The 49,506-nt window shown below is 67.5% G+C and carries 49 protein-coding genes; 29 read left to right on the forward strand and 20 right to left on the reverse strand.

Features of this window, described 5'->3' with window-relative positions; all coding sequences use genetic code 11:
• The 8 genes from MRY84_RS19270 to cobT form a co-directional block, all read left to right on the forward strand.
• A partial coding sequence (locus MRY84_RS19270) for a cobaltochelatase subunit CobN (RefSeq protein WP_291507301.1) occupies positions 1–3,088 on the forward strand: 3,088 nt, incomplete at its 5' end.
• Positions 3,089–3,117: 29 nt separating this feature from the next.
• The gene (gene cobO, locus MRY84_RS19275; RefSeq protein WP_291507302.1) at positions 3,118–3,687 is read left to right on the forward strand and encodes a cob(I)yrinic acid a,c-diamide adenosyltransferase; all 570 of its coding nucleotides are present in this window, start codon (positions 3,118–3,120) and stop codon (positions 3,685–3,687) included.
• 82 nt (positions 3,688–3,769) lie between these two features.
• The gene (gene cbiB / locus MRY84_RS19280; protein WP_291507345.1) at positions 3,770–4,699 is read left to right on the forward strand and encodes an adenosylcobinamide-phosphate synthase CbiB; all 930 of its coding nucleotides are present in this window, start codon (positions 3,770–3,772) and stop codon (positions 4,697–4,699) included.
• The gene (locus MRY84_RS19285; RefSeq protein ID WP_291507303.1) at positions 4,696–5,802 is read left to right on the forward strand and encodes an aminotransferase class I/II-fold pyridoxal phosphate-dependent enzyme; all 1,107 of its coding nucleotides are present in this window, start codon (positions 4,696–4,698) and stop codon (positions 5,800–5,802) included. Before cbiB ends, MRY84_RS19285 begins: the two co-directional genes overlap by 4 nt.
• Positions 5,799–6,593 (forward strand): HipA family kinase, encoded by a 795-nt coding sequence (locus MRY84_RS19290; protein ID WP_291507304.1) that lies wholly within the window; start codon positions 5,799–5,801, stop codon positions 6,591–6,593. The genes MRY84_RS19285 and MRY84_RS19290 overlap by 4 nt, the downstream gene beginning before the upstream one ends.
• Positions 6,580–6,972 carry a DUF3037 domain-containing protein gene (locus tag MRY84_RS19295; protein ID WP_291507305.1) on the forward strand — a complete coding sequence of 131 codons (393 nt, stop codon included), beginning with the start codon at positions 6,580–6,582 and terminating at the stop codon, positions 6,970–6,972. The genes MRY84_RS19290 and MRY84_RS19295 overlap by 14 nt, the downstream gene beginning before the upstream one ends.
• A 35-nt stretch (positions 6,973–7,007) precedes the next feature.
• Positions 7,008–8,489: a cobyric acid synthase gene (locus MRY84_RS19300; RefSeq protein WP_291507346.1), complete on the forward strand. Its 1,482-nt coding sequence runs from the start codon at positions 7,008–7,010 to the stop codon at positions 8,487–8,489.
• A gap of 63 nt (positions 8,490–8,552) precedes the next feature.
• Positions 8,553–9,623, forward strand: a complete 1,071-nt coding sequence (cobT, locus tag MRY84_RS19305; protein WP_291507306.1) for a nicotinate-nucleotide--dimethylbenzimidazole phosphoribosyltransferase — start codon at positions 8,553–8,555, stop codon at positions 9,621–9,623.
• Positions 9,624–9,643: 20 nt separating this feature from the next.
• Here the strand turns inward: cobT and MRY84_RS19310 are convergent, their stop codons facing one another.
• Positions 9,644–10,753, reverse strand: coding sequence for a GGDEF domain-containing protein (locus MRY84_RS19310; protein WP_291507347.1), 1,110 nt, complete (start codon positions 10,751–10,753; stop codon positions 9,644–9,646).
• Positions 10,754–11,046: 293 nt separating this feature from the next.
• Between MRY84_RS19310 and MRY84_RS19315 the strand changes: the two genes are divergently transcribed.
• The 6 genes from MRY84_RS19315 (at position 11,047) to MRY84_RS19340 (ending at position 17,011) form a co-directional block, all read left to right on the forward strand.
• The gene (locus tag MRY84_RS19315; RefSeq protein ID WP_291507307.1) at positions 11,047–12,117 is read left to right on the forward strand and encodes an ABC transporter ATP-binding protein; all 1,071 of its coding nucleotides are present in this window, start codon (positions 11,047–11,049) and stop codon (positions 12,115–12,117) included.
• Between the two features lie 61 nt (positions 12,118–12,178).
• Positions 12,179–13,492: a PotD/PotF family extracellular solute-binding protein gene (locus MRY84_RS19320; protein WP_291507308.1), complete on the forward strand. Its 1,314-nt coding sequence runs from the start codon at positions 12,179–12,181 to the stop codon at positions 13,490–13,492.
• A gap of 178 nt (positions 13,493–13,670) precedes the next feature.
• Positions 13,671–14,582 carry an ABC transporter permease gene (locus tag MRY84_RS19325; protein ID WP_291507309.1) on the forward strand — a complete coding sequence of 304 codons (912 nt, stop codon included), beginning with the start codon at positions 13,671–13,673 and terminating at the stop codon, positions 14,580–14,582.
• Position 14,583: 1 nt separating this feature from the next.
• Positions 14,584–15,471 (forward strand): ABC transporter permease, encoded by an 888-nt coding sequence (locus MRY84_RS19330; protein ID WP_291507310.1) that lies wholly within the window; start codon positions 14,584–14,586, stop codon positions 15,469–15,471.
• 12 nt (positions 15,472–15,483) lie between these two features.
• Positions 15,484–16,254, forward strand: a complete 771-nt coding sequence (locus tag MRY84_RS19335) for a GntR family transcriptional regulator (RefSeq protein ID WP_291507311.1) — start codon at positions 15,484–15,486, stop codon at positions 16,252–16,254.
• Between the two features lie 19 nt (positions 16,255–16,273).
• Entirely contained in the window at positions 16,274–17,011 is a 738-nt protein-coding gene (locus tag MRY84_RS19340; RefSeq protein WP_291507312.1) for an aspartate/glutamate racemase family protein, read from the forward strand.
• 88 nt (positions 17,012–17,099) lie between these two features.
• On the opposite strand, the gene nth is transcribed toward MRY84_RS19340, so the two are convergent.
• Both nth and MRY84_RS19350 read right to left on the reverse strand, forming a co-directional pair.
• Positions 17,100–17,738: an endonuclease III gene (gene nth / locus MRY84_RS19345; protein WP_291507313.1), complete on the reverse strand. Its 639-nt coding sequence runs from the start codon at positions 17,736–17,738 to the stop codon at positions 17,100–17,102.
• 78 nt (positions 17,739–17,816) lie between these two features.
• Entirely contained in the window at positions 17,817–18,296 is a 480-nt protein-coding gene (locus MRY84_RS19350) for a GyrI-like domain-containing protein (RefSeq protein WP_291507314.1), read from the reverse strand.
• A gap of 122 nt (positions 18,297–18,418) precedes the next feature.
• On the opposite strand from MRY84_RS19350, the gene MRY84_RS19355 reads away from it, so the two are divergent.
• Both MRY84_RS19355 and MRY84_RS19360 read left to right on the forward strand, forming a co-directional pair.
• Positions 18,419–19,609 (forward strand): PLP-dependent aminotransferase family protein, encoded by a 1,191-nt coding sequence (locus tag MRY84_RS19355; protein WP_291507315.1) that lies wholly within the window; start codon positions 18,419–18,421, stop codon positions 19,607–19,609.
• A gap of 7 nt (positions 19,610–19,616) precedes the next feature.
• Positions 19,617–19,841, forward strand: a complete 225-nt coding sequence (locus MRY84_RS19360; RefSeq protein ID WP_291507316.1) for a SlyX family protein — start codon at positions 19,617–19,619, stop codon at positions 19,839–19,841.
• A 119-nt stretch (positions 19,842–19,960) separates the two neighbouring features.
• Here MRY84_RS19360 and MRY84_RS19365 read toward each other — a convergent pair whose 3' ends face one another.
• Complete coding sequence (locus MRY84_RS19365; RefSeq protein WP_291507317.1) at positions 19,961–20,599, reverse strand: TetR/AcrR family transcriptional regulator; 639 nt, start codon at positions 20,597–20,599, stop codon at positions 19,961–19,963.
• Between the two features lie 55 nt (positions 20,600–20,654).
• On the opposite strand from MRY84_RS19365, the gene MRY84_RS19370 reads away from it, so the two are divergent.
• Positions 20,655–22,739, forward strand: coding sequence for an NADPH-dependent 2,4-dienoyl-CoA reductase (locus MRY84_RS19370; protein WP_291507318.1), 2,085 nt, complete (start codon positions 20,655–20,657; stop codon positions 22,737–22,739).
• Between the two features lie 168 nt (positions 22,740–22,907).
• Positions 22,908–24,533, forward strand: a complete 1,626-nt coding sequence (locus tag MRY84_RS19375; protein WP_291507319.1) for a methyl-accepting chemotaxis protein — start codon at positions 22,908–22,910, stop codon at positions 24,531–24,533.
• 67 nt (positions 24,534–24,600) lie between these two features.
• On the opposite strand, the gene MRY84_RS19380 is transcribed toward MRY84_RS19375, so the two are convergent.
• Together MRY84_RS19380 and MRY84_RS19385 are read right to left on the reverse strand one after the other, a co-directional pair.
• A complete protein-coding gene (locus MRY84_RS19380; protein WP_291507320.1) occupies positions 24,601–25,866 on the reverse strand; it encodes a sensor domain-containing diguanylate cyclase in 1,266 nt (421 codons plus the stop codon).
• Between the two features lie 141 nt (positions 25,867–26,007).
• Positions 26,008–27,288 carry a DEAD/DEAH box helicase gene (locus MRY84_RS19385; RefSeq protein ID WP_291507321.1) on the reverse strand — a complete coding sequence of 427 codons (1,281 nt, stop codon included), beginning with the start codon at positions 27,286–27,288 and terminating at the stop codon, positions 26,008–26,010.
• A 175-nt stretch (positions 27,289–27,463) separates the two neighbouring features.
• On the opposite strand from MRY84_RS19385, the gene MRY84_RS19390 reads away from it, so the two are divergent.
• From MRY84_RS19390 to MRY84_RS19400, 3 genes are read left to right on the forward strand one after another with little or no spacing between them, the layout of a single operon-like run.
• Entirely contained in the window at positions 27,464–27,931 is a 468-nt protein-coding gene (locus MRY84_RS19390) for a DUF2721 domain-containing protein (RefSeq protein WP_291507322.1), read from the forward strand.
• Positions 27,928–28,290, forward strand: coding sequence for a translation initiation factor Sui1 (locus MRY84_RS19395; protein WP_291507323.1), 363 nt, complete (start codon positions 27,928–27,930; stop codon positions 28,288–28,290). Before MRY84_RS19390 ends, MRY84_RS19395 begins: the two co-directional genes overlap by 4 nt.
• Positions 28,291–28,297: 7 nt before the next feature.
• On the forward strand, positions 28,298–28,534 hold the full coding sequence (locus tag MRY84_RS19400; RefSeq protein WP_291507324.1) for a DUF3820 family protein: 237 nt from the start codon (positions 28,298–28,300) through the stop codon (positions 28,532–28,534).
• Positions 28,535–28,549: 15 nt separating this feature from the next.
• Here the strand turns inward: MRY84_RS19400 and MRY84_RS19405 are convergent, their stop codons facing one another.
• Together MRY84_RS19405 and MRY84_RS19410 are read right to left on the reverse strand one after the other, a co-directional pair.
• The gene (locus tag MRY84_RS19405; protein ID WP_291507325.1) at positions 28,550–29,647 is read right to left on the reverse strand and encodes an ABC transporter ATP-binding protein; all 1,098 of its coding nucleotides are present in this window, start codon (positions 29,645–29,647) and stop codon (positions 28,550–28,552) included.
• Entirely contained in the window at positions 29,644–30,195 is a 552-nt protein-coding gene (locus MRY84_RS19410) for a GNAT family N-acetyltransferase (protein WP_291507326.1), read from the reverse strand. Before MRY84_RS19410 ends, MRY84_RS19405 begins: the two co-directional genes overlap by 4 nt.
• Before the next feature lie 129 nt (positions 30,196–30,324).
• On the opposite strand from MRY84_RS19410, the gene MRY84_RS19415 reads away from it, so the two are divergent.
• Both MRY84_RS19415 and MRY84_RS19420 read left to right on the forward strand, forming a co-directional pair.
• Positions 30,325–31,218: a LysR family transcriptional regulator gene (locus tag MRY84_RS19415; RefSeq protein WP_291507327.1), complete on the forward strand. Its 894-nt coding sequence runs from the start codon at positions 30,325–30,327 to the stop codon at positions 31,216–31,218.
• Positions 31,219–31,255: 37 nt separating this feature from the next.
• Complete coding sequence (locus tag MRY84_RS19420) at positions 31,256–31,429, forward strand: DUF5668 domain-containing protein (protein WP_197506377.1); 174 nt, start codon at positions 31,256–31,258, stop codon at positions 31,427–31,429.
• An 18-nt stretch (positions 31,430–31,447) separates the two neighbouring features.
• Here MRY84_RS19420 and MRY84_RS19425 read toward each other — a convergent pair whose 3' ends face one another.
• Positions 31,448–31,885, reverse strand: a complete 438-nt coding sequence (locus MRY84_RS19425) for a group III truncated hemoglobin (RefSeq protein ID WP_291507328.1) — start codon at positions 31,883–31,885, stop codon at positions 31,448–31,450.
• On the reverse strand, positions 31,882–32,649 hold the full coding sequence (gene ytfE / locus MRY84_RS19430) for an iron-sulfur cluster repair protein YtfE (protein ID WP_291507329.1): 768 nt from the start codon (positions 32,647–32,649) through the stop codon (positions 31,882–31,884). Before ytfE ends, MRY84_RS19425 begins: the two co-directional genes overlap by 4 nt.
• Before the next feature lie 91 nt (positions 32,650–32,740).
• Here ytfE and MRY84_RS19435 point away from each other — a divergent pair, with 91 nt between their 5' ends.
• Positions 32,741–33,232, forward strand: a complete 492-nt coding sequence (locus tag MRY84_RS19435; protein WP_291507330.1) for an Rrf2 family transcriptional regulator — start codon at positions 32,741–32,743, stop codon at positions 33,230–33,232.
• Between the two features lie 83 nt (positions 33,233–33,315).
• Here the strand turns inward: MRY84_RS19435 and MRY84_RS19440 are convergent, their stop codons facing one another.
• The 5 genes from MRY84_RS19440 to serB form a co-directional block, all read right to left on the reverse strand.
• Positions 33,316–34,368, reverse strand: a complete 1,053-nt coding sequence (locus MRY84_RS19440; RefSeq protein WP_291507331.1) for a helix-turn-helix transcriptional regulator — start codon at positions 34,366–34,368, stop codon at positions 33,316–33,318.
• A 29-nt stretch (positions 34,369–34,397) separates the two neighbouring features.
• Entirely contained in the window at positions 34,398–36,509 is a 2,112-nt protein-coding gene (locus tag MRY84_RS19445; RefSeq protein WP_291507332.1) for a molybdopterin cofactor-binding domain-containing protein, read from the reverse strand.
• Positions 36,506–36,970 (reverse strand): (2Fe-2S)-binding protein, encoded by a 465-nt coding sequence (locus MRY84_RS19450; RefSeq protein ID WP_291507333.1) that lies wholly within the window; start codon positions 36,968–36,970, stop codon positions 36,506–36,508. Before MRY84_RS19450 ends, MRY84_RS19445 begins: the two co-directional genes overlap by 4 nt.
• Positions 36,971–37,125: 155 nt before the next feature.
• Positions 37,126–37,710 (reverse strand): redoxin domain-containing protein, encoded by a 585-nt coding sequence (locus MRY84_RS19455; RefSeq protein WP_291507334.1) that lies wholly within the window; start codon positions 37,708–37,710, stop codon positions 37,126–37,128.
• A 25-nt stretch (positions 37,711–37,735) separates the two neighbouring features.
• Positions 37,736–38,449 (reverse strand): phosphoserine phosphatase SerB, encoded by a 714-nt coding sequence (serB, locus tag MRY84_RS19460; RefSeq protein ID WP_291507335.1) that lies wholly within the window; start codon positions 38,447–38,449, stop codon positions 37,736–37,738.
• 164 nt (positions 38,450–38,613) lie between these two features.
• Between serB and MRY84_RS19465 the strand changes: the two genes are divergently transcribed.
• A complete protein-coding gene (locus MRY84_RS19465; protein WP_291507336.1) occupies positions 38,614–38,826 on the forward strand; it encodes a hypothetical protein in 213 nt (70 codons plus the stop codon).
• A 127-nt stretch (positions 38,827–38,953) separates the two neighbouring features.
• On the opposite strand, the gene MRY84_RS19470 is transcribed toward MRY84_RS19465, so the two are convergent.
• The 3 genes from MRY84_RS19470 to mfd form a co-directional block, all read right to left on the reverse strand.
• A complete protein-coding gene (locus MRY84_RS19470) occupies positions 38,954–39,142 on the reverse strand; it encodes a DUF3149 domain-containing protein (RefSeq protein ID WP_174240373.1) in 189 nt (62 codons plus the stop codon).
• Between the two features lie 95 nt (positions 39,143–39,237).
• Positions 39,238–39,894 (reverse strand): hypothetical protein, encoded by a 657-nt coding sequence (locus MRY84_RS19475; protein ID WP_291507337.1) that lies wholly within the window; start codon positions 39,892–39,894, stop codon positions 39,238–39,240.
• Between the two features lie 72 nt (positions 39,895–39,966).
• Entirely contained in the window at positions 39,967–43,443 is a 3,477-nt protein-coding gene (mfd, locus tag MRY84_RS19480; RefSeq protein ID WP_291507338.1) for a transcription-repair coupling factor, read from the reverse strand.
• A 175-nt stretch (positions 43,444–43,618) separates the two neighbouring features.
• Here mfd and MRY84_RS19485 point away from each other — a divergent pair, with 175 nt between their 5' ends.
• Both MRY84_RS19485 and ispF read left to right on the forward strand, forming a co-directional pair.
• A complete protein-coding gene (locus MRY84_RS19485) occupies positions 43,619–44,530 on the forward strand; it encodes a 2-C-methyl-D-erythritol 4-phosphate cytidylyltransferase (RefSeq protein WP_291507339.1) in 912 nt (303 codons plus the stop codon).
• Positions 44,531–44,576: 46 nt separating this feature from the next.
• Entirely contained in the window at positions 44,577–45,056 is a 480-nt protein-coding gene (ispF, locus tag MRY84_RS19490; protein WP_291507340.1) for a 2-C-methyl-D-erythritol 2,4-cyclodiphosphate synthase, read from the forward strand.
• A gap of 16 nt (positions 45,057–45,072) precedes the next feature.
• On the opposite strand, the gene MRY84_RS19495 is transcribed toward ispF, so the two are convergent.
• Positions 45,073–45,726 (reverse strand): pyridoxamine 5'-phosphate oxidase family protein, encoded by a 654-nt coding sequence (locus MRY84_RS19495; protein WP_291507341.1) that lies wholly within the window; start codon positions 45,724–45,726, stop codon positions 45,073–45,075.
• 104 nt (positions 45,727–45,830) lie between these two features.
• Here MRY84_RS19495 and MRY84_RS19500 point away from each other — a divergent pair, with 104 nt between their 5' ends.
• Complete coding sequence (locus MRY84_RS19500; RefSeq protein WP_291507342.1) at positions 45,831–47,294, forward strand: PLP-dependent aminotransferase family protein; 1,464 nt, start codon at positions 45,831–45,833, stop codon at positions 47,292–47,294.
• Positions 47,295–47,357: 63 nt separating this feature from the next.
• Here the strand turns inward: MRY84_RS19500 and MRY84_RS19505 are convergent, their stop codons facing one another.
• On the reverse strand, positions 47,358–48,386 hold the full coding sequence (locus MRY84_RS19505; RefSeq protein ID WP_291507343.1) for a LacI family DNA-binding transcriptional regulator: 1,029 nt from the start codon (positions 48,384–48,386) through the stop codon (positions 47,358–47,360).
• Between the two features lie 225 nt (positions 48,387–48,611).
• Here MRY84_RS19505 and kdgD point away from each other — a divergent pair.
• A partial coding sequence (gene kdgD, locus MRY84_RS19510; protein ID WP_291507344.1) for a 5-dehydro-4-deoxyglucarate dehydratase occupies positions 48,612–49,506 on the forward strand: 895 nt, incomplete at its 3' end.

Consider the following 49,506-nt stretch of genomic DNA (forward strand, 5'->3'; position numbering starts at 1 on the left):
GGCGGCCAAGGCGCGGCGGCTGATCGCACTGCAGATCAAACCCGCCGCCGACAAGCGCCTGGTGGCCATGGTCTACAACTACCCGCCGGGTGGCACCAACTTTGGCGCCTCGTTCCTCAACGTGCCGCGCAGCCTGGAACAGGTCTCTGGCGGCCTGGCCCAGGCGGGCTACCGTACTGAGCGTGTGCCCGAGCAGGGCTGGATTGATGGGCTCAAACCGCTGCTCGCCGCCTACTACCCCGGCGCCGATGTGCGCGCGCTGCTGCAAAGCGGCCAGGCCGCCGCGCTGCCCCTGGCGCGCTATGAGCAGCATCTGGCCACCTTGCCCAAGGCCGTGCGCGAGCGCATGAACGCGCACTGGGGCACTTCCGCAAAGAGCCGCTACGTGGTCGAGTGGCAGGGCGAAAAGGTGTTCGTCATCCCGCGCCTGCAGGTGGGCAAACTCTTGGTATTGCCCCAGCCCCCGCGCGAAGAAACACTGCGCCTGGGCCAGAACCCGTTTATGCACAAGAGCAAGGCGCCGCTGTCGCACCATTACCTGGCCGTGTACCTGTGGGCGCAGCTGGAGGCCGATGCGCTGATCCACTTTGGCACCCATGGCACGCAGGAATGGGCCGGCGGCAAGGCGCGTGCGCTGGAGGTGCACGACGACGCGCTGCTGCCCTTGGGCGACCTGCCCGTGGTCTACCCCTACATCGTGGACAACCTGGGTGAGGCCCTCACGGCCAAGCGCCGGGGCCGCGCGGTGCTGGTGAGCCACCGCACGCCGGTGTTCGCCCCGGCAGGCTTTGAGGCGCGCATGGCCCACATGCACGAGGTGATGCACGAATGGGAAACCGTGGACGAAGGCCCCACGCGCCGCGCGCTCGAAAAGCAGCTGGTGGCGCAGTTCGTGGAGCACCAGCTGCACCGCGACCTGGGCTGGAGCGCCGAGCGCATCGCGGCCGACTTCAGTGGCTTCCTCGAACTATTGCACCCGTACCTGGACCAGCTCGCGCAGAGCTCGCAGCCAAAGGGCCTGGCCGTGTTCGGCCGCGTGCCCGCGCCCGAGCAGCGGCGCGAGACCATCCTGCAGGCGCTGCGCAAGCCGCTGATCGAGGCGCTGGGCGAGGACATCGACGAAGCCTTCCTCATCAAGCACGACGCCGTGCTGGCCGCGCGCCCCGCGCGCTGGCTGGAGGTGGCGTTGAAGGACGCCGAGGCCGCAAGCAGGCTGGACCTGCGCCCCGCGCTGCCTGATGCGCCGCCAGCACAGGACGGCCTGGTGCGCGCCGAAGACCATGTGCCCAACCGCGCCGCGCGCCAACCCATCGACACGCCCGCGCTGCTGCAGCTGGCCCAGCGCGCGCAGGAGCTGGAGCGCCTGCTGGCCACGGAGGGCGAGCTGCCCGGCCTGCTGGCTGCGCTGGATGGGCGCTACCTGCCCGCTGCTTACGGTGGCGATCCCATCCGCAACCCCGACAGCCTGCCCACAGGCCGCAACCTCACGGGGCTGGACCCGAGCCGCCTGCCCACACGTCAGGCGTATGCCGTGGCGCAGACGCTGTTCAACGACTGGTTCAAGGACTACCAGTCGCGCCACAACGGCCAGGCGCCAGAGCGCATGGCGCTGTCGCTGTGGGCGGGCGAAACACTGCGCCACCAGGGCATCATGGAAGCGCAGGCCCTGGTGGCGCTGGGCATGCGCCCGGTGTGGGACGACGCGGGCCGCCCGGCGCGGGTCGAGACCATTGCTGCCGATGAGTTGAAACGCCCGCGCGTCGATGTGCTCATGAGCATCACCGGCTCGTACCGTGACCAGTTCCCCGCGCTGATGGCGCTGCTGGACCGCGCCGTGGCCCAGGCCGCCACGGCCGAGCCCGGCAATGTGATCGCACGAAACACCGCGCAGATTGGCCAGGAGCTGCGCAAGCAGGGCGTGCCCCGCGCGCAGGCCGAGCAACTGGCGCGCGTGCGCTCGTTCGGCAATGCGGTGGGCGACTACGGCACCGGCCTGTCTGACGCGGTGCAAAGCGACGGCCTGCAAACCAACGATGCGCGCCTGGGCCAGATGTTCCTCGAACGCATGAGCCAGCCTTATCTGGAGGGCGAGCCGGTGACGGGGGTTGCGGGCGGCACGGCGGCGAAGGCGCTGGGAGCGCACCTGCGCCGCACCGACGCAGCCATCCTGTCGCGCAGCTCGCACCTGTATGCCATGGTCAGCTCGGACGACCCGTTTCAGTACCTGGGCGGCCTGTCGGCGGCAGCCCGCGTGGCCGGGCGAGCGCAGGGGCTGGAGCTGCATGTGGCCCAGCTGCAGGATGCAGGCGAGCCCACTACCGAAACTGCACAGCGCGCCATTGCGCTGGAGATGCAGTCGCGCTACCTGCACCCTGGCTGGCTCCAGGCGCAGAAGGCCGAGGGCTATTCGGGCACGCTGCAGGTGCTCAAGGCCGTGCAGTTCGCCTGGGGTTGGCAGGCCGTCGCGCCCGACACGGTGCGCGGCGATCATTGGCAAAGCTTTTATGACGTGCTGGTGCGCGACAAGCACCAGCTGGGCCTGCCCGATTGGCTCAAAGAGCACCCGCAGGCCTATGCCCAATCGCTGGAGCGTCTGGTGCAGGCGCAGCGCCAGGGATATTGGCAGGCCGATGCCGACACGCAAAAGCAGCTGGCGCAGATATACCAGGAGCTGACGCGCACGGCTCCGCTGGCGGCCGAGCTGCCCAGCGTGCGCCGCTGGGTGGAGCAGGCCGTGCGGGGCGCTGCCGAGGTTCAGCCCGCGCCGACCGGTCTGGCCGTCGCCACTCCGCAGGACCCCGCCGTTGCTCCGCCGCCGCGGCCCGAGCCCCCGGCTGCCGACTTGCCCGCACCACCGGCCCCGGCACAAGCGGTGCCCGCTGCGCCAGCCGTGCCCACGATGGGGGTGCTGCTGGAACGCCAGCCCCAACGCGATGCGCCGGAGACAGTTCCCCAGCACAGCCCCGTGGAGCGCATGGCCCGCATTGTGGCTCTGCTGGTCATGGCGCTGGTAGTGCTCGCAGGCGCTGCGTGGCAGGCGCGCCGCCCGTCCTCCTCCTTGCCCCGGCTGCAACCCGCCGGCGCTTGACGCCCGGTCTCTCTGAAAGAATGAACACCATGCAAATCGAAACCCCTCCCACCGAAAAGCGCTACGAAAAAGCCGAGGGCGAGCGCCGTGGCATCGTCATCGTCAACACCGGCGACGGCAAGGGCAAGAGCACGGCCGCCTTCGGCCTGGCACTGCGCGCGCACGGCAGGGGAAAGGCGGTCAAGATCTTCCAGTTCATGAAGGTGCCCACGGCGCGCTTTGGCGAACACCGCATGTTCGAGCAGATCGGCCTGCCCATCGAGGGCCTGGGCGACGGCTTCAGCTGGAAGAGCAAGGACCTGGAGCACTCGGCGCAGCTCGCGCGCGATGGCTGGGAGAAGGCGCGCGCCGCCATCCTGTCGGGAGAGCATTTTCTGGTGGTGCTCGACGAGATCACCTACCCGCTGATCTACGGGTGGCTGCCGCTGGATGGTGTGCTGCAGACCCTGCGCGAGCGTCCCCGTGACGTGCACGTGTGCCTCACGGGCCGCCGTTGCCCGCCCGAGATCATCGAGCTGGCAGATACGGTGACCGAGATGCAGATGGTCAAGCACGCGTTCAAGGCTGGCATCCCCGCGCAGCGCGGCATCGAAGACTAGGACTTTCGTGTCGGACTATGGCTTTCTGTTGACCACACCCGCCGGAGGCTGGCCCCTGCTGGCGGTGTGGATCGGCGTGCCAATGCTGGCGCTGGCGGTGGACTGGTGGCTGGGCGAGCCCCCCGCTGGATGGCACCCCGTGGTCTGGATGGGGCGAGCTTTGCAGTGGTGGGGCGAGCGGTTGGCGCCCGTGGCCCCGGTGGCCAGGGATTTGAAGGTTTTTTGGCTTGCAGCGCTTGCGTGGTGTGCGCAGGCAGCTATCATTTTTATAGCTTCGTGGGCGGCGCAGGAACTGGTGCTGATGCTGCACGGGTTTCTGGCGGCGGCCTTGCTGGCGCTGCTGCTCAAGCCGTTGCTGGCCTGGCGCATGCTGCACGACGAGGTGCTGGCGGTGGAGGTGGCGCTGGGCCAGTCGCTGGAAGCGGGGCGCGCGCAGCTGTCGCGGCTGGTGAGCCGTGATGTGAGCAGTCTCACCGCCGTGCAGGTGCGCGAGTCCGCCATCGAGTCGCTGGCCGAAAACCTCAATGATTCGGTGGTGGCGCCGCTGTTCTGGTTTGCGCTGCTGGGCCTGCCGGGCGCTGCGCTGTACCGCTTTGCCAACACGGCAGATGCCATGTGGGGCTACCCTGGCATGCGCGGCGGGCGTTACTGGCAATGGGCAGGTAAATGGGCCGCGCGGGCGGACGACGTGCTGTCGTGGGTGCCCGCGCGCATCACGTCGGGGCTGCTGGCGGTGGTTGCGAACGGACTGCCGCTTTCCAAGCTGGCGCGGCAGGCCCGCAAGACGCCATCCCCCAACAGTGGTTGGCCGATGGCGGCCATGGCGCTCGCGCTGGGCGTGCGCCTCGCCAAGCCCGGGGTGTACACGCTCAACAGCCGGGGCCGCAGGGCCGGGCCGCTGGATACGCAGCGCGCGGCGCGCCTGGGCAGTCGGGTCGTGCTGGCCACGGTGCCTGTCGTGGTGGTGCTCCACCTGCTGGTGCTGGGCGTATGGTCGGGGTTGCGGGCATGACATCGCCGGACTTGCTTTCCCTGTCGATCCCGCTGCACGGGGGGCCGGACGCCGCGGGCAACCCGGTCTTTGATTTTTCGACCAACAGCAATGCGTGCGGGCCATGCCCCGATGCATTGCGTGCGGTCCAGTTGGCCGATGCCGCACGCTACCCCGACCCGGCTTACACGGCCTTGCGCGCGGCCCTGGGTGCATTCCACCGTGTGGACCCCGGCCGCGTGGTGCTGGCGGCCAGTGCCAGCGAGTTCATTCACCGCATCACCGCGCTGGCGGCAGCGCAGGGTGTGGCGCACGTGGCGGTGCCACTGCACAGCTATGGCGACTACGCCCAGGCTGCACTGGTGCGCGGACTGGAGGTGGTGCGAGGCAGTGCAGGGGGCGCGGCAGGCCTGCAATGGGCCTGCGAGCCGTCCAGCCCGCTGGGTGTGGAAGACACCGCAGCGCACCTTTGGAAGCACGGCGTTGCTGGATGCGCGGACGATCAAAGCGGCGAGGCCAGCGCATGGCGCGTGCTCGACTGCGCCTACGCCCCGCTGCGGATGGACGCAAACGCCGCATGGCGCGGCGAACCCTCGCCCCAGGTGCCCTCGGCTTGCTGGCAGCTGTGGACGCCCAACAAGGCGCTGGGCCTGACGGGCGTGCGTGCTGCCTACGCAATTGCCCCTGCAGGGTGCGAGGCGCAAGTGCGGGTGCTCACCGCCCTGGCGCCTTCGTGGCCTGTGGGCGCCCACGGCGTGGCCTTGCTGCATGCATGGGTGCAAGCGCCAGTGCAGGAGTGGCTGGTGCACAGCCTGGCTACCTTGCGCGAGTGGAAAGCACGGCAGCTGGCCCTGTGCCGGCAGCTGGGCTGGGCGGTGCATCCGGGCAGCCTGGCCAACTATTTCTGCGCGCAGCCCGCCACCGCCACGTTGGCGGGCGATCTGGCGGCCCTGCGCGCCAGTGGCATCAAGCTGCGGGACGCGGCTTCGTTCGGCCTGCCTGGCACGGTGCGGATGGGAGTGCTCGCGCCTGCTGCGCAGGATGCGCTGCAGGTTGCCTGGCAGGCGCTGCGGGGTCGTACCATCCCCGGCAGTGTTCCAACTGGAATCGGGGAGACCTTGTGAGAACCGTCACCGTCCAACGCTACGTCACGCCGCTTCGTGAAGGTGGCTCCATGCCCGCCATCGTCGAGGGTGACGACCTGGGCACCTACGTGCTGAAGTTCCGCGGCGCCGGGCAGGGCGTGCGCGCGCTGCTGGCCGAGATCATCGCAGGCGGCATCGCGCGGGCGCTGGGCCTGCCGGTGCCCGAGATCGTGCTGGCCCAGCTGGACACGGCCCTCGCGCAGACCGAGCCCGACCCCGAGATTCAGGATCTGGTCCGTGCCAGCGGTGGCCTGAACGTCGGGCTGGATTACCTCTCGGGCGCTGTCAATTTCGATCCTGCCGTGGACGAGGTGTCTCAGGACTTTGCCTCGCGCCTGGTGTGGTTCGATGCGCTGGTCGGCAACGTGGACCGCACGGCGCGCAACACCAACCTGCTCATGTGGCACCGCAAGCCCTGGCTGATCGACCACGGCGCAGCACTGACCTTTCACCATGCGTGGAACGGTGCCGTCGCCCAGCCAGCCAAGCCCTTCGCACCCATTGCCGACCACGTGCTGCTGGCCCGGGCCAAGGCCGTGGAGCAGGTGGATGCGGAACTGGCCGCGCGCCTCACGCCCGAGGTGGTTACGGACCTTCTGGCCGAGGTGCCTGACGAGTTTCTGCAGCTCGCGGGCGCCGAGCATGCCGCGGGACCGCTGTCAGTGCCGGCGAGCCATCGCCAAGCCTACGTGCACTATTTCTGCGCGCGTCTGGCTGGGCGCGCAACCTGGGTGGGCGCGTTGAAGGAGGCTGCCGATGCATGCGCCTGAGGTATACGACTACGCCATCGTTCGGGTGGTGCCGCGCGTGGAGCGCGAGGAGTTCGTCAACGCGGGCGTGATCCTCTCGTGCCAGCGCAGCGGCTTTCTGCAGGCCGCCATTGCGCTGGACGAAGCTCGTCTGCTGGCCATGGACCCGCACGTTGACATCGACACTGTGCGTCGCCATCTGGCCGCCATCGTGGCCATCTGCGCGGGCGATGAGGGGTGCGGACCCATCGCACGCCTGCCGTTTCGCCAGCGGTTTCACTGGCTCACCGCCCGGCGCAGCGCCATCATCCAGACCTCCCCTGTTCACACCGGCCGCTGCACCGATGCCGCGTCGGCGCTCGAACACATCATGGACCGCATGGTCCGCCCACTGCCTTGACTGAAAACTCTGCTCCCAAATTGGCCCGTTGTGTGATGGTGCTGGGCACCACCAGCGGTGCGGGAAAAAGCTGGCTCACCACCGCGCTGTGCCGCTACTACAGCAACCTGGGCCTGCGCGTCGCGCCCTTCAAGGCGCAGAACATGAGCAACAACGCGCGGGTGGTGTCGGGTCCGGGCGGCCGCCTGGGCGAGATCGGCAGCGCCCAATACTTCCAGGCCCTGGCATCCCGCGCCGAACCGGAAGTGCGCATGAACCCGTTGCTGCTCAAGCCCGAGGCCGACACGCACAGCCAGGTCGTGCTGATGGGGCAGGTGAGTGCAGAACTCACGGCCATGCCCTGGCGCGGCCGCAGCGAAAAGGTGTGGCCTCATATTGCGGCGGCGCTGGATGCCTTGCGTGCCGAGAACGATGTGGTGGTCATCGAAGGCGCCGGCTCGCCCGCCGAGATCAACCTGCACGCCAGCGACATCGTCAACATGCGCGTGGCCCGCCATGCGGATGCACGCTGCCTGCTGGTGACGGACATCGACCGGGGCGGCGCGTTTGCCCACCTGTACGGCACCTGGGCGCTGCTGCCCGAGGACGAGCGTGCGCTGATCAAGGGCTTTGTGCTCAACAAGTTTCGCGGCGATGCCAGCCTGCTGGCCCCCGCGCCGCAGATGCTGCAGGAGCTGACGGGCATAGCCACCGTGGCCACCATCCCCATGCAGTGGCACCACGGCCTGCCCGAAGAAGATGGAGTGTTTGACGACCGGACGCTGTCGGCGGGTGCCGTGCACACCACGGTGGCTGTCATCGCCTACCCGCGCATCAGCAACCTCGACGAATTCCAGCCCCTCAAGAATGTGCCCGGTGTACGCCTGTTGTGGGCGCGCAGCCCGGCCGAGCTGGGTGGTTTGAAACCCTCTGACTGGGTGGTGCTGCCTGGCTCCAAATCCACCGCCGCCGACCTGGCCTGGCTGCGTGCGCAGGGCCTGGACGGGGCCATAGCCCGCCACGCAGGGCAGGGCGGCTCGGTGCTGGGCGTGTGCGGCGGCCTGCAGATGCTGGGCGAGGCGCTGATCGACACTGCAGGCATCGACGGCAATGCGCCGGGCCTGGGCCTGCTGCCCCTGGTCACCACTTTCGAGGTCGCCAAAACCGTGCAGCGCACGCAGGCGCAGTTTGGCGCGATGCACGGTGCGTGGGAGGCCTTGGCGGGTGCGCCGGTCACTGGCTACGAAATTCACCACGGCCAGACGGCCCAGCACCCCGCCATGGCCGCCAAGGGCGATGTGGCTCGTGAAGTGATCCCAGGTATTGCCTGGCAAAACCCGGCAGGCAATGTGCTGGGCGTGTACCTGCATGGCTTGTTCGAAGACCCTGCTGTGCTGCAGGCCGTGTTTGGCCGTGCCGGCGCGGCGCCCGTTCCCACGCTCGACGCCGTGTTTGAAGGGCTGGCCCGGATGGCGGAGGCCAGCTTCGCGCCGGGAACGCTGAGCGCGCTGATCGTGCCGGCTTTCCCCGGAGGCTGAGGACGCACCCCGCCGCCACTCCTGTTTTTCGGTTCTTCTTTTTTGCGAGCTATCTCATACACCATGCAATCCCTGGCCCAGTTCACCGCACCTGCTATTGCCGACATCACCGATGCCCGCCTCACCGCCCGCTTGCAACACTTGCTCGACAACAAGACGAAACCACTCGGTTCGCTGGGTCGCCTCGAAGCACTGGCGCTGCGCATTGGCCAGGTGCTGGGCACCGAAGCTCCGGCACTCGTGCAGCCGCAAATGCTGGTGTGTGCGGGCGACCATGGACTGGCGGCCAAGGGGGTGTCGGCCTTCCCCAGCGACGTGACGTGGCAAATGGTGGAGAACTTCCTGGCCGGTGGTGCCGCCGTGAGCGTGCTGGCGCGCCAGCATGGCCTGCAGCTCACGGTGGTGGACTGTGGCGTGGCGCGTAGCATCGCTGTCCGCGATACGGCACCTGGCGCGCCGCGCTTGCTGGTGCGCAACGTGGCGCCCGGAACGCAAGACGCCTCGACCGGCCCCGCCATGGCGCCCGAGCAATGCGCGCAAGCCCTGCTCAACGGCATGGAAGTGGTGCGCGCAATGCCGGGCAATGCGCTGCTGCTGGGCGAAATGGGCATTGGCAACACCTCGGTGGCATCGCTGCTGCTGGCGCGCCTGGCCGGGCTGCCCCTGGCCGAGGTGACGGGCGCTGGCACGGGCCTGGACGCGGCAGGCATCGAGCGCAAGCGCGCCGTGCTGCAGCTGGCGCTGGACGTGAACGCCAGTGCCACCAGCCCGCTGGAAGCGCTGGCGGCGCTGGGCGGCTACGAGGTGGCCACGCTGGTCGGCTCCGTGCTGCAGGCTGCGGCCGAGCGCCGCGTGATCGTGGTGGATGGCTTCATCACCAGCGCCGCTGTGTTGGTGGCCAGCCGCCTGCAGCCGCACGTGCTGCAGCGCTGCGTGTTCGCGCACCGCTCGGGCGAGCGCGGCCACACCCTCATGCTGGCGCAGATGCAGGCCGAGCCGCTGCTGGACCTGGGCTTGCGGCTGGGGGAGGGCTCTGGCGCGGCATTGGCCTGGCCCCTGCTGCAGTCGGCCTGTGCGGTGCTGGCGGAGATGGCAAGTTTTGAATCGGCCGGGGTAGCTACCCAAACGGCTTAAAGGGGCAGGCGGCGGGTTCGTCAGGCGACCACGGTCCGGTTGCGGCCTTCATTCTTGGCCCGGTAGAGCGCCGCATCGGCGCGCGAGAGCATGGCATCCAGCGTCTCGTGCGATCCGGTCCAGCTCGTCAGCCCAATGCTGACTTCGCAGTCTAGCGGGTGCCCAGCGGCCAGCGTGGCGTGGATGCGCTGGGCCACGCCCAGCGCGGCGGCGGTGTCTGCGCCGGGCAGAAGCACCAGGAATTCCTCGCCGCCATAGCGCCCCAGCCGATCCCCGCGGCGCAGCACCTGGCGGGTGCGCTCAGCAAAATGCACCAGCACCGCATCCCCGTGCTGGTGCCCCTGCGTGTCGTTCACGGCTTTGAAGTTGTCCAGGTCCACCATCATGATGGACGGCCCGTTGCCGTAGCGCTGCGCCCGCTCCAGCTCGTCTTCGCAGCGTTGCAGTAGGGCGCGGCGGTTCAGGGTGTTGGTCAGCGAGTCGTGGGTGGCCAGGTGTTCCAGCTCGGTGCGCAACCGGTCGGTAGCCATGAGGACGGCGCCGATGGACAGCATGAGCACGGTGATTACATAGGCGCCGATGTACAGCGTCTGGAACAGCGAAGGCTCCATGAGGTCTGAGCCGGCCTTGCCGGCCAGGATGGAAATCAGCCGGACGGCCAGCACTCCCATGTGCAGCGCCAACACCACCTCCACCAGCCGCACCGGAAAGTTGCGCCCGCCATGGCGCAGCATGAAGCGCATCTGCGCGACGTAGAGCACCTCCATGACCACCGTGAAAAACCCGACCCGCAGCGCGTAGTGGGGGATCCAGTAAGTGAGCACGATGAACACCAGGGTGGTGCCTGCCATCAGCCAGTTCCAGGGGCGCCAGATCGCCGGCTGGCCCATGAAGCTGCGCGTGCCCATGTAGTAGGTGACAGTGCCCAGCACCAGCAACTGATTGGCGAGCACGAGGCTGAGCCAGTCTGGGATGAGCCCCCGTGCGCCGAACAGCACGGTGGATGCCAGCCACAGCAGCGGCGCTGCGGCCCACGCGCCCACGCCCCGGATGGAGGGCGGGTAGTAGCGCCGCATGAACAGCAGCACGATGGCCATGATGGCGGACATGACGCCCGCCATGGCAATCATCGAGCGTGGGTCCAGGTTCATGCGGCGCGCGCGGGGGGGGGGAGTGTGTAAAAAAATGTTTCCTGACGCCGGGCCAGTATAGCCACGCCCCTGCGCAGACAAGTAGGGTCATTCACCAAATCGCGAGGCGCATCCTCGCACCACAACGATGTGCGTGCAAAGCGATGGTGGTGCATCCGTGTCGTTGTTCAGGCGCAGGGACGCCGCTGGCGCACAGTGCTGGTGCATTTTGTATGCAAAGTTGAAACAACATTGTGTACAAAGTTGGCATGGGCCTTGCGTACGGCGAGCCCATGCAAAGCCTCACTCCCGATCCGGCACTGGCCGCCATTGAACTTGTCGCCCTGACCAAGCGCTACGCCCAGGGCAAGCCGGCCGTCGATGCCATCAACCTGCGCATTGCCAGCGGCAGCTACTGCTGTCTGTTGGGCCCGTCGGGCTGCGGCAAAAGCACCACGCTGCGCATGATTGCGGGGCACGAGTCGGTGACCAGCGGCGACATCCTGCTGGAAAACCGCAACATCACCGACCTGCCCGCCGCCGCGCGCGGCACGGCCATGATGTTCCAGAGCTTCGCGCTGTTTCCGCACCTCTCGGCGCTCGACAACGTGGCCTTCAGCCTGAAGATGAAAGGTGTGCCCAAGGTCGAGCGCCAGGCCAAGGCGCGCGATCTGCTGGAGCGGGTAGCCCTGGGCCACCTGGCCGAGCGCAAGCCGGCCGAACTCTCAGGCGGGCAGCAGCAGCGCGTGGCGCTGGCGCGTGCGCTGATCACGCAGCCGCGCGTGCTGCTGCTCGACGAGCCGCTCTCCGCCCTCGACCCTTTCCTGCGCATCCAGATGCGCGCCGAGCTGCGCCGCTGGCAGAAGGAATTGGGCCTGACCTTTATCCACGTGACTCACAGCCAGGAAGAAGCCATGGCCCTGGCCGACACCATGGTGGTGATGAACCATGGCGTGATCGAGCAGGTGGGCAGCCCGCACGAGGTCTACAACCGCCCCGCCAGCGAGTTCGTGGCGCGGTTCATGGGCGGGCACAACGTGATCGACACGCCTGAAGGCAAGGTGGGCGTGCGTACCGACCACCTGCAGATAGCCCCCGCCAGCGCCGATCTGCCCTGGGGTGCCCAGCGCATGCAGGCCGTGGTGACCGATGTGGAGTACCAAGGCACCTATGTGCTGCTGGGTCTGCAAAAGCAGGGCGTACCCCTGTCGGCCAATGCCACGGCGGCGTATTCGGTGATGGTGTCTGAAGCCGCCTTTGCCGCGCAGCCCTACCAGGTGGGGCAGGGCGTGCAACTGCACTGGACGCCCGACCAGGCGCACCCGCTGTCCGTGCCCGTTCCCGCAATGGCTCAAGCCGCCTGACCGCGCCGCCAAGTCTTTTTATTTTTCACCCGTCCCCTTCCGCAACCCAAGGAGTGTTCCCATGTCCGATGCTTCCCGTGCTGATTCCCCTGTTGTCGTTTCCGATGCCACTGGCGTTGTCCGTGAAGCCACTGGTGTGGCTCGCCGCTCGCTGCTCAAGGGCACGGCGGGCATCCTGGCCGCTGGCATGTTCCCGGCCGTGCATGCGCAAGAGAAGATCGTGCTGCGCTACCTGGGCACGGCGGTGAACCAGGACAAGGCCATTGCCGAGAAATTCAAGGCCGACACCGGCATCGAGATCCAGTACGTGGCCGTGACCACCGACGACGTGACCAAGCGCGCTGTCACCGCGCCCAACAGCTTTGATTTGATCGACACCGAGTACTTCTCTCTCAAGAAGATCGTGCCCACGGGCAACCTCAAGGGCATTGACACCAAGCGCATCAAGAACGCTGACAAGATCACCACGCTGTTCACCACCGGCATGGTGGCGGGCAAGGCCGTGGGCGACCAGGGCACTGCACCCAAGAAGGTGATCTACCTGGAAGGCGAAAAGTCCAAGAAGTTTGCGACTGCGCCCACGCAGTTCATGAGCCTGATCCCGACCGTGTACAACGCCGACACGCTGGGCATCCGCCCCGACCTCATCAAGCGCCCCATCAATTCATGGGCTGAGCTGCTGAACGCCGAGTTCAAGGGCAAGGCCGCCATCCTGAACATTCCTTCGATCGGCATCATGGACGCCGCCATGGTGGTCGAGTCCCTGGGCCTGTACAAGTACCCCGACAAGGGCAACATGACCAAGAAGGAAATCGACCTCACGATCAAGACCCTGATCGAGGCCAAGAAGCAGGGCCAGTTCCGCGCGCTGTGGAAGGACTTCAACGAGTCGGTCAACCTCATGGCCTCGGGCGAGGTGGTGATCCAGTCCATGTGGAGCCCTGCCGTCACGGCCGTGCGCACCAAGGGCATCGCCTGCAACTTCCAGCCGCTCAAGGAAGGCTACCGCGCCTGGGCCGCCGGCTTCGGCCTGCCGGCCACCCTGTCGGGCCGCAAGCTCGACGGCGCCTACGAGTTCATCAACTGGTTCCTGGACGGCTGGGCTGGTGCCTACCTGAACCGCCAGGGCTACTACAGCGCCGTGCTGGAGACCGCCAAGTCCAAGATGGAAGCCTACGAGTGGGCCTACTGGATGGAAGGCAAGCCCGCCACGCAGGACATCAAGAGCCCCAACGGCGACGTGCTGGCCAAGTCCGGCGCGGTGCGCGACGGAGGCAGCTACGAATCGCGCATGGGCGGCATTGCCTGCTGGAACGCGATCATGGATGAGAACAACTACATGGTCCAGAAGTGGAATGAATTCGTCGCGGCGTAGAAGAGGTGCCACCCCCTGAGGCGCTGCGCGCCTTCCCCCTCTCTCATATTGCTTCGCAATCTGGGAGGGGGACGCGCCCGGTGCGGCGGGGCGGCCCTTGCACGGGGGCACTGGTATCGGGCCGCGCCAGTTTTGACGACTGTCGCCCGATGCGACGGATAACTGATTTGCAAACACCATGAGTACCACCACACCGTCCTTACCCGCTGCTGCCGTCCCCGGCCGCAGCATTGCCGCCTGGTGGCAGGCCGCGCCGTTCACACTGGTGTTTGCGCTGTTCTTCATCATCCCGCTGGCGCTGATCGTGATGGTCAGCTTCTGGGATTTCAACGACTACGAGCTGCTGCCCGGGTTCACGTTCAAGAACTACGTGTCCATCTTCGAAGGCTGCGGCGATGTGTCGGACGGGCTGTGCGTCACGCTCAAGACGTACTGGTCCACGCTCAAGTTCAGTTTCCTGGTCTGGCTCATCACGTTGGTGATCGGCTTCACCGTGGCCTATTTTCTGGCCTTCCATGTGCGCTCATCGAGCATGCAGACGCTGCTGTTCGTGCTGTGCACCATTCCGTTCTGGACGTCTAACGTGATCCGCATGATCTCGTGGGTGCCGCTCTTGGGGCGCAACGGTCTGGTTAACCAGACGCTGATGGGCATGAACCTCATCGAGACGCCCATCGAGTGGCTGCTGTTTTCGGATTTCTCGGTGGTGCTCGCGTTTGTGCACCTGTACACCATGTTCATGATCGTGCCCATCTTCAACAGCATGATGCGCATCGACCGCAGTCTGATCGAGGCGGCCAGCGACAGCGGCGCAAGCGGCTGGCAGACGCTGTGGAACGTGATCGTGCCGCTGTCGCGCACCGGCATCATCATCGGCTCCATCTTTGTGCTCACCATTGTGATGGGTGACTTCGTGACGATTGGCGTGATGGGCGGGCAGCAGATCGCGTCCGTGGGCAAGATCATCCAGGTGCAGACCTCGTACCTGCAGTTTCCGTTGGCAGCGGCCAATGCGGTGATCCTGCTGGCGGTGGTGCTGATGATCATCTGGGGCCTCACGCGCCTCGTCGATATCCGCAAGGAGCTTTGAGATGAAACTGCGCGATTCCCGCCCCGCCAGCTTCTGGCCCCTGGCCATCTTCTTTGCGCTGTTCGTGCTTTTCATGTACGGGCCGATGTTCGTCATCTTCATCCTGAGCTTCCAGGGGCCCGAAGGTGGGCTCACGTTTCCTATGCGCGGCGTGTCGTTGCACTGGTTCACCAAGCTGGCCGAGGGCCTGGGCGTGGTGGACATAGGTGCGGCGCTGTGGCGTTCACTGGGCCTGGGTGTGGCGGTGATGCTGTGCACCGTGGTGTTGTCGGTGCTGGCCGGGCTCGCGTTCCGCAAGCGGCTGGCGGGTGGCAACACGCTGTTCTTGATCGTCGTGGCCAGCCTCATCATGCCGTCCATCATCGTGTCGCTGGGCATCGGGCTGGAGTTCCGGCTGATCGACACCGGCATCAAGGCTGTGCTGGAGCGGGGGGGCATGGAGAGCGCGCTGGAAGGCTACGGTACCTCGCTCGGCCTGTTCACCTCGGCCCTGGGTGCGCACCTGACGTGGACGCTGCCCTTTGGTCTGCTCATCATGTTTGCGGTGTTCAACCGCTTCAACCCCGCGTACGAAGAAGCTGCGCGTGACCTGGGGGCCACGCCATGGCAAGGCTTTGCGCATGTGGTGCTGCCACTGATCGCGCCCTCCGTGGTGGGCATTGGCATGTTCGGCTTCACGCTCAGCTGGGACGAGATCGCGCGCACATCCCAAGCCATTGGCGATGTGAACACGCTGCCGCTGGAACTGCAGGGGCTGACCAGCACGGTGACCACGCCGTCCATCTACGCATTGGGCACGGTCACCACGGTGGTCTCGTTCCTCGTCATGGGTATCACGCTGCTGCTGCTGTGGGCCCTGGGGCGCCGGCGCAAGGGCCGTTCGGGGTAAAACGGCTGCCATATGACCGCAAGCCTTCCCAAAGCCCGCCGGCCGCGCGCCGCCAAGGCCGTGCCGCCAACCCCGCCCCTGCCGCCCGATGCCGCCGCGCAGCTCAGCGACAACGACATGTACGACCGCATGGTCTCGGCCATCCTGGACCACAAGCTTCCGCCGGGGACCAAGCTGGTGGAAGACAAGCTGGCCGCGGCCTTTGGCGTGTCGCGCACGCGGGTGAGGCCCTTGCTGGTGCGGCTGGCCAACGAGCAGGTGGTCACGCTCACGCCCAACCGGGGCGCATCCATCGCCCAGCCCACGCCGCAGGAGGCGCTGGAGGTGTTCGAAGCCCGGCGCCTGCTGGAGCCGCGCCTGGTGGAGCTGTTCATCGCCAATGCCGCCGATGCCGACATTACTGCCCTGCGCACCTGCATCGACGATGAAGAGGCCGCTCGCGCGGCCGGCGACATGCGCCGCGCCATCCGCCTCTCGGGCGACTTTCACCTGCACATTGCACAGGCCGCCGGGCACCAGACGCTGGGGCGCATCCTGCGCGAGCTGGTGTCGCGCACCTCGCTCATCCTCATGACCTACAGCCCCAGCCACGCGCAGACCCGCGAGGAAGCCACGGCCTGCGGCTGCCGCGAGCACCGCGCGCTCATCGACGCCATTCGCCTGCGGGACGCCCGCGAGGCGCCCCGGCTGATGCTGGCGCATCTCGCACGCATCGAGTCGCAGCTCGAATTCACGCCGCCCGCTCCGGACGCGCCGGATCTGGCGCAACTGTTGGGTGCCTGACGCCACCGCCTTTCGCCCCATGCGCCAACTGCTCGTCGTCAACCCCAACACCTCGGCCCATGTCAGCACGTTGCTGCTGCAGCATGTGCAAGCAGCCGTCGGGTCGCATGTGGCCGTGCGCACGGCCACGGCACGTTTTGGCGCGCCCTACATCGCCTGCGAGGCCAGCTACGCCGTGGCCGCCCATGCGCTGCTGGATGCCTGGGCCCATGACTTGGCCCAGCCCGGGCCCGCGCCCGACGCCGTGCTGATCGGCTGCTTTGGCGACCCCGGGCTGATGGCGCTGCGCGAAAGCAGCCCTGTGCCGGTCACCGGCCTGGCCGAAGCCTCGTTCATCGAAGCCGCGCGCCACGGCCGCTTTGCCATCGTCACCGGCGGCGAGCGGTGGGGGCCGATGCTGCAGCGGCTGGCCCAGGCGCTGGGGCATGCACACGGGCTCGCGGGCATCCACACGGTGGCACCGACGGGCGCCCAGCTCGCGGCCGACCCCGAAGCCGCCCGCTCCCTGCTCGCCCAGGCCTGCCGCGATGTGGTGCGTCAGATGGGTGTGCAGGCCGTGATCCTGGGCGGAGCGGGGCTCGCGGGCATGGCCGCGGCCGTGCAGCCCCAGGTGTCCGTTCCGGTGATCGACAGCGTGGTGGCCGGTGCCCACTGGGCCCTGCGTGCGCACCCGGTACCGCCGGAGCGCAAGGTGGCGGGGTTTGATGTGGGGTGGGTGGGGCTGTCGCAGGAGATGGCAGCGCTGGAAGTGGCCTGAGAGCCGCACTACCTTGCGGATAGTAGTTAGATTGGCCGCTGGCGCTCTACCATCAAGCGCTGGTAGCTATATTATTGATAGCAAAAATTCAGGGCTTCATCACCTTCGGCGTGAAGTCGCAGTACGGCACCACCACACACTCCCAGCACCGCGGCTTACGCGCCTGGCACACGTAGCGGCCGTGCAGGATCAGCCAGTGGTGCGAGTCCACGGCGTACTCTGCAGGCACGCGCTTCATCAGCTGCAGTTCCACCGCCAGTGGGTTCTTGCCGGGCGCCAGGCCCGTGCGGTTGCTCACGCGGAAGATGTGCGTATCCACGGCCATGGTGGGCTCACCGAAGGCCACGTTCAGCACCACGTTGGCGGTCTTGCGGCCCACGCCGGGTAGCTGCTCCAGCGCCTCCCGCGTGCGGGGCACCTGGCCGCCGTGGCGCTCCACCAGGATGCGGCAGGTCTCCATCAGGTTTTTCGCCTTGGTGCGGTACAGGCCAATGGTCTTGATGTAGCCCTCCAGCCCTTCCAGGCCCAGATCCAGAATCGCCTGCGGGGTGCCTGCTACCGGGAAGAGCTTGCGTGTGGCCTTGTTCACGCCCACGTCGGTAGCCTGGGCTGACAGCAGGACGGCGGCCAGCAGCTCGAACGGGGTGGTGTATTCCAGCTCCGTGTTGGGCGTGGGGTTGGCGGCCTTGAGGGTGGCGAAGAAGGGCTCGATGTCGGCAGTTTTCATGGAGGCAATCGGGGAGGCGGGCGAGATTGTCCGCCACTGCAGGCCACAGAGGCAGGACAGGTGGAGAGGCCGGCCCCCTCAGCGGCTGCGCCGCACGGGAACGCACAGCCAGACCGGAAAGCGCCCCGTTGCCGGGTCCACGGCAAAGTTCTCATCGTAGATTTCGAGTGCGGCGCGCGGCTCCCATTCCCAGCCTTCCGGGATCTGGCCTGGCGCCTTCAACTGTGACCAGGCGGCGGCGATCTCGGGTCCCGTGCCCACGAAATGCAGGCATGCGTAGTCGCCGCCTTCGTAGTCCATCACCTGCACATCAGGGCCCGTGCGCAGGCCCACGCCGATCTGCACGCAGGCGTCGTAACGGCATTGGCCGGGCGGCGTGCAGGCAGGGTCGTCGTGGCTGAAACCGTAAAACTTGGGGCGCGGCTCGCTCAGCCGGTTGGCGGCGCACCAGGTGCCAAACCGTTCCCATAGCGCCGTGAGGCCGGGATGGCCGTATGCGCCGGTGTGGCGCATGTAGGCAAGGCGCATGCGGGGCAGGGTACGAATAGTGAGCGGCATGGAATGGGGTCCTGAAGTGCTGGGTGGCGGGGGAAGAGGCCCAAGTCAGTGTAAGCCGCAGGAAACCTGCTTGCCAATTGGCGACAATGCAGCGTTTGTTGCCAACCACTCCTGTCCACGCCATGCAATTTGCCGACCGCCTGAACAATGTAGAAACCTCCGCCATCCGCGAACTCTTCAAGCTGCTGGGCAAGCCCGGCATCATCAGCTTTGCCGGGGGCTTTCCGGACAGCGCGATGTTCGATGTGGAGGGCATCCGCGCCGCCAGCAATGCCGCCCTGGCCGAAGAACCCGGCGCCGCACTGCAGTACGGTGCGACCGAGGGCTACAACCCGCTGCGTGAGCAACTGGCCGCCTTCATGACCACCAAGGGGGCACAGGGCGTGGCGGCCGACAACCTGATCGTCACCACCGGCAGCCAGCAGGCGCTGGACCTGCTGGGCAAGACGCTCATCAGCCCCGGCGACAAGGTGATCGTGGAAGGTCCGACCTTCCTGGCCACCATCCAGTGCTTCCGCCTGTACGGTGCTGAGCTCATCAGCGCGCCCATCGACGGCAACGGCGTGAAGACTGACGAGCTGGAAAAGCTGATTGCCGAGCACAAGCCCAAGTTCGTCTACCTGATCCCCACCTTCGGCAACCCCAGCGGCGCCATGCTGAGCCTGGAACGCCGCAAGGCCGTGCTGGAGATGGCCGTCAAGCACAACACGCTGATCGTGGAAGACGATCCCTATGGCGACCTGTACTTTGGCGATGCGCCGCCGCCCAGCCTGCTGAACCTGTCGGCCACCGTGCCCCGCAGCCGCGAGCTGCTGGTGCACTGCGGGTCCTTGAGCAAGGTGCTCTCGCCCGGCCTGCGCGTGGGCTGGATGATTGCCCCGGCCGAACTGCTGGCCAAGGCCACCATGTGCAAGCAGTTCAGCGACGCGCACACCAGCACCTTCGCCCAAGCCACGGCCGCGCAGTACCTCAAGGCCGGCCGCATGCCCAACACGCTGGCCCATGTGCGCAATGTGTACGCCGAGCGCGCCCAGGCCATGGGCGACGCGCTGCGCAAGGAGCTGGGGGACGCCATCGACTTCGTGCAGCCCCAGGGTGGCCTGTTCGTGTGGGCGCGTCTCACCGGCGCGGGCGGCAAAGTGGCCGACGGCAATGTGCTGGCCAAGCGCGCGATTGAAAAAGGCGTGGCCTTTGTGCCCGGCACACCGTTCTTCTGCGCCAACCCGGACCACGCAACGTTCCGCCTGTCGTTCGCCACGGCCGACGCCGACAAGATCCGCGAAGGCGTGGCCCGTCTCGGCCAGGCTCTCTGAAGTCTCGATGTCCGACGCCCACCGCCTCCCCGAGGTTCTCCAGCGCCTCGAAAGCCTGGAGATCAAGGCCAGCTTCACCGAAGACCTGCTGGACCAGCTCAACATGACGATCTATCAGCAGCAAGAGCTGATTGACCGCCTCACGCGCGAGGTCATCCAGCTGCGCCAGCAGGCCCCGGAGGGGCAGAGCGCTCCGCGCAATCTGCGCGATGAACTGCCGCCGCATTACTGACGTTCGTGCTGAGGTCCCTGCACACCACCTGCCGTTCGGGCTGAGCTTCTCGAAGCTCGGCGCTGCGCTCCAGGGCGCTCAGCGTGAACGAGGAGGCGCTCAGAAGCGCCTGGCCGGAGTCACGCCTTAACAGCCCGCCAGGCCGCATCGGCCAGCTCTTCACGGTACGTGGTGGGCGAGGGCAGGGCGTTCGATCCTTCCAACCCTGACAGCCACGCCCTGCAGTAGCTCTGCACCGGCCCCATCACCAGCGAAGGCATCAGCTCGCAGGGCAGGTTGCGCACGGCGCCGGATTGCCGGTGCGGCTCGAACCAGGCCACCAGCGCCTGGTTGCGGCGGCGCGCGGCCTCGGCCAGGTCGGGCGTGCGCGGGCCGGCGGTCACGGCGCCGCGGGCCTGGAACAGAAAGCGTGCCCGCTCGGGCTGCGCCACCACCCAGTCCAAATACCCTGTGACGAGGGCGCGCACACCGGCTTCCACGCCTTGGGCAGCGTCCAGTTGCACCTGCACGCTGCGCGACTGGTCGTGAAAGATGTCGAAGAACAGCGCCGCCACGATGCCGTCGCGGTTGCCGAAGTGGTGGTAGATGCTGCCCACGCTGGCTCCGCAGCGTGCGCGCACGCCGTCGATGGTGACGGCGTCCACACCGCCGTCGGCCGCGCAGGCCAGGGCGGCGTTCAGGATGTCCTGGCGGCGGTCGGCCGGTTCGGGCGCCTCGCTGGCGGGGATCGGAGGGATGGAACGGGAGCGGCTTGCCATGCGGGCAAATTCTAGAATAAAGTTCTAGAAAATTTTTCTAATCCCGCGCTCGTCCATGACCACCACCCTGACTGCTCCCTCGCCGCTTCCCGGCCAGGCGCTGTACCCCCACCTGCTTGCGCCGCTGGACCTGGGCTTCACCACCCTCAAGAACCGCGTGCTCATGGGGTCCATGCACACCGGGCTGGAGGACGGGCGCGACCTCTCGCGCATGGCGGCCTACTTCCGCGAGCGGGCCGAGGGCGATGTGGGCCTGATCGTGACCGGCGGCTTTGCGCCCAACATCGCGGGCTGGGCCAAGCCGTTTGCGGGCACGCTCGCCACCTCGGGTGCGGCAAAGCGGCACCGGGTGGTGACCGAGGCGGTGCATGCGGCGGGCGGCAAGATCGCGCTGCAAATCCTGCACACGGGCCGCTATGCCTATCACCCGCTGGCCGTGGCGCCGTCGCGGCTGCAGTCCCCGATTTCGCCGTTCACGCCTTTCGCACTGTCGGCGCGTGGGGTGGAGCGGCAGATCCGCGCCTTCGTGAACTGCGCCGTGAAGGCACGCGAGGCGGGTTACGACGGCGTGGAGGTGATGGGCTCGGAGGGCTACTTCATCAACCAGTTCCTGTCGCAGGCCACCAACCTGCGCAGCGACGCCTGGGGCGGCGACTACAGCCACCGCATGCGCCTGCCAGTGGAAATCATCGGCCGCATGCGCGAGGCCGTGGGGCCGGATTTCATCATCATCTACCGCCTGTCGATGATCGACCTGGTGCCCGGCGGAAGCGCCTGGGACGAGATCGTCACCCTGGGCAAGGCCGTGGCCACGGGGGGCGCCACCATCGTCAACACCGGCATCGGCTGGCACGAGGCGCGGGTGCCCACCATCGCCACCAGCGTGCCGCGGGCGGCATTTGCGTGGGTCACGCAGAAGATGAAGGCCGAGTTTGCCGCGGCAGGCATCGCCACGCCGCTGGTCACTTCCAACCGCATCAACACGCCCGAGGTGGCCGAGCAGGTACTGGCCGACGGCTGCGCCGACATGGTGTCGATGGCGCGGCCGCTGCTGGCCGACGCAGCCTTCGTGAAAAAGGCCGCCGAGGGCCGGGCCGACCGCATCAACACCTGCATTGCCTGCAACCAGGCCTGCCTGGACCATGTGTTCCAGAACAAGACGAGCAGCTGCCTGGTGAACCCGCGCGCCTGCCATGAGACAGAGCTGGTGTACCGCCCAGTGTCATTCCGCAAGCGCATCGCCGTGGTGGGGGCCGGGCCTGCGGGTCTCACGGCCGCCACGGTGGCGGCGGAGCGTGGTCACGAAGTGCACCTGTTTGACGCCGCGCCCGCCATCGGTGGCCAGCTCAACATGGCCAAGGTGATTCCGGGCAAGGAGGAGTTCCACGAGATGCTGCGCTACCTGGCCACGTGTGTGGAGGACACGGGCGTGCAGCTGCACTTGAGCCGCAAGGTCGAGGCGGCGGACCTGAAGGGCTACGACGAGGTGGTGGTCGCCACCGGCGTGCTGCCGCGCGACCCGCAGATCCCCGGGCAGGACCACCCCAAGGTGCTGAGCTACATCGACGTGCTCAAGCACGGCAAGCCCGTGGGCGAGCGCGTCGCCATCATCGGCGCGGGCGGTATCGGCTTTGACGTGGCCGAGTTCCTCACCCATGGGGACCATCCGTCCACCACGCTCAACCTGCCCGCCTGGCAGTCCGAGTGGGGCATCACCGACCCGGCCGAGGCGCGCGGCGGCCTGGCCCCCGGCGGCCCCCGCGCCACGCCACCCGCGCGGCAGGTGACGCTGCTGCAGCGCAAGAAGGGCAAGCTCGGCAATGGCCTGGGCAAGACCACGGGCTGGATCCACCGCACGGTGCTCAAGATGAAGCGGGTGGAGATGGTGGGCGGCGTGAACTACGAGCGCATTGGCGACGAGGGCCTGCTCGTCTCGTACGGCGAAAAGCGCGAGGACCCCACCTGGATCCCCTGCGACACCGTGGTGCTGTGCGCGGGCCAGGTGCCGCTACGCAGCCTGGCGCAGGCGCTGGAGGCCCTGGGGCAGCGCCCCCATCTGATCGGCGGCGCACTGGAGGCCGGCGAACTGGATGCCAAGCGCGCCATCGACCAAGCCGCGCGGTTGGCGGCGCGGCTGTGAAAGTGCGCTCCTAGCCAGCGGCCCCGTCGTCACGGCACAGTCATCTGAAACAAATAGTATCAATCCAACCGGAATGCCCGGGCTCCTGGATCCCGTCGAGCGGAGGCGCAGCGACCGGACTGGAGTCGGGCAGGTGGCGCCCAACGCGGTCATTGGACGAGGATTCAGATGCTCCAGAAAATCAGGATTGGCACCAGGCTTGCCCTGGCGTTTGCAGTGTTTTTGCTGCTCATCTTCGCGCTGGCCGCCGGCGGCATCAGCGGCGCCAAGCGGCTGACCGAGCGCAGTGCCGCGCTCTATGGAGACCGGACCGTGCCGCTGGGCTTGCTGGCGGAAATCAGCCACCTGACACAGCACAACCGGGTGTTGGTCATGGACATGCTGATGGACCCTGGCACCAGCAACCTGCAGGCGAGCCACGCCGCACTGACCAGCAACGTAGAGCGCATTCGGACGCTGTGGAAGCCCTACGCCGGCAAGGCGCTGGGCGATCAGGAGCAAGCGCTGGCGCAGGCGTTTGCGGCGGCCAATGCCGCGTACCTGGACCAGGGGCTGATCCCCGCCGCTTCGGCCTTGGTGGCAGGCAAATACGACGACGGGTCGGAGCTGTACATCACCCAGATCCGCCCCAACGCGGCCAAGGTGCAGGCGGCCATCGAGGCGCTGGTGGCGCTGCAGATCGATGTGGCGGCGCAAGAGTTTGCGCTCGCGCGGCAGATGAGCCAGACCATCCACTGGTGGATGCTGGCCGCCACCGGGCTGGCGCTCGTGGCGGGGGCCGCGATGGCCTGGGTCATCACGCGCTCCATTTCGCGCCCCTTGCGGCAGGCGGTGGTGCTGGCGCAGACCGTGGCGGGGGGCGACCTGAGTGCGCAGATCGATGTGCGCGGGACGGATGAAACCGCTGAACTGCTGGTCGCCCTGCGCGACATGAACCACCAGCTGGTGCGCGTGATCACCGAGGTGCGCGCCAGCACCGAGATGGTGGCGCAGGAGGCCGTGCTCATCGCCGGGGGCACCGAAGACCTCGCACGCCGCACGGAGGTGCAGGCATCCAATCTGCAGGAAACCGCCGCCTCGATGGAACAGCTCACCATCACCGTGCAGCACAACACAGACAACGCCCACCGCGCTGCCGAACTCGCGCAGGAGGCTGCCAAAGTAGCGACCGACGGCGGCAGCGTGATGCGCGATGTGATCGCCACCATGCAGGAGATCAGCACGCAGTCGCAGAAGGTCACGGAGATCATCAAGGTGATCGACGACATCGCGTTCCAGACGAACCTGCTGGCCCTCAACGCTGCGGTGGAGGCTGCCCGTGCGGGCGAGCAGGGCCGCGGCTTTGCCGTGGTGGCGGGGGAAGTGCGGGGGCTGTCGCAGCGCAGCAGCACGGCGGCCCGGGAGATCCGCGGCCTCATCGCCGCGAGCGTGCACAGTGTCGAACGCGGCAGGACTCTGGTGAGCCAGGCGGGTGGGCGCGTGTCCAGCACCGTGCAGCGGGTGGACCAGATGATGGAGCTGATCTGCCAGATCAAGGATGCGGGCCAGGAGCAGGCCCGCGGTATCGCGCAGATCGGCGAAGCCGTGCGGCTGCTGGACGCGGCCACGCAGAAAAATGCCGTGCTGGTGGATGACAGCTCCTCGGCCTCGGCGGGCATGAAAGACCAGGTGCGCCGGCTGCTGGACGTCATCCAGCACTTCACGCTGGCGCCAGGAGGGCAGGGCCTCCTGCCACCCGCGCCGCCGGCTCGGCCCATGGCCTTGGCGGCCGCGCCCCTGCGCCAGCTTCGCTGATCCAGCGCCACCGGGGGATGTGGCCCCGTCGTCTCTTTCGCACCTTCCGTTTGGCCTGCCGTCCGTTTCAGTGGTCGCTGCAGGGCTCCTGCGACGCAATCTGGTTGCGGCCATGGTGCTTGGCCTGGTACAGCGCCTGGTCTGCGCGGTCGAGCATGTCGCGCAGGCTGCGGTCGGTTCCGCGAAAGGTGCTCAGCCCCAGGCTGGCTGTGACGTGGTAAGCGTTACCCGCTTCGTCGTGCAGCTGCAGGGCCCGCACGCTGTGCAAGATGCGCAGAGCCACCTGCCGCCCTTCGTCCAGGCTGGTAGCCGGCAGCAGCACGCCGAATTCCTCGCCGCCCAGGCGCCCGGCCACGTCGCTCGCCCGCAACTGGCTTTTGACGGCCTGGGCGAACTCGGCCAGCGTGCGGTCTCCCTCCAGGTGGCCGAACCGGTCGTTGATTGACTTGAAATGGTCCAGGTCCAGCATCAGCAGTGTCAGCGGTTCGCCGCTGTGGCGCGAGTGCGCGTAAACCGACTCGGCACACTCCAGAAACGCCCGGCGGTTGGCCATGCCCGTGAGCATATCGGTGGTAGCCAGGCGCTGAAGTTCGCGTTCCAGGTTCTTGCGCTGGGTCACGTCGCGGTAGATGCCTTCGACGCCCGCAAAATTGCCGGCATGGTCATACAGCGCATGGCTGCTGATGGAGATATCGATCACCGTCCCGTCGCGCCGGACCATTTGCCCGGGGAAGTCCGACACCTCGCCGTGCTCCAGGATGACGGCCTTGAACGCGTCGCGATCGGTACTGCGTGGGTAGTAGGACTCGGCCGTGCGGCCTTCGATTTCATGCGGCTCGTACCCCAGCACCCGCCGCACACCCGGGCCAACGTGCCGCACGATTCCCTGGGCGTCGGTGCGGTAGTAGACGTCCTGCATGTTTTCGAACAGTCGGCGGAAGTTCTGCTCGCTCTCACGCAACTGGGCTTCGATCTCGCTCTGGTGCGTCCTGTCCAGGCCGCACATGAGCACAGCGGGTGCGGCGTCCCATTGCGCCGCCACACTGCTGATAAGCACCATGCGCAGGTTTCCCAGCAGTGTGCGGATGCGGAACTCCGAAGGCTTGTTGGGCTGCCCGCCTTGCACGGGCTCTGCCACCTGCTGGACCCGGTTGCTGGATCGTTGCCGGTCGATGGGGTGCACGAAGTCGCGGTAGTGCCGCCCTATCAGCAAGGCGGTGTCCGGCGCTTCCAGCAACTGCGCGCTTGCCGCATTGGCAAAGCGAATGACACCTTCCTGCGTGACGAGCACCGCCGCAGGAAGCATTTGCAGCAAGCGCAGGTCATGGAGCATGGCGGCATCCGGAGTAACAAGAGGTACTCCGGATTTTGGCACCGGTGCGCGTCAGTGGGAACCCACATTGTCGCCACCACAGCGAATAACCCATGAGAAATTCCTTTGCCTCCTGGGCAAAGTCCTATCGTCCAAAGTCTCTCAAAGACCTTTCTTTGGCGCGCTGGCGGAAGCTGCAGCGGCCTGCGCAGCCGCTGCGCGCAGCTTGTCCTTCTTGCTGGGCCGCTTGCCCTTGATGCCGCCGGTGCCTTGCGGGCCGGTGGGCAATGCAACCGCCGGGTCCTCGGCCGGCTCGAACCCGGCGATGTGCTCGCGCGGCAGGCTCAGGTGCTGGCGTTTTTCGATCAGGCGAAAGTGCGCTTCAGCATCTGGCGTGACAAAGCTCACGGCGATGCCGCTCTCACCCGCGCGGCCCGTGCGGCCGATGCGGTGCACGTAGTCGACCGCGGAGCGGGGCAGGTCGTAGTTGACCACGGCGGGCAGCTGCGCGATGTCGATGCCGCGCGCTGCGAGGTCGGTGGTGACCACCACTTGCCAGCGTTCGTCCTTGAACTCCTGCAGCACCTGGTTGCGCGCGCCCTGGCTCAGTCCGCCGTGGAATGGCGTGGCGTAGATACCCGCCTTGTAGAGCTTTTCGGCCACATGCTCGGCGGCGTACTGCGTGGCCACGAACACCAGCACGCGCGACCAACCGTATTCCTTGACGAGGTGGCGCAACAGCTGGGTGCGCCGTGCGGCGTCCACGGCGATGGCGCGCTGCTCAATGGCTGGTTCGTTTCCAGCCGTCTGGGGAACCTCGACACGCACAGGCTGCTTCAGCAGGCCGTCGGCCAGTGCCTGCACAGCGGGCGGGAACGTGGCCGAGAAAAACAGGTTCTGCCGCCGTTTTGGCAGCAGCGCCAGCACCCGCGCCAGCTCTTCGGAGAATCCCAGGTCCAGGAGGCGGTCGGCTTCGTCCAGCACCAAGTGCGCCACTGCGCTAAGGCGCACGGCGTTGCGCTCCGCCAGGTCCAGCAACCGCCCTGGCGTGGCCACCACGATGTCGGCACCGCCCCGTAGGCCCAGCATCTGAGGATTGATGGAGACGCCGCCAAAGACGACCGCCACCTTGGGCGGGGATGGCAGGTGCTGGGCCAGGCTGCGCAGCACCTCGCCTACCTGGGCGGCCAGTTCGCGCGTGGGGACCAGCACGAGGGCGCGGACTCGGCGCGGCCCGCCCGCAGCACTCAGCTGCAGCTGGTGCAGCAGCGGCAGGGCGAAGGCGGCAGTCTTGCCCGAGCCAGTCTGCGCGGCCCCCAGCAGGTCGCAGCCTTGCAAAACGGCCGGAATGGCCTCGGCCTGGATGGGCGTGGGCGTGGCAAACCCGGCCTGGGCGGCAGCGTGGACGAGGGCGGGGGACAGACCAAGGGTGGCAAAGGGCATGGGGCGGCGCGGGCGGGGTGGTGCGCAGCCGACGGGGCATCGGCGCGAGAAGGCGGGAAGGGAGGGAAAGTGGGATTGTCGCTGCAGATTGCGGTGGACCCCGTACCGCGCCGGCTCTTGCGGCGCAGATAATCAGCCGTTTGGCGGCTTGCCGTTCTTCCTTCCTGCCCTGTCCATGGCCCTGACCCTTGACTCTTCTGCCATCACCCACGGCATCCAGCTTGCCGTGGCCCCTGTGTTCCTGCTCACCGCGGTATCCGGCATGATCGGCGCGGTGGCGGGGCGTCTGGCCCGCATCATTGACCGGGCACGCGTGGTCGAAGACCGTGCGCGCGCCAACACCGAGCCCGAGTTTCTGGCGCGCGCCTACAAGGAGCTTGCCGATCTGCGGTTGCGCGGGCGGCTTTCGAACGGCTGCATCGGCCTGCTGACCTTTTGCGCTTTTCTGATCGGCATCACCATCATCTTGCTCTTCCTGGGCGAGACCACCAATTTCCAGTCCAACCGGCTGGCGGTTGCCGGCTTCCTCGCCGGGGTAGCGTCATTTCTGCTGGCGCTGGTGTGCTTCTTGACCGAAACCCTGCTTGCCACCCGCGTGCTCGATTTCCACATGCTGCAGCGCGAAGTGGAGAACCAGAAATGAAATCGTTGGCTGACCTCGGCGGCCTGGTGTACTCCACCGAGTCGGGCCGTATGTGCCCCGGCTGCCGTCAACCGGTGGGGCAGTGCACATGCCACCAAAACAAGCCCCTGCCCACGGGCGACGGCATCGTGCGCGTGTCGCGCGAAACCAAGGGCCGTGGCGGCAAGGCCGTGACTTTGGTCAAGGGCGTGCTGGTGGACGAGGCTGCGCTCACCCAATTGGGCAAGCAGCTCAAGGCCGCCTGCGGCAGTGGTGGCACCGTGAAAGATGGCGTCATCGAAGTGCAGGGCGACCATGTCGAGCGTGTGATTGCGGCCCTTCAAAAGCTGGGCCACAAGGTCAAGCGCGTGGGCGGGTAGGCCAGCCATGGCGCCGCTCGATCCCGAGAAGCTGCAGCGCCTGGTCACCCTGCAGATGCCTTATGGCAAATACAAGGGCACCGTGCTGGCCGATCTGCCGGGCAACTACCTGAACTGGTTTGCTCGCGAGGGCTTTCCCAAGGGCGAGTTGGGCCAGTTGCTGGCCCTGATGCACGAGATCGATCACAACGGCTTGTCAGACCTGCTGCTGCCGCTGCGCCGCGCCGGGGCTGCGGGCCGGTGATTGCAACGGCGCTGATCAGCTTTGGCTGCGCGCGCGGATGCTACCGGCGCGCACTGCGATAGGTGCGGGCCATAAACCGCCGGAGCGCCACAGCATGGTGACGATCATCGCCAGCGCAATCAGCAAGGGGCGCATCACGCCAGCATCCAGTTGCCCGTCGGTCGCCGCCTGCAAAGGGCCGACCACATAGCGCAGCACTTCGGGCAGGGCCGCGAGCATGACGGCTCCCAGAACGACGCCTGGGATGTGGCCCATCCCGCCAAACACCACCATGGCCACAATGAGCACCGACTCGTTCAGGCTGAAGGCCTCGGGCGAGACAAAGCCCTGGAACGCGGCAAACATGGCGCCAGTGACGCCACCGAAGCTGGCTCCCACGCCAAAAGCCATCAGCTTGAGATTGCGGGTGTTGATGCCCATGGACCGCGCTGCGGTCTCGTCCTCGCGGATGGCCATCCACGCGCGGCCAATGCGTGAATCCTGCAAGCGCTGGCAAATGACGATGGTGACCAGCACCAGGGCGAGGAACAGGTAGTAGTACAGCGTGACCGATGCGACTTCGTGGCCTGCAATGACCTGGGGCTGGCCCAGGTCCACCCCCAGGATGCGGACTGGATCAATCAGCCCCAGGCCCTGGGCGCCGTGGGTGATGTTGACCGGGTGGCCCATGTTGATGACCAGCAAGCGCACGATTTCGCCAAAGCCCAGTGTGACCACCGCCAGATAGTCGCCGCGCAGCTTCAAGGTAGGCGCTCCCAGCAGCATGCCGAGCAGGGCGGCCAGCACCGCACCCAGCGGGATGGTGACCCACCAGGGGGTGTGCAGCCCGTCCGGAAACAGCGCGGCAATCCAGGCAAAGTGGTCGGTGAGGTGCGGCGACGTTAACAGTGCGAAGAGGTAGGCGCCCAGTGCATAGAAGGCGACGTAGCCCAGGTCGAGCAGGCCCGCATAGCCCACCACGATGTTCAGGCCCAGCGCCAGCATCACGTACAGCAGGCTGGTGTCCGCAACGCGCACCCAGTGGTGCCCCAGACTCTGCAGCACCAGGGGCAGCAGGAGCAATAGGGCCGCCAGGCCTGCGCGCCGGGCATGGCGCATTAAGGAGGTTTTCATGGGCAGTGAGGGTTGATGGCGCGCTGCATGAACCGCCAGTCGCCTTGAAGCGCGACCGGCACCTCGGTGCCTTCGTAGGCCGCGCAGTCGGTGAAGCCGTGTGCCTCGTACAGGCGGTGTGCAGCCTGCATGAACAAGGCGGTGTCCAGGTAGATCCGGGCGTAACCCCATGAACGGGCGTCTGCCAGCAATCTGCGCAGCGCCGAAGATCCGAGGCGCATGCCGCGGTAGGCAGGGCGAACATACAGGCGCTTGATCTCCGCGTTGCTGCCACCCAGACTGCGCAGCCCGCACATGCCAGCGGCTTCCCCGTTGACCGCGATCAGATAGAACGCGCTGCCCGGTGGGTGCCCGGCGCAAAGTGCCTGCACCACGTCCGCGCTGCCTTCGGATCGCGGCAGTCCCGCGTCCTGCGTGTTGAGGGCTGGAAAGCACCGCAACATTTCAGCGTGAACCCAGGACAAGTATTCGGCTTGCAGGCCAAGCAGCGAGTCGTGGGCCGTGCAGGGGCTGCCGGCTTCTGCGCGGATGAACGATGGAGTGGGCATGGGCGGCAAGGCTCTTGTGGTTTGACCAAGGTTAAACTGGACTGAATAGATAAAAAAGTGGCATTGATTCCTTTCATTGCGGAAGAAAATGATTGAATCTGCCGCATCAACCAAAACAAGCGAGTGCAGATGGACAAGCTCAGCGGCATGTTGGCCTTTGTCAAAACGGCGGAACTGGGCAGCTTTGTGGCGGCGGGAAGGGCGCTTGCGATCTCCGCCTCAGCCGTGGGCAAGGCGGTGGCGCGCCTGGAGCAGGAGGTGGGTGTGCGGCTCTTGCAGCGCAGTACCCGCCGTATCCAGCTCACGGCAGAAGGCCACCTGTTTCACGAGCGCTGTCGGCGCATCCTGGATGACCTGGACGATGCGCAAGCCATGCTGTCCTTGTCGCGCGAGGCGCCACGGGGAAGGCTGCGCGTGAGCGCACCCATCGTGGGATACCACTTCCTGATCCCCTTGGTGCCGGAGTTTCTTGAACGCCACCCGGAGGTGGAACTGGACATCAACTTCAGCGACCGCGCAGTCGACCTGATCGACGAGGGCATCGACGTAGCCATTCGCAGCGGCGACCTGCGCGACTCCCGCCTGGTCTCCCGTCCACTGCAAAGATTCCAGCTCTTGCTGTGCGCTGCCCCTGCCTACTTGAACCGCCACGGCACGCCTGCTGCCATGCGCGATCTGGAGCGGCACGCCTGCGTGCGTTTTCGCCACCCCGACTCCGGCAAGCTGCTCGACTGGCCTTGGCATGAGACCGTGGCCAGCACCGAGCCGCGCCTGCGCACGGTGCTGGCCTGCAACAACATCGAGGCAGTTCTGGGGGCCACGCTGCGGGGGCTTGGAATTGCTTGCTTGCCCGACTTCCTGGTGGGTGAGGCCCTGGCCGATGGCCGATTGGTCAGCGTGCTGGAGCAGGAGCTGGGACCCAGCCGCCAGTTCAGGGCCCTCTGGCCCTCCAGCAGGCATCTGTCGCCCAAGGTGCGTGTGTTTGTGGACTATCTGGGGGAGCGGCTGTCCGGCCCGCCATAATCGCGCCCATCCACACAACTACCCCGAGGGAATGCACATGAAGGGCAATATCGCTGCGATCGTTCTGGTCGTGCTGGGCGTGTTTTTTCTGTTGACCAATCTGGGGCTCATCAGCATCAGTCTGCGCGAACTGCTCCGCGTGTGGTGGCCGGTGGCGTTGATTGCGGTGGGCTTGGCGCTGTTCTTCACGCCTGGCGACAAGAAGAAGTAACGCGGCCCCGCTCGGGGCTCAGTGCCCGGCGTCCCCGCCGTGCCGCGGCGCAAACGCCGGGTCGCTGCCAAAGTAGCCCCGGAACAGATTGCGCGCGATGCCGTGCGCCGCCACCTGCAGGTCGTGGGCGACCTCGGGGGCAAAAAGGCGGTTGGTGTGCTGTTGCCACAGCCCTACCCAGGCCGCAAAGTGGGCCGGCGTGACGCCTTCCAGCGCCATGTGCTTGCCAAACACATCGCCCTTGAAACTGCGCGTGCCCAGGGCCACCGTGCTCCAGAAATCCACCAGCCGCTGCAGATGGGCGTCCCACCGGCCGTGCAGCGCCTTCTCGAACACGGGGCCGAGCAGCGGATCGTTGCGCACGTCCGCGTAGAAGCCATGCACCAGCTGCGCGATGCGGTCCACGTCCGGCGCGAGCGCGGCTTTGGTGTCGGGTGCAGTGGGTGCGGGGCTCATGCCGGCAGTGTGCCACCTCCGCTGCAAGCGCAGCCTGACGGGCCGCAACCTTGCGACGCAGCCGCGGTGGCCTCGAACTGCGGGAACAGCACGTTGTTTTCCAGGTGGATGTGGTTGATCAGATCATCGCCCAGCTGTGCAATGCCGGCGTACAGCGCGCGCCAGGTGTTGCAGGCGCCTTGCGGAGGCGTGGCGTCGTTTGTCAGGGCGTTGAGCTTGTCCAGTGCTTCACCATGGTCCACGTGCTCGGCCCGCATCATGCCGATGGGCTGGCCCACGAACGGGTTCCCGCCATTCTTGAGCATGGGAAAGAGCACCTGCTCTTCCTTGAGCATGTGCGACAGCAGGTCTTCGTGCATTTCTTCGAGGTGGTCTGCCAGTCCGGCCGGCACGTGCGGGTTGTCGCGGTGCACGGCCTCGACGCGGCGGGCCATGCGGATCAGCTCGGGCAACTGTTCGCGGTGCACCTCGTGGTACCGGGCCAGGATGTGGTCGATGAGGGCGCTGGCCGATGCGGCGGCGGGCAGGGCGTCGCTGCGATGCAGGGCCGACAACTCGCGCAGCACGGCGTCAACGTCCAGGCCCTTGTCAGCGGCCGCCTGGGCCAAGGGGACCTGGCCGCCGCAGCAGAAATCGAGCTTCAGCCGACGGAACACCGCAGTGGCGCCCGGAAGCTGCACTGCGATCTGGCCGATCTGCTGATCGGCGCTGAGCGGAGCGGGGGCGGTATCGGCATCTTGCAGGTGGTCAACGCGGGCGTTCATGGAAGGTCCTTTAAAGATTCATTCGGTATGAATATTTTATGAAATAAAATTGAAGGTAGATACCTCCTGCAATTGACCTAGGGCAAATCTCATGCGACTGACCCAGTGGACCGACTACACGCTGCGCGTACTCATGTACTGCGCAGCGACAGAAGGCCGGGTCCAGCCGGTCACCATCACCGAGGTGGCGCAGGGCTACGGGATTTCGCGCAGTCACCTGATGAAGATCGTGCAGGAGTTGTCCGCCAGCGGACTGCTGGAGACCACGCGCGGCAGAGGAGGCGGTATTCGGTTGAAGCAGCCTGCCTCCAGCATCAACATTGGTGCAGTGGTGCGTGCCACCGAGACCGACTTCCATCTGGTGGAGTGTTTTGACCCCGCCACCAACCAGTGCCGGTTGAGCGCTGATTGCGGTCTCAAAGGCGTGTTGTGGCGGGCCATGCAGGCGTATCTGGCCGTGTTGGACGGAGTGACCCTGGCGGACTTGCTGCCCTCGCAGCGGGCGTCAGCGCCTGTATCGATCAAGGGGCGACCGCTGCAGGGGCTGTTGCCTCCGGCGTCCCTGTTGCCGATGCAAGACTGAATTCACCGCGTGCCATGCCGTTTGCCGGGTTGCATCGGTCGGCGCCCGGGGCAGGGAGGCAGGCTGGTCTCTGGCCTTGGCTTTCAACAGGGGCGAACAGGCTGTGGGCCCGCAAACGCCTCGCGGTAGCGCGCCGGGGTCAAGCCCACATGGCGTGCGAACTCGCGGGTGAAGTGCGGCTGGTCTGCAAAGCCGCAGGCGTAACCGATTTCCGCCAGGCCGTGCTGGCTGTCGAGTAGCCATTGCGCTGCCATGCGGGCGCGGGCCTCGGCCACGATGTGGCGGCAGCTCAGTCCGGCTTGCGCCAGGGACCGCTGCAGGCTGCGGCGGGCCAAGCCCGCGCGTTGGGCCAGCGCTTCGACGGAGTGCAGTGCGGCGGGATCCCGCAGCACGTGGCGTGCCAATTCGTGCGCGAGGGGGGGCCACGGCAGCGCGTCACACAAGCCGGCGGATGGCTGCAGCCGCAGAGGGCGCGGGGCGCCTGCAGTCACATCGTTCGGTTGCCACCGGACAGTCCAGTGGCCCAATGGGCTCACTTGTCCCGGTGGGCCGTGTGGACCCGGTGCAGCCAGTGCGTTCAGCAGCGCAGTCGGCGCCGCCAGGCTGCCCGTGCCATCCGGGGCTGTTTGCAGCACGGCCTGTTGGTACGAGCCCCCCGGCGCACCGATTTCCACTTGCAGCTGGCCCACGGCCATGGCGCGGCACGCGCCTGTGAGCACCCCCAGCACGGCCAGGCTTTCCGCAGGACGGGGTTCTTCGGATACGCCGGGACGGGCATGGTGGTGCAGCACCAGAGTGCCTCGTGCGCTGGCCTTGATGCTGACCTGGTGGCGCGAGTGCACGTAGCGCTCCAGACGCTGCCAGCGCGCCATCAGCTCGGGCGGGCTGCTTGCGCCCAGCAGCGCGCGGTGCACCGGGTCACCCGCCAGCAGGTCCACCCGCTGTGCCAGTTGTAGCAGCGTGCCCAGGCCGCCCTGTTGCAGCACGGCTTCGACCACGCTGCGCTTGTAGGCCAGGGGCACATGGCTGGCGGCCAGCCCGTCCATATCCGGCGGGGGCGGTGGCGGCACCAGCCCGTGTGCGGCCATGGCGCGCACCAGCAGGCGGACCATGGCGGCGCTGGCAAAGTCTTGCATGGGCGGATTGTGCCGTTGGTGCGACCCCGCTAAGCCCGCGTGGACAAGGCCTGCAGCACATCCGCGCTGCGCACCGGCAGGCGGGCAAAACGCACGCCGGTGGCGTCGCGCAGCGCGTTGGCGATCGCTCCAGCCCCGGCCACCATGGCGGTTTCTCCGGCACCGGTGGGCGGCGCGCTGCTGTCGATCAGGTGCACATGCAGCGGCGGCACGTCGCCCATGCGTGGCAGCGGGTAGTCGGCAAAGCTGGCGGCGGCCACGCCCGAGCGGGCCACGGGCAGTTGCTCGTGCAGCACCATGCCCAGGCACCACACGAGGTTGCCCTCGGTCTGCGCGCGCACGCCGTCGGGCTGCAGCACCAGGCCGCAGTCGTGCGCGCACCACAGCGCCACCACACGCACCCGGCCGGTGGCGCGCTGCACCTCCACATCGGCCACGGCGGCGGCATAGCTCACGCCTTTGTAGATGCCGCCTGCGATGCCGCGCCCGCGCAGGGTGGTGGCGTCGCTGGCGGGGCGCTCTGGCCAGCGGGCTTCGGCGGCGGCGCGGCGCAGCACCTGGGCCAGACGTTCATCGGTGGTGTGCTGCAGGCGCCAGGCCAGCGGGTCGGCCCCGGCCAGGCGTGCGCATTCGTCCATGGCGCTTTCCACCACCAGGGTGTTGGGCCCTGCGCCCAGGCCGCGCCAGGGGCCTGTGTGCACGGGCAGGCGCTGGGCGGTGAACTCGATGCGCTGCTGGGGCACGTCGTACGGCATTTGTGCGCCGCGCGCCACGCCGCTGTCGCCCGCCAGGTCGGCCAGGGTTTGTATCCACACCGGCATGGCGGCGGGTGTGAACAGGATGTGGCTGCTGGCCAGCGCATGCCACCAGTGGGTGATGCGCTCGCCTTGCACGTGGGCCCGCACACGGTGGCTGGAGGGCGGGCGCTGGAAGCCCTGGGCAAACTCCTGCGCGCGGCTCCATTGCACTTTGACGGGCGCCCCCACCGCCTGGGCGAGCACGGCGGCTTCGAGTTCCACCGTGCACAGGGTGCGGCCACCAAAGCCGCCGCCGATGCGGCAGGCCTGCACCTCGATGCGTTCGGCATCCAGGCTGAACTGGCGGGCGAGCACGTCGCGCATGTAGAACAGGTCTTGGGTGCCCGCCCATACCTTCAGGGCGATGTCTTTTTTGTCTGCGTCGGCCAGCCACTGCGCCGTGGCGCTGCGGGGCTCGATGGGCGCGTGGGCGGCCAAGGGCACGTCCATGCGCAGGTCTAGCGTCCATGCTGTGTCTGTGGGCGGCTCGTCCTTGCGCAGGCGGTGCTGCAGCGGGCCCCGGTGCAGGTGGGTGTCGATGTCTATGCGCTCGTCGATGGCGGTCTGCTCGAACGCGCTGCCGTCTTCCACTTGCCATTGCACGGCCAGCGCGGCCTCGATGCGGTCGAGCGCCGAGGGCGTGCGCGCCACGATGCCCAGGCCCAGGCTGCCCATCTGCGCGAGGCGCGGGTGCTGCACCACGGCCACGCAGGCGGGGTCGGCGCGGGCGGCCGTCTCATCCCACGCCTGTGGGCGCGAGGTGATTTCGGCTGACATCGGTGCGCGCAGCACGCGGCCGTACAGCAGGCCGGGCAGGCGCGTGTCGCCCGCAAACAGCGGCTGGCCGGTGACGAGGGCGTGCAGCTGGCCCGGCGCCGCCGCAGCTTCTTTGGTGACCCCCGTGCGCGGCTGCAGGCTGCGCAGCGCGCTGGGCGCAATGTCACGCGCGGCCAGCGTGCCCGTGGTCTGGCCTTGCGCCAGGGCCTCGCGCAAGGTGGCGCAGGCACGGGCCAGGGGCAGGGCAAAGTCCTGCACGCTGGCGCTGCCCACGGTGGCGCGCACGCGGGCGATGTGGCGGGTGCTGGGCAGTTGCAGGTGCACCTGTGCGGGCGGCACGCCCAGCTCGGCAGCGGCCAGGCCCTGCAGCGCGACGCTGATCTGCTGGCCCATTTCGGCACTGGGCAGCCACAGGGTGTAGCGGCCGTTGTCGTGCCGTATCCAGCCCAGCGCGTCATCGGCGGTGGAAGTGGGGCGCTTGGGGATCACCGGCACCAGGCTGCAGCCCGACAGCGTGACGGTGAGTACCCCGGCGCCCGCCGTTGCCAAGAACTGGCGGCGCTTCATGGCTTCGCACCCTCAGCAGCCTGGTGGATGGCCGCGCGCACCCGGTGCTGGGTGCCGCAGCGGCACAGGTGGGCCGACATGGCGGCGTCGATCTGTGCATCGCTCGGGCGGGGCGTGGCGCGCAGCAAGGCCACGGCGCCCATGATCTGGCCGCTCTGGCAGTAGCCGCACTGGGGCACGCGCAGGTCCAGCCAGGCCTGTTGCACGGGGTGCAGCGTGCCATCGGGCGCCGCCAGGCCTTCGATGGTGGTAATGGAGCGCCCTTGCAGCCCGCGCGCCGTCTGCAGGCAGGCGCGCTGCGCCACGCCGTCGATGAGCACGGTGCAGGCGCCACATTGGCCCATGCCGCAGCCAAAGCGGGTGCCCGTGAGGCCCAGCGGCTCGCGCAGCAGCCAGAGCAGGGGTTCGTCCTCCCAGCCGGGGGGCACCGGCTGGGCTTGTTGGTTCAGGGTGATGTGCATGGGGCCTCCGTGGGTGTGACGGGGCCAGTGTGCAAAGGCGGAGGCGGTTGGTCTTGAAGATCTGCGCCAAACAGATCAGAGCGGCAACTTTGGCGTCGGGCCGGGGATTTGAGTGAAATGGCCTCCAGCGCTTGTCCATCAAGCGCTAGAAGCTATCATTTTGGAAGCATTGCACTCCACTGCGGCATGGTCTGCGCCCACCACAGCCGCAGGCGCATGGCCCATTCGGGCGTGTAGCCCGAGGTGGCAAACCGCACCTGGCCGTGCGCGTCGATGACCACCAGTGCAGGCACGGCGCGCACGCCCCAGCTGCGTGACAGGGTGCCCTGCGGGTCCACCGCCGTCTGCCAGGGCATGCCGCGCTGGCGCTGCACTTGCGCCACCTTTTCGGCGTTGCCCGACTGCATGGCCACACCCAGCACGGGCCAGTCGGCGGACAGGCTGGCGATGCTGGGCTCTTCCAGCTTGCAGATGGAACACCATTCGGCCCAGAAATGCACCGCCACCGCCTGGCCCGGGTGCTGGGCGCGCCAGGCGGCCAGGGTGGTTGCGGGAGGGGTGCCAGTGGCGGCTGCGGCCATCACCAGCGCCACATCGGGTGCGGGGCCCTGGGGCAGGTCGCGCGTGCGCCAGGTGTCGACCGCCACGATGGCGATCCAGGCGAGTGCGAGGGTGGCCAGGTGCTGCTTCCAGCCCCGGCGCAGGGCCTGTGCGGCGCGGGTGATGCGGGCTTTCAGCATGACTGGAGGGCGATGCCGTCGTGGATCAGCGCAGCACTTCGAGCAGCCGATCCAGCCCGCCCTGGTTGATGGCCACCTTGGCCTGCGCGCGCACGGCGGGCTTGGCGTGGTAGGCCACCGACAAGCCTGCAGCTTCCATCATCGGCAGATCATTGGCGCCGTCGCCCACGGCAATCGCCTGCTGGGGCGAGATGCCCATGAGCGAGGCCACCTCCAGCAGCGTGCGGCGCTTTTCGGCGCCGTCGCAGATGTCGCCCCAGGCCTGGTCCACCATGCGGCCGGTGAGCAGGCCGTTTTCGACTTCCAGCACATTGGAGCGGGCAAAGTCGATGCCAAGCCCGGCTTTGACGCGGTCGGCAAAGAAGGTGAAGCCGCCTGAGACCAGTAGCGTGGTCAGGCCCGCCGCCTTGGCGGCGGTGATCAGCTCCTTGGCGCCGGGGTTGAAGCGCAGGCGCTCGGTGAACACCTGCTCCATGTGCTGCACTGTCACGCCCTTGAGCAGGGCCACGCGCTGGCGCAGGCTCTCTTTGTAGTCGGTGATCACGCCCTGCATGGCCGCTTCGGTGATGGCGGCCACCTCGGCCTTGCGGCCTGCGGCGTCGGCGATTTCGTCCACACACTCGATGTTGATGAGGGTGGAGTCCATGTCGAAGGCGATGAGCTTGTAGGCGGACAGGGACAGGGGGGGCTCAATACCTTGGATGACAAGGCCCGGAGCGAATTCGGTGGCGTGGTTCATGGCGCGAACGTGGGGTTCATTGTTTTGGGGACGCAAAACCCGCAATGGTATCGCCCGCGCCGTGGTTCCCCCATTGGCGGGGCGATGCCGAGAGGGCGCTCGTTTGTCAGGTAGGCTCGGACGATGTGTACCCGGCCTGCTTGCGCAGCCCAGATGGAAGACCGATGAAAACCATTGACGAAATGCTGAACCTGGACCTGCTCACGCCGCAGCAGCATGGCGAGATCAGCGCCTGGATTGCGCGCTCTGCCTCGCCCGATGAAATCTTGCAGATGCCCAGACCACTGTGGCACGCCGTGGAGCGGGCGAGCCAGGTGATGGGCATTGATGTGGATTTGTTGCGCCCACCGGCCTTGGATGCAGGCGGTGTGGGCTGAGTCGGCCGGGGGACGCTCCTGGCCTTCTGGAGTGGGTTGTCAGCGGGGCCGCCCACTCCGGCCGCATGGCCGCGCGCGCATGGCTGCGTGCGGCCAAGGCGGCGAACGGTGCGTGATGCGCTTCGCGTCAGTGCGCAGTCGGCAAGCCCTTGCGGTGGGCGGCACGGAGCGCGGCCGCGGGGTCGGGCTTGGGCGGCTCCTTCATCTTGACGAGGAACAGGCGCAGAAAGAACGCGGCCATGCACAGCGTGATCGCGATCACGACGATGCTCATCAGGCCGTAGTCAGTAGAAAAAAGATCGTTCAACAGCTTCATGGAACCCTCCGTTTGGTGGTGCTCCAATATCCCGCGCCAGGGGCCATTGACCATTGCGCTGTGTCAACCATTCGGGCCCGGTCCATTGCGGTTCGTCAAGGGCGCGGGAGGTACAGCCGGTCGGACCAGGTGGCCAGCCACTCGGGCTTGAAAGCCACGAAGATGGCGGCGAGCATGCCGGTGACAAAACCATCCCCCCAGGCCATGAGCCAGCGTGCCACCAGCGACAGATCGCCGCCCACCCCCGGCAGCGCATGGCCGCTCCACTGCGAGAGCACGCCCGATGAAAACACGCACACCACCGTGCCCAGGAAGGCTCGGCCGAGCACATACACAAAGGGTTTGGTGCCGGTATAGCGCCGCACGAGGGCGCCCAGGCCGAGTGCCAGCGTGGCAGGCACCACGCCGAGCCAGGCGATGGCGCCCAGTGCGTCGCCCCATGCCAGGGCTGGGGAGACCAGAGCGGCCGTAATGCCCACGGCGATGAGCACAGGCACGGCCAGCGGCCAGCCCAGCATCAGCACCACCAGGCACGCGCCCGACCATTGCAATTGCAGCGGCATCGCATGCAGGGTGGGCAGGGCCCACATCCAGGGTAAAAACACCAGCGTGGCGAGCAGCGGCGTCCACAGCGCGGACGGCGCTCCATGGGCTTCGTGCGCCAGGGTCGGGCGGCTGCCCAGCATGCGCCACGGCCGCGCAGCCACGGCGCCGGCCAGGGCGATGAGCGTGAGGGCAGCTTCGAGCCACATACCAATTGCTATGCTATTGATAGCTGGTTGCGATTGTAAATAAAGCGCTGGAGGCCAATTTGATTGAAATCATCATGCGGCGACCGGTGGCTGCCCCAGCGACCGCAGAATGTCCCGCACCATCTGCGCGCGGTCCTTGGGCTCCTTCAGCTCGCGCTCGATGCGCAGCTTCTCGTTGCCCGCCAGCTTGATGTGCTTGTTCTTCTGGATCAGCTCGATGATGCGCATCGGGTCGATCGGTGGTTGGGGCTTGAAGGTGATGTTGATGACGCCCGGGGCGGCATCGACCTTCACCACGCCGTAGGGCTGACTCAGCACGCGAAGGCGGTGCACGTCGATCAAGGTCTGGGCCTGGGGCGGCAGTTTGCCAAAGCGGTCCACGATCTCCTCGAGCAGGCCGTCGATCTGGTCGGGCGTCTTGGCCGTGGCCAGCTTCTTGTAGAACGACAGGCGCAGGTGCACGTCGCCGCAATAGTCGTCGGGCAGCAGGGCGGGGGCGTGCAGGTTGATGTCGGTGGTGACGGACAGGGGCGAGAGCAGGTCGGGCTCCTTGCCCGCCTTGAGCGCCTTGACGGCCTCGCTCAGCATCTCGTTGTAGAGCTGGAAGCCCACTTCGAGCATGTTGCCGCTCTGGTTCTCGCCCAGCACCTCGCCCGCGCCGCGGATCTCCAGGTCGTGCATGGCCAGGTAGAAGCCGCTGCCCAGTTCCTCCATCTGCTGGATGGCTTCGAGCCGCTGCTGCGCCTGCTTGGTGAGGCCGTCCACGTCGGGCACCATGAGGTAGGCATACGCCTGGTGGTGGCTGCGGCCCACGCGGCCACGCAGCTGGTGCAGCTGCGCCAAGCCGAACTTGTCGGCGCGGCTCATGATGATGGTGTTGGCCGTGGGCACGTCGATGCCGGTCTCGATGATGGTCGAGCACAAGAGGATGTTGAAGCGCTGGGCCACGAAGTCGCGCATCACGCGTTCGAGCTCGCGCTCGGGCATCTGGCCGTGGGCCACGGCGATGCGGGCCTCGGGCAGGATTTCTTCGAGCTTCTGGCGGCGGTTCTCGATGGTCTCCACCTCGTTGTGCAGGAAGTAGACCTGGCCGCCGCGCTTCAGTTCGCGCAGCACCGCTTCGCGGATCACGCCTGTGCCCTCGTTGCGCACAAAGGTCTTGATCGCCAGGCGCCGCTGCGGCGCGGTGGCGATCACGCTGAGGTCGCGCAGGCCTTCAAGCGCCATGCCCAGCGTGCGCGGGATGGGGGTAGCGGTGAGGGTGAGCACGTCCACCTCGGCGCGCAGGGCCTTCATTTGCTCCTTGTGGCGCACGCCGAAGCGGTGCTCCTCGTCGATGATCAGGAGGCCCAGGTTGTGGAACTTGGTGGACTCGGACAGCAGCTTGTGCGTGCCCACCACAATGTCCACCGTGCCGTCGCCGATGCCCTTGATGGCGGCGGTGATCTCCTTGCCCGAGCGAAAGCGCGAGACTTCGGCCACCTTCACCGGCCATTTGCTGAAGCGGTCCACCAGGGTCTGGTAGTGCTGCTCGGCCAGCAGCGTTGTGGGTGCCAGGAAGGCCACCTGCTTGCCGCCCGTGACTGCCACGAAGGCCGCGCGCAGCGCCACTTCGGTCTTGCCGAAGCCCACATCGCCGCAGACCAGGCGGTCCATGGGGCGCGGGCTGATCATGTCCTGGATCACGGCGTGGATGGCGGCGTTCTGGTCGGCCGTTTCTTCAAAGCCGAAGTCGTTGGCAAAGGTCTCGTAGTCCTGCGGGCTGTAGCGGAAGGCATGGCCTTCGCGCGCGGCGCGGCGGGCGTAGATGTTGAGCAGCTCGGCCGCGCTGTCGCGCACCTGCTCTGCGGCCTTGCGCTTGGCCTTCTCCCACTGGCCGCTGCCCAGCTTGTGCAGCGGTGCCTCGTCGGCGCTGACGCCGGTGTAGCGGCTGATGAGCTGCAGCTGGCTCACGGGCACGTACAGCACGGCCTTGTCGGCGTATTCCAGGTGCAAGAACTCCTGCATGGCGGGCGTGCCGTCGGGGTTTTTGTTGCCCACGTCCATGTTGACGAGGCCCCGGTAGCGGCCGATGCCGTGCTGGCTGTGCACCACCGGGTCGCCCACGTTCAGCTCGGCCAAGTCCTTGATCAGTGCCTCTACGTCGCTCACCTGCTCCTGCTTCTTGCGGCGGCGCGTGGTGGGGCTGGCGGCGAAGAGCTCGGTCTCGGTGACGAAGTCGATGCCATCCTCGATCCAGCTGAAGCCCACGGTGAGGCCGGCGGTGGCGATGCCCACCTTTTCTTCGGGCGTGCCCTGGAACTCGGCCAGCGAGTCGAAGGCCGGCGGGTTCACTCCGCTCGCGCGCAGGAAGTCCAGCAGGCTCTCGCGGCGGCCATCGCTTTCGGCCAGCAGCAGCACGCGGTGCTGGGTGTTGCGGATGTGGGCGTGCAGGCGGGCCAGCGGGTCTTCGGCGCCGCGCACCACCGACAGGTCGCCGAGCTTCTGGAAGTTCGGGTTGTCGTCGACATCCTCGACACCCGGGCGGATGGATAGCTGCGCATGCTCCTTGGCGCGGGTATAGAACTGATCGGCCGACAGGAACAGCGCCTCGGGCGGCAGCACCGGGCGCTCGGGGTCGCCCTGCACCAGGCGGAAGCGGTCCTTGGTGTCCTGCCAGAAGCGTTGAAACGCGGGCTCCAGGTCGCCGTGCAGCACCACTGTGGCTTCGCCGCCCAGGTAGTCGAACACCGTGGCCGTGTCGTCGAAGAACAGCGGCAGGTAGTACTCGATACCGGCCGTGGCCACGCCCGCGCCCATGTCCTTGTAGATGCGGCTCTTGGTCGGGTCGCCTTCCAGCATCTCGCGCCAGCGGCTTCGGAATTTGGCGCGTGCGTCGTCGTCCATGGGGAACTCGCGGCCGGGCAACAGACGCACCTCGGGCACGGGGTACAGGCTGCGCTGGCTGTCCGGGTCGAAGGTGCGGATGCTGTCGATCTCGTCGTCGAACAGGTCCACGCGAAAGGGCACGAGCGAGCCCATGGGGAACAGGTCGATCAGCCCGCCGCGCACGGCGTACTCGCCCGGGCTCACCACCTGCGAAACATGCGAGTAGCCCGCCAGCGTGAGCTGGGCCCTGAACTTGGCTTCGTCGAGTTTTTGCTTGACCTTGAAGTGGAAGGTGTAGCCCGCCAGAAAGGAGGGCGGGGCGAGGCGGTACAGCGCCGTGGTGGCGGGCACCAGCACCACGTCGGCGCCTGTTTCCTTGTCTTTCTGCGAGATGCGCCACAGCGTGGCCAGCCGCTCGCTGATCAGGTCCTGGTGCGGGGAGAAGGTGTCGTAGGGCAGCGTCTCCCAGTCGGGAAACAGCGCGCACCGCAGTCCGGGTGCGAAGAACGCCATCTCGTCGATGAGGCGCTGCGCATCGGTGGCATCAGCCGTGACGATGGCCGTGGTGCGGCCGGCGGCCTTGTCGCGCTCGGCCAGTCGGGCCAGCAACAGCGAATCGGCGCTGCCCACGGGGCGGGGCAGGGCAAAGCGTTTTCCGGGGGAGAGTTTGGGCAGTTCCATGCGGACGGGAGGGGGCGTCAATGGGCCCGCCGCATCCTGGTGGCGCGGTGCGCGCGGGCGGGTCGGGGGCAACGGACCATTTTAGGACCTGCCCGTGATCCTTGCCGGCTCCCGCGCGGCCCGTGCGCCACATGCCGTACGGTGCGCCCGGCGGCCCTCCTAAAATGGCGCCTTCATGACCATCGACCCGCTGCTGCAAACCTCGCTCGCCACGCCGCATGCTGTCACGCCTGCGGCGGGCCGCTTCTGGGCGCTGGTGCCTTGCGCGGGCACCGGCTCACGGGCGGTGGCATCGCGGCCGGCGGCGCCGTCTGGGGGCTCGACGGTTTCTGGCTTTGGTGCGCTGGCGGGGGCCGCCGGAGAACCGCTGGCGCCGCCCTCCCTGCCCAAGCAGTACCACTTGGTGGCAGGGCATCCCATGGTCATGCACACCCTTGCGGCTTTCGCCGGGGTGGGCCGCCTGGCAGGCACGCTGGTGGCCGTGGCGCCGGGTGACCGCTATCTCGATGCCCATGCGCACCCATCGTTCTTTGTGGTGGACTGCGGCGGCCCCACACGCGCCGCCACGGTGCAGGGCGGCCTTGTGGCGCTGCAAGAGCGTGGTGCACGGCCCGATGACTGGGTGCTGGTCCACGACGCCGCGCGCTGCCTGGTCACGGCCGAGCAGATCGACCGGCTCATCGACGTTTGCGCGACAGACAGCGTGGGCGGCCTGCTGGCGCACCAGCTCGCCGACACGCTCAAGACCTCCATCGACGGCCCCGGCGGCGTGCGCGTGGCCTCCACGGTGGACCGCAGCAACAAGTGGCTCGCGCAGACCCCTCAGATGTTCCGCATCGGCCCGCTGCAGGATGCGCTGGCCAAGGTGGGCAGCAACGTGACCGACGAGGCCAGTGCGATGGAGGCCATGGGCCTGCACCCTCGGCTGGTGCCTGGCGGCGCGCAGAACTTCAAGGTCACCTATCCCGACGACTTTGCCTTGGCCGAGGCCGTTCTGGCCCAGCGCGGCCACGGCACCACGCTGGCCCGCTTTGGCGGTGAGCGCGGGCACGGTGCCATTGAGACCGGGCGCAAGACGATATTTTGAGGACGGGCGCATGCGTGCACCGGCCGATGCATCAACGAAGGCAAAGATGAATTTCAGGATTGGCGAAGGGTGGGACGTGCATGCGCTCGTGCCAGGCCGTGCCCTCGTGATTGGCGGGGTTCAAATTCCCCACACCATGGGCCTGCTGGGCCATTCGGACGCCGACGTGCTGCTGCATGCCATCACCGATGCCATTCTGGGCGCGGCGGGGCTGGGCGACATCGGCAGCCATTTTCCGGACACCGACGCGCAGTTTCGTGGGGCTGACTCTGCTATTTTGTTGGCCGAGGCTGCGCGCCGCGTGCGGGCCGCCGGCTACAGCATCGGCAACGTGGACAGCACCGTGGTGGCACAGGCGCCGCGCCTGGCGCCGCACATCCCGCGCATGCGGGAATGCATCGCCAAGGCGCTGGAGGTCGAGCCCGGCCAGGTCAATGTGAAGGCAAAGACGGCCGAGCGCCTGGGGCCCGTGGGGCAGGGCCTGGCGATGGAAGCACGCGCCGCGGCCTTGATCTACAAGGCCTGAAGCCCCTGTTGCGCCATCAGGCCATCCCCGACCAAGCCGCCACGTAGCCCGGCGTGGCCTCCGTGTTCAGCGGGTCGGCCTCGGGGGTGCCGCGCACCTGCACGATCGGCAGCACGCCGGCCCAGGCGGGGTGCTGCAGGTCCTCCGCATCGTCCACGGGCGGGCCGCTGCGTACCTTGCAGGCGGCTTCATCCAGCGAAATGCGCAGCACGGTGGTCGCCGCGAACTCCTTGTCGTTGCCGGCTCGGATCTCGGCCTGGCGGCCGATTGCGATGTGGTCCATGAGCGCCGCCAGCGCGGCGTGCTTGTCCGCCACGGGCTCGAAGCGGCCGTAGACCATGGCGGCGCGGTAGTTCATCGAGTGGTTGAAGGCCGAGCGCGCCAGCACCAGCCCGTCCAGGTGGGTGATGGTCACGCAAGCCGGGGTGCCCTTGCCCAGCCACTTGATCATGCGGCCGCCGTTAGAGCCATGGATGTACAGGTGCTCGCCCGTGCGCCAGCAGGCCGTGGGGATGTTGTGGGTGCCCTGATCGTCGGCAAACGCCACGTGGCACAGATAGGCGGCGTCGATGATGGCATGCAGCGTGGCGCGGTCGTAGCGGGCGTTCTCGGCCACGCGGCGGATGCGTGTGCGATCGGACGAGGGGAGGGCGGCGGCAGTGTCGTTCACGAAATTTTCCGGATGCGAAAGTGGATGAAGGGGCGGAATGTAGAACGTGTGTGGTGCCAGAATAAGACCCACAACGACGCTATTTTTTAGAGCCACAAACGCCGATGGATTTCCAGCTTCTGTTCACTGCCTTCCAGGCGCTGCCGGCCCATGCGCGCTGGCCGCAGCAACGCCAGCTGCACGAATGCCTGCGCCAGGCCATCCGCAGCGGCAACCTGGTCGGCGGCATGCGCCTGCCCGCCACCCGCGCGCTGGCGGCCGAACTGGGCGTGGCGCGCAACAGCGTGCTGTACGCCTACGAGCAGTTGGCCACCGAAGGCTTTATCGTGGCCACCCGACGCGGCAGCGTGGTGGCGCCGCTGGCCGGGCGGCTGGTGGCGGTCGACGCGCCCGCTCCGCCGATGCCTTCTGCGCGCGGCAGCCTGTCGCGGCGTGCGCAGAACATGCCGTTGCTGCCGGGGGCGGAGACTGCGGCAGCGTTCGCGCCGGGCGTGCCGGCGCTGGGGGAGTTCCCGGTGCTGCGCTGGCGGCGCCTGCTCGACCGGGCCTGGGCGTCGCTGCGGCCCGCAGACCTCAACTACGCCAACCCGGCCGGGGAGCCTGCGCTGCGCGAAGCCATCGCTGGGCACCTGCGCGTGGCGCGTGGCGCGCTGGCCGATGCGGCGCAGGTGTTCATTACCGACGGAACCCAGGGCAGCTTGGACCTGTGTGCCCGTGCGTTCGCCGATGCGGGCGACAAGGTGTGGATTGAAAACCCGGGCTACCAGGGCGCGGTGGCGGCGTTTCGCGCGGCGCAGCTGCGGGCCGTGGGCATCGTGGTCGATGGCGAGGGCATGGCCCCCACGGCGAGCGACTGGCAGCGCCAGCGGCCGCGGCTGGTGTACACCACCCCCTCGCACCAGTACCCCGTCGGCAGCGTGATGAGCCTCGCGCGGCGCCTGGCGCTGATCGACGGCGCACGCCGGGCCGGTGCGCTGGTGATCGAGGACGACTATGACAGCGAGTTCCGCCACGACGGGCCGCCCCTGGCCTGCATGCAGGGCCTGGCGCCGGATGCGCCCGTGGTCTACCTGGGCACCTTCAGCAAGACGTTGTTCCCTGGCTTGCGCATCGGCTTCATGGTGGTGCCCCAGGCCCTGGCACCCGCGCTGGCGCTGCTGCTGGACCGGGCGGCGCCGCGCGGGCGCACGGCTGAGCAGCGGGCGCTGGCGGATTTCATCGTGAGTGGCCAGTTTGCGCTGCACCTGCGGCGCATGCGCCGCCTCTACCGCCAGCGGCGCGATGCGCTGGTGGCCGCGCTGGCCAGTCACCTGGGCGATGTGGCCACCGTGCACGGCGGCACGGCCGGCATGCACCTGGCCCTGCGCCTGCACGATGCCCGGTCCGACGACGTGGCGCTGAGTGCCAGGCTCATGGCGCGGCACGGCATCATGGCGCCAGCCCTGAGCCTGCATGCCGTGGGCCTGCGTGCGCAGCCCTGGCGCGGCTTTCTGCTGGGCTATGCGCAGGTGCCGGTGGAGGCGATCGAGCCGTTGGTGAAGAAGCTGGCAAGCGTGGTGCGGAATTGATGGCTGGTGGCCGCGGTGGCTCCCCGCTGGCTCGACGCCACTCGCCCGGTGCGTACCGCCTCGCTATGCGCTCTCCCGCCCGATGATCGAAAAGCCGATGTCCACCACGGGCTCGGCCACAGGCTGGCCCTCGGCGCGGTTGGCAATCAGCTGCGCTGCCAACTGGCCCATGCGCGTGCCGTCGATGCGCACGGTGGAAAGGCTGGGGCTCACGGTCTGCGCGAAGTCGATGTCGCCAAAGCCCATCACTGCGAGCTGATCGGGCACGGCGATACCGCGCACGCGCGCCTCGGTCAGCACGCCCAGCGCCAGCATGTCGGAACTGCAGAACACCGCGTCCATGTCAGGCGCCTCGGCCAACAGGGCAGCCAACCCCTCGCGGCCATCGGCATGGGTGGTGGGTGATTTGCCCAGGCGCACCGTAGGCGCGCGAAGCCCCAGGCGCTGCGCAGCTGCCGTGAAGCCACGCGCGCGGCGGGCGGCACGCTCGTCGCCGCCACTGAGCAGTGCCAGATGGCGTCGCCCTTTGGCAAACAGGTCCTCGCACACGGCCGCGCCCAGCGCTTCATGCCGCAGGCCCACCAGCATGTCGATGGGGGTGTCGGTGAAGTCCCAGGTTTCGACGATGGGGATGCCCGAGGCGGTGAGCAGACGCCGCCCTTCGGGCGAGTGCATCACACCCGTGAGCACGATGCCATCGGGTCGTCGGCCGACGATGGCGCGCAGCAACTCGTCCTCGCGTGAACGCGCGTAGCCCACTTGGCCCAGCATCACCTGAAAGCCGCGCAGTTCCAGAGCCTCGGTCAGCGCCTGCACCATCTCGCCAAACAAGGGGCCTGTGAGTGTGGGCACTAAAGCCGTGACCACATGGCTGCGTGCCGACCGTAACCCGCCCGCCACCAGGTTGGGTACATAACCCAGTGCAGACACGGCCTCCTGCACGCGTTCCCGCGTGCGCTCGGACACCTGCTGCGGCGTATTGATGGCGCGCGAGACGGTGATCATCGACACGCCTGCGCGCTCGGCCACCTCGCGCAGCGTGACGGCGGGGCGGTCGCGGCCGGGAAGAGGCGCAGTGTGGGGTGCGTGCATGGTGGCGGAGTCTAAAGCGGGAAGTCGCCTGAACGACGCCGCAGGCGGCTTCTCGGCGGATTAGCGGTCATGGAGCTTAAAACCAAGGGTTTGCCCTATGTTGTCCGATGATGTTAACGTTAACATTTGCGGATTCTGGCAATTTTTTTTGAGATTTGCCCCAAAACTAGCCAGCTTGTACGACCTTTTGATTTGCTTTCCAACGTTCACCGCGCGCCAACTACCATGACCCCCCAAGAACTCAAGACCATCATGGGCTCCGGCCTGCTGTCGTTCCCAATCACGGACTTTGACGAGCAGGGCAACTTCCGCCCCAAGACCTATATCGAGCGCCTGGAGTGGCTCGCCCCCTACGGCGCCAGCGCGCTGTTTGCCGCCGGTGGCACGGGCGAGTATTTCTCGCTGTCGGGCCCCGAGTACAGCGAAGTCATCAAGACCGCCGTAGACACCTGCCGGGGCAAGGTGCCCATCATTGCCGGTGCCGGTGGCCCCACCCGCACGGCCATTGCCCATGCGCAAGAGGCCGAGCGCCTGGGCGCCCACGGCATCCTGCTGCTGCCGCATTACCTGACCGAAGCGGGCCAAGAGGGCCTGATCGAGCATGTGGCCCAGGTCTGCAAGAGCGTGAAGTTCGGCGTGATCGTCTACAACCGCGACCGCACCAAGCTCACGGCCGAGTCGCTGGCCATCCTGGCCGACCGATGCCCGAACCTGGTGGGCTTCAAGGACGGCGTGGGCAACATCGAAACCATGTCTTCCATCTACATGAAGCTGGGCGATCGTTTCTCGTACCTGGGTGGCCTCCCCACGGCCGAGGTGTATGCGGCGGCGTACAAGGCGCTGGGCACGCCGGTGTATTCGTCGGCGGTGTTCAACTTCATCCCGAAGACGGCGATGGAGTTCTACAAGGCCGTGGCCAGCGACGACACGGCCACCCAGCACCGGCTGCTCAAGGAGTTCTTCATGCCGTATCTGGCCATCCGCAACCGCGTGGAAGGCTATGGCGTGTCCATCATCAAGGCAGGTGCGCGCATCGTGGGCCACGACGGCGGGCCGGTGCGCGCGCCGCTGACGGACTTGAAGCCCAGCGAGATGGAAGAGCTCAAGGCGCTGATCGACA

Source organism: Acidovorax sp., from assembly GCF_022763525.1.
GTDB lineage: Bacteria > Pseudomonadota > Gammaproteobacteria > Burkholderiales > Burkholderiaceae_C > Acidovorax.

Excerpts from the sequence above, each read along its gene's own strand:
- cobO (WP_291507302.1), top strand. The coding sequence starts at position 3,118 with ATGCAAATCGAAACCCCTCCCACCGAAAAGCGCTACGAAAAAGCCGAG.
- cbiB (WP_291507345.1), top strand. The coding sequence starts at position 3,770 with ATGCTGGCGCTGGCGGTGGACTGGTGGCTGGGCGAGCCCCCCGCTGGA.
- MRY84_RS19285 (WP_291507303.1), top strand. The coding sequence starts at position 4,696 with ATGACATCGCCGGACTTGCTTTCCCTGTCGATCCCGCTGCACGGGGGG.
- MRY84_RS19295 (WP_291507305.1), top strand. The coding sequence starts at position 6,580 with ATGCATGCGCCTGAGGTATACGACTACGCCATCGTTCGGGTGGTGCCG.
- MRY84_RS19300 (WP_291507346.1), top strand. The coding sequence starts at position 7,008 with ATGGTGCTGGGCACCACCAGCGGTGCGGGAAAAAGCTGGCTCACCACC.
- cobT (WP_291507306.1), top strand. The coding sequence starts at position 8,553 with ATGCAATCCCTGGCCCAGTTCACCGCACCTGCTATTGCCGACATCACC.
- MRY84_RS19310 (WP_291507347.1), bottom strand. The coding sequence starts at position 10,753 with ATGATTGCCATGGCGGGCGTCATGTCCGCCATCATGGCCATCGTGCTG.
- MRY84_RS19315 (WP_291507307.1), top strand. The coding sequence starts at position 11,047 with ATGCAAAGCCTCACTCCCGATCCGGCACTGGCCGCCATTGAACTTGTC.
- MRY84_RS19320 (WP_291507308.1), top strand. The coding sequence starts at position 12,179 with ATGTCCGATGCTTCCCGTGCTGATTCCCCTGTTGTCGTTTCCGATGCC.
- MRY84_RS19325 (WP_291507309.1), top strand. The coding sequence starts at position 13,671 with ATGAGTACCACCACACCGTCCTTACCCGCTGCTGCCGTCCCCGGCCGC.
- MRY84_RS19330 (WP_291507310.1), top strand. The coding sequence starts at position 14,584 with ATGAAACTGCGCGATTCCCGCCCCGCCAGCTTCTGGCCCCTGGCCATC.
- MRY84_RS19335 (WP_291507311.1), top strand. The coding sequence starts at position 15,484 with ATGACCGCAAGCCTTCCCAAAGCCCGCCGGCCGCGCGCCGCCAAGGCC.
- MRY84_RS19340 (WP_291507312.1), top strand. The coding sequence starts at position 16,274 with ATGCGCCAACTGCTCGTCGTCAACCCCAACACCTCGGCCCATGTCAGC.
- nth (WP_291507313.1), bottom strand. The coding sequence starts at position 17,738 with ATGAAAACTGCCGACATCGAGCCCTTCTTCGCCACCCTCAAGGCCGCC.
- MRY84_RS19350 (WP_291507314.1), bottom strand. The coding sequence starts at position 18,296 with ATGCCGCTCACTATTCGTACCCTGCCCCGCATGCGCCTTGCCTACATG.
- MRY84_RS19355 (WP_291507315.1), top strand. The coding sequence starts at position 18,419 with ATGCAATTTGCCGACCGCCTGAACAATGTAGAAACCTCCGCCATCCGC.
- MRY84_RS19360 (WP_291507316.1), top strand. The coding sequence starts at position 19,617 with ATGTCCGACGCCCACCGCCTCCCCGAGGTTCTCCAGCGCCTCGAAAGC.
- MRY84_RS19365 (WP_291507317.1), bottom strand. The coding sequence starts at position 20,599 with ATGGCAAGCCGCTCCCGTTCCATCCCTCCGATCCCCGCCAGCGAGGCG.
- MRY84_RS19370 (WP_291507318.1), top strand. The coding sequence starts at position 20,655 with ATGACCACCACCCTGACTGCTCCCTCGCCGCTTCCCGGCCAGGCGCTG.
- MRY84_RS19375 (WP_291507319.1), top strand. The coding sequence starts at position 22,908 with ATGCTCCAGAAAATCAGGATTGGCACCAGGCTTGCCCTGGCGTTTGCA.
- MRY84_RS19380 (WP_291507320.1), bottom strand. The coding sequence starts at position 25,866 with ATGCTCCATGACCTGCGCTTGCTGCAAATGCTTCCTGCGGCGGTGCTC.
- MRY84_RS19385 (WP_291507321.1), bottom strand. The coding sequence starts at position 27,288 with ATGCCCTTTGCCACCCTTGGTCTGTCCCCCGCCCTCGTCCACGCTGCC.
- MRY84_RS19390 (WP_291507322.1), top strand. The coding sequence starts at position 27,464 with ATGGCCCTGACCCTTGACTCTTCTGCCATCACCCACGGCATCCAGCTT.
- MRY84_RS19395 (WP_291507323.1), top strand. The coding sequence starts at position 27,928 with ATGAAATCGTTGGCTGACCTCGGCGGCCTGGTGTACTCCACCGAGTCG.
- MRY84_RS19400 (WP_291507324.1), top strand. The coding sequence starts at position 28,298 with ATGGCGCCGCTCGATCCCGAGAAGCTGCAGCGCCTGGTCACCCTGCAG.
- MRY84_RS19405 (WP_291507325.1), bottom strand. The coding sequence starts at position 29,647 with ATGAAAACCTCCTTAATGCGCCATGCCCGGCGCGCAGGCCTGGCGGCC.
- MRY84_RS19410 (WP_291507326.1), bottom strand. The coding sequence starts at position 30,195 with ATGCCCACTCCATCGTTCATCCGCGCAGAAGCCGGCAGCCCCTGCACG.
- MRY84_RS19415 (WP_291507327.1), top strand. The coding sequence starts at position 30,325 with ATGGACAAGCTCAGCGGCATGTTGGCCTTTGTCAAAACGGCGGAACTG.
- MRY84_RS19420 (WP_197506377.1), top strand. The coding sequence starts at position 31,256 with ATGAAGGGCAATATCGCTGCGATCGTTCTGGTCGTGCTGGGCGTGTTT.
- MRY84_RS19425 (WP_291507328.1), bottom strand. The coding sequence starts at position 31,885 with ATGAGCCCCGCACCCACTGCACCCGACACCAAAGCCGCGCTCGCGCCG.
- ytfE (WP_291507329.1), bottom strand. The coding sequence starts at position 32,649 with ATGAACGCCCGCGTTGACCACCTGCAAGATGCCGATACCGCCCCCGCT.
- MRY84_RS19435 (WP_291507330.1), top strand. The coding sequence starts at position 32,741 with ATGCGACTGACCCAGTGGACCGACTACACGCTGCGCGTACTCATGTAC.
- MRY84_RS19440 (WP_291507331.1), bottom strand. The coding sequence starts at position 34,368 with ATGCAAGACTTTGCCAGCGCCGCCATGGTCCGCCTGCTGGTGCGCGCC.
- MRY84_RS19445 (WP_291507332.1), bottom strand. The coding sequence starts at position 36,509 with ATGAAGCGCCGCCAGTTCTTGGCAACGGCGGGCGCCGGGGTACTCACC.
- MRY84_RS19450 (WP_291507333.1), bottom strand. The coding sequence starts at position 36,970 with ATGCACATCACCCTGAACCAACAAGCCCAGCCGGTGCCCCCCGGCTGG.
- MRY84_RS19455 (WP_291507334.1), bottom strand. The coding sequence starts at position 37,710 with ATGCTGAAAGCCCGCATCACCCGCGCCGCACAGGCCCTGCGCCGGGGC.
- serB (WP_291507335.1), bottom strand. The coding sequence starts at position 38,449 with ATGAACCACGCCACCGAATTCGCTCCGGGCCTTGTCATCCAAGGTATT.
- MRY84_RS19465 (WP_291507336.1), top strand. The coding sequence starts at position 38,614 with ATGAAAACCATTGACGAAATGCTGAACCTGGACCTGCTCACGCCGCAG.
- MRY84_RS19470 (WP_174240373.1), bottom strand. The coding sequence starts at position 39,142 with ATGAAGCTGTTGAACGATCTTTTTTCTACTGACTACGGCCTGATGAGC.
- MRY84_RS19475 (WP_291507337.1), bottom strand. The coding sequence starts at position 39,894 with ATGTGGCTCGAAGCTGCCCTCACGCTCATCGCCCTGGCCGGCGCCGTG.
- mfd (WP_291507338.1), bottom strand. The coding sequence starts at position 43,443 with ATGGAACTGCCCAAACTCTCCCCCGGAAAACGCTTTGCCCTGCCCCGC.
- MRY84_RS19485 (WP_291507339.1), top strand. The coding sequence starts at position 43,619 with ATGACCATCGACCCGCTGCTGCAAACCTCGCTCGCCACGCCGCATGCT.
- ispF (WP_291507340.1), top strand. The coding sequence starts at position 44,577 with ATGAATTTCAGGATTGGCGAAGGGTGGGACGTGCATGCGCTCGTGCCA.
- MRY84_RS19500 (WP_291507342.1), top strand. The coding sequence starts at position 45,831 with ATGGATTTCCAGCTTCTGTTCACTGCCTTCCAGGCGCTGCCGGCCCAT.
- MRY84_RS19505 (WP_291507343.1), bottom strand. The coding sequence starts at position 48,386 with ATGCACGCACCCCACACTGCGCCTCTTCCCGGCCGCGACCGCCCCGCC.